Here is a 57671-nt window from a genome sequence, read left to right on the forward strand (position 1 = left end):
ATTTTGGCCGCTAACCTTATTATTCGGGGGAATACACGAAGATAATAAAACCCCAACTATTTATTTATCAAATAGTTGGGGTTTTTCTGAATATCCCGCTTTAGACAAACAATGATGTCGCAGTTTTTTTGCTACATCATTGTTTGTTATCATAGCTATTTTGCGGCTTTGATCTGAATGTCCAATGTAAATTCGTCCTCAATCGCCCGATTCCCGAGGTCAGAGAAAAAGCTGGCCGAACGATATTGGATATCAAAATCCAATCGATTTACCTTTACACCTAATGCTTCGGCCGAAAGTCCGTCAGTGGTGCTGGTTACCTTTGCGGGAAAAGATATCGTTTTCGTTTTGTTTTTAATGGTAAGATTCCCTGTGATTACTGGAGTAGCCTTGCTGTTATCCACTTTGCTGATAATGAATTTTGCTGTTGGATACTTCGGTACATCAAAGAAATCTTCATTTTTAAGATGGCCAGTTAGTTTTGGCGCATCAGTACATGCCATCGAATTCATATCAATGGTAAATCCACCACCGGTAATTTTACCTTTATCTGTTTGGATCGTTCCGTCTTTCAAGGCAATGGTACCAACATGACCACCGACGACTTTCTTCGCATCCCATTTGATTATTGATGATTGTGTACTGACTTTATAGGTTGTTTTTTGCGCAAAAGCAAAGGAAGTACTGCAAATAATAGCAATGAATAATAAGGTTCTTTTCATAGAGATGATTTGTTTAAAATCAAATATACAAGAAAGTAGGCATATTCAAATGAGTAAGGTAATGATTATATAAATGATAGTTTTAAATCAATGATTGTAACCATTCCTGAAAAAAGAGGGTAGATTTTTATGACATGATTTATTCTGTAAAATTAGGAAATATTAGCTCCTAACCCGTATAAAGTTGGCTAAGAGGGGAGCTTATCCATTGTAGGAATATTATCTTTTAAGCGATCCAATATATTTATTGCTATTGATGAATATGCCAGTCGGGGTTGCCTTTGAGTCGAGGAAGGCAAGTTCCTGGGCGTACACCTTATCTGAGAGTAGGCGCTTGCCATGTCCCAGCAAAACGGGGTAGGCAATGAGTACCACTTCGTCGACGAGACCCTGCTCAAGTAATAGCGAGGTCAGTGTAGAGCTACCTACAACAATCAGATCGGGACCATCCATTGACTTGAGGGCATGAATCGCGGCGAGAATGTCTTCTTCCAAATTTTTTACTGGCCCCCAGGTTAGACTGTCGGGACGGTGTGTTGCGACATATTTTGTTGCAGCATTTATGGCATTGGCCATAGGGAAATCTCCCGCATTGGGCCAGAAGCCACTAAAGATATCATAAGTCTGACGACCTAAAAGAAGGTCGAAGTCTGAGCCATATGCCTGAAAGAGCATTTCCGCTCCTGCGGGACTTCTATAGGCAGTTGTCCATGCGCCATAGGCGTAATCTCCATCGTGTTCGATGATGCCATCAAGGGAGATGTGTTCGAAAATTCGGATCTTTCTCATTGTTTCAAGTGTTTGATTATCAATTCAAATTTAGCGAAGTTTAGAAGCACGGATGAGGTGCAATTGCGACAATATAAGGGGGTAAAACCTTTAGGTCAATCTGTTGTTTTTAGGAATAATTACGAATTGTACGAAGGTCGATGCAATACGATTTACGAACAACATACGGAAATGTATAAAAATATGTAGAACTTTAATCCTGCAGATACCGGTGCATGTGGATTTTAAATCTCCCTGTGCCAACGGTACATTCGGCAATGTAAAAAAAGATACGCATATGGAATTTTCACCTTTCAACAACGTTGTTAAACTTTGTATTCAGGGTATGAGCATGGAAGAGGCCAAGCATACTGAAGAAGCCCTTAACTTATTTATGCAAGCTTGGAACGAAGCCACAGACGATCACGAACACTTTCTTGCGGCTTATTATATCGCCAGGAATCAAGAGGCTATTTCCGACAGATTGACATGGTTGGAGGCCGCCTTGAGCCATGCATTAAAACTAAATGATGATACGGTTAAGAGTGCTTTGCCAAATCTTTATTTGAACCTGGCCAAATGCTATGAAGCGCTAGGGGATAGCGATAAGTCTCATCGATATGCTGATCTGGCTGCGGTCTTGGGTGAAAAACCATCAGATACCGGTCCTTTTTATCATGGTACAAAAGCTGAGTTACCAGTGGGTGCGTTATTAACAGCGGGAGGTAATTCCAACTATCAATCTGAACTTACCATGAATCATATTTATTTCACTGCATTAGTTAACGGAGCTGGACTCGCGGCGGCTTTGGCAAGGGGTGATGGTCGCGAACGTGTTTATATTATTGAACCAATGGGAAGCTATGAAAATGATCCAAATCTAACCGATAAAAAATTCCAGGTAACCCGACGCGTTCCTATCGCTCCACAATGGCATTGAAAATCATCGGTGAAGTAAGCGACTGGGTCAGACCGATCCCCGAAGAACTTCAGCGGTTCCGTGAACGTCTGGCGAAGGGTAATGGAGAAATAATCAATTAAATGCAAGAGGTATATTACCTGTCCAGTATTTAGAGAATGCTAGATTGGTGCTTCTAAAGAAAGCTCATGAAGATGATCAGGGGTTATGAGATTGATTTTGAAAGGGATTAAAATTTGAAAGGGATCAAATTGACTTTTCAGAGCGGTTGACCAAGAACATTTTGCGATTTTCATTGTTTGTTCAATGTCAATAATGTCTGAAAGATTCTTTTTTTCGGGCAAATCCCCATTAACTTCGCACAACGTGGTAAATGGATCTTATTTATTGATAATTTGGATCCAATTGGTATTTTATAAAAAACAAAAGAATGATTAAATCGAAAGGTTACGCGGCGAAGGATGGCAATTCCCCGCTTGAATATTGGGAATTTGAAAGAAGAGAACTTGGTTCAAATGATGTGCTAATCGATATCTTGTATAGTGGTATTTGCCATTCAGATATTCATCAGGTGCATGATGAGTGGGGTGGGACACAATATCCAATTGTTCCGGGGCATGAGATCGTTGGCCGCATCAGTGCGGTAGGCAGTGCGGTGACCAAGTTTAAAAAAGGTGATCTAGCCGGTGTTGGTTGTATGGTGGCATCCTGTGGTGAGTGCGATAATTGTAAATCGGATCAGCAACAGTTTTGTTCGGAGAAGAAAACGGTGTGGACTTATAATAGCAGGGATGTGATGCACGACCACTCTTGCACCTATGGTGGGTATAGCGATAATATTGTGGCTGATGCGGACTTCGTCTTGCATGTGCCGCAATCGCTTGATATCAAAAAGGTGGCTCCTTTACTTTGTGCGGGGATCACCACTTACTCGCCCTTGAAACGATGGAATATTAGCAAGGGGCATAAAGTTGGCGTGCTAGGGTTAGGTGGTTTAGGCCACATGGCAGTAAAGATCGCTGTCGCCATGGGAGCTGAAGTTACGATGATAAGCCATTCGCCCCGTAAAAAAGCAGATGCGGCGCTTTTGGGTGCCCAGAAGTTTTTAAATACACATGAGTCTTCGGAGTTGAAGGAGTTTTCAGCCTATTTTGATTTTATCATAGACACCGTATCGGCGCCTCATGATTATAATCTCTATTTGGCATTGCTAAAAACCAAAGGTGTATACATCTGTGTTGGTATCCCAGCAGCGCCAATGGAAATTAACGGACGCTCGATTATGGGAGGAAATAAAATTTTGACGGCTTCAAGCATTGGTGGTATACAGGAAACACAGGATATGCTTGATTTTTGTGCTGAACATAATATCCTTCCAGAAACCGAATTGATTGACATCGATTATGTGAATGAGGCTTACCAACGTGTATTGGACAGTGATGTAAAATACCGGTTTGTCATTGATATGGCTTCATTAAATAAATAGTGTCAACAACATAAAAAAATAGGAATCGTCCACTATTGAAGTGAAGCTCAAAAGTTAGACGGATTAACAAAATTAAGTTTTTTGTACTAGAGCTAGGTATTCCACCTGGCTCTTTCCATTTAACCTATCGATCGTTTTAGCAAAAAATGGTGCCCGATAAAAATGATAATTTGTTGGGCATTTTGTCAAGATTGATGATATATCTCCAAAAAAGGAAAAACAGCAGGTTTCGGATTTTTTACCTTGATTGATAGGCCTAATTTTGAGCTGTTGAAAATTATCGTCATGGAAAATATAGTATCGAAATTGCTGGTCAGGGATTGGACAGTCATCACCAGGGAATTGCATGATAAGGGCTTTGTGATTGTACCTGATCTATTAAATCAAGTCGAATGCGATGAGCTGGTTGCAGCTTACGGTGTTGACAATAGGTATCGAAAAACTATTGTAATGGAGCGTTATCGCTTTGGTTTGGGGGAATATAAATACTTTCAATATCCCTTGCCCGAGCTGATTACGACAATAAGGGAAAAAGTATACGCATTGATTGCACCAGTCGCCAATCAATGGATGGAGGAGCTTAATATGGACCGAAGATTTCCGGCTTCGCATGCTGCCATGCGAGAACTTTGTCAGCAGCATGGACAGGTGGAACCTACCGTCCTTATTTTAAAGTATAATACAGGCGGATTTAATACGTTACACCAGGATCTATACGGTGAAATTTACTTTCCCATGCAAATCGTATTGCTGTTGGATCAGGTGGATCAGGATTATACCGGTGGTGAGTTTGTTATCACGGAACAGATACCAAGGGCGCAGTCTAAGGTTAATGTCTTAAAACCCAAGCGCGGCGATATGATCATCTTTACGACTAATTTTCGCGCAGCGAAAGGCTCCAAAGGCTATTATCGGGTCCATATGAAGCATGGTGTTAGTCCATTGCACAAGGGTCACCGGCATAGCCTTGGGATTATATTCCATGATGGTCTTAGCTAGGATAGGAGATTCTTGCAGGTAAAAAATAGCCCATTTAAATTATAGGTATGTATACAATAGAACAAAAATTAAAAACGAAATATGATCAGACATATGGATTTGGGAGGGACAGCGGCTGAAAGAACGAAGTCCTTAAGTTCCTGCATTCGAAAGGGGGAAATTACCTTGGGCGGATATAAAAAGGCTAAGATTTACGGTCGTCTAAACTGTGCCACGGGTAAACGGATGAAAGTCGAACATCGTGTTTTCTTTCGGGATGAGGCTGATGCTGTCAGCCATGGATATAGACCATGTGGTCATTGTATGCGGGAAAAGTACAAGGAGTGGAAAACTAAAGCAGCAGGGGCTAGTGCATGCTTAAAATAAACGCAGATCTCCGTCTGAAAATTTGCAATCACATTTTAGTTTGCCAGATGAAGATCGTTAAAGGAAAAGTGGAAGTCGTGTCGCGTTGACAATTTCTTTCATGACAAAATAGCTTTCCATATGTCTGATTCCTTTAATCGTTGCAAGCTTATTGAAGTTAAATTCATGATAATGGTCGACATCTCTGACCATAACCTTGAGCTGATAATCAAAAGCTCCTGTCACATGGAAGCATTCGACCACTTCCGGAAATTTCTGTATTTCTTCCATAAATAGCAAAGCACTTTCGTTTGAATGCTTTTCCATACTGATCGATACAAGAACCATCAGGTTCAGGTCCAGTTTTCTTCGATCCAGCAAATATACCTTTTGTTTGAGCACAGCTGTAGCCGTCAACTTCTTAATCCGTTCGTATACAGGAGTCATGGATAAGTTGACTCGATCGGAAATTTCCTTGTTACTCATGTTGGCATCCTGTTGCAAAAGGTCCAAGATCATAAGATCTTTTTCATCTAATTTCATTGTGTAGTAATTTAAATCTAAAAACAAAGAGGTATAAGCCTGTCGTTGGAATAGTAAATCTAAAAATAATAATATTTCAATATAATTTTACTAAAATAAGTTTAATTGCAGGTATTTAACACTATAATTTAATTTAAAGTAGTAAATTCATATTACTTAATATCAATTACCAACCTAGAAAAAGAAATATGAGTGATCCCCAATTAAAGAAAGTCCTTGGCCCCGTCATGTTGTGGGGATTGGGGGTAGGGTATGTAATTTCAGGAATGTATTTTGGATGGAACCTTGGTCTGGCAGAAGGAGGGACCTTAGGGTTAGCCATTGCTACTATATTCGTCATAATTATGTACCTCACCTTTACCTTCAGTTATACAGAAATGGCTTGTGCCATACCGAAAGCTGGAGGGGCTTTTGAATATGCCAATAGGGGACTGGGAAAACAATTAGGGTTTGTTGCAGGGATTGCTCAAAATATAGAATTCGTTTTTGCACCGCCGGCCATTGCAGCGGCGATAGGTGCTTACCTTCATTTGCTTCATCCTGGGGTAGGCTATCTTACTTTTGCGATCGGAGCCTATCTGATTTTTACAGCAATGAATATTTTAGGTGTGAAACTCGCTGCTTCGTTTGAATTGGTTGTGACAGTCCTTGCGGTTATTGAATTATTGATATTCGCCGGTGTGACGCTGCCAGCATTTGAATTTTCTAATCTTCAACAAAATGCACTTCCCAATGGGTATTCAGGCATTTTTGCATCCATTCCATTTGCCATCTGGTTTTTTCTAGCCATTGAAGGGGTCGCCAATGTGGCTGAGGAAACCATCAATCCACAGAAAAATGTATTGATCGGTTTTGGATCAGCTATCGTTACTTTGGTCGTGTTGTGTATCATTACATTTTTATCAGCGGTTGGTGTCGCTGGTTGGGAAGCCGTTGTCTATCCACCAGGAAGTACCGAGGCCTCGGATTCTCCTTTACCTCTTGCTATTGCCAACGTCATTGATAGCTCCCATATTCTATACAAATTACTTATCGGGGTAGGGTTGTTGGGTCTTATTGCGTCGTTCCATGGTATTATTTTGGCCGGAGGGCGCGCCACTTTTGAATTCGGGCGGGTAGGATATGCACCGTCTATCTTAGGAAAAGTTCATTCACGCTTTAAAACACCAGCTAATGCGCTATTGGTCAATATGGCTGTTGGTATAGTCGCGCTACTGACGGGGAAGACGGCTGGGATCATTACCATTGCCTGTTTTGGTGCAATCAGTCTCTATATTATTTCCATGTGGTCTTTTTTCGCCTTACGCAAGAAAGAACCTGCATTGGAGCGCCCATTTAAAGTTCCTTTGTATCCTTTATTTCCTATGCTTGCGCTGATCATCGCCCTGATCTGCCTGGTTGCTATGATTTACTACAACCCATTGACAGCCTTACTATTCTTTGGGCTTGTCATCTTATCATATCTCTATTTCTTAATCTTCCTTGACAAGGATAAAACCATCAAATCATGATCGACAAAAAAGAAATTATTTCCAAATTAAAGGCAAGTACGAGTACGCACGTCAAAGTCGCCGTAGCAGATATTGATGGCGTATTGCGAGGCAAATTTATGCACCGTGATAAGTTTATCTCTTCATTGGACAATGAATTCGGTTTTTGTTCCGTCGTGTTTGGATGGGATGTCAATGACCAAGTTTATGACAATGTGGAAATTACAGGCTGGCATACCGGTTATGGAGATTTTCCTGCCCGTATAGATGGAAATACCTTCCGAAAGATACCCTGGCAGGAGGATGTCCCATTTTTTCTGGCTGACTTTGAATCGTCACATGCTACAGATCAAAATGTGTGCCCGAGGGCGCTGTTAAAAAATATCATAGCACAGTCTGAACAGGCTGGCTACAAACCCATTTTTGCACAGGAATTTGAATGGTTCAATTTTATTAAAGGTGATATCAATGCATCGCAGAACAGCTTTAAAGAAATGACACCGATTACCTCAGGAATGTTCGGTTATTCCATCTTGCGGATGTCTGATAATTACGGGTTCTTTCGTGATCTTCTTGCGATGCTCGAACAGTTTGGTATTCCCTTGGAAGGTTTGCATACTGAGACTGGACCTGGCGTAATGGAGGCGGCGATTCAATGCAGTAATGCGCTTGAAGCTGCAGATAGGGCTACACTCTTTAAGTCAGCAGTAAAGGAGATCGGTAAAAAACATAGTATTGTCGCTAGCTTTATGGCCAAGCAGACGAAAGAACTACCGGGCTGTAGCGGTCACGTACATCAGAGCCTCTGGGACCTAAAAAAAGAAAAAAATCTATTTTATGATGCCGACGATCAGTTAGGCATGAGTGAACTGATGAAGCAATTTCTTGCTGGACAACTGTATTGTCTGCGGGATATTCTACCCTTATTTGCACCAACTGTTAACAGCTATAAAAGACTCACGGAGGGCGCTTGGGCCCCTACGACTTTAACCTGGGGGATAGACAATAGGACTACGGCCCTGCGGGTCATCGATGGTGGACCAAAGGCTACACGTATTGAACATCGGGTGGTTGGTTCGGATGTTAATCCATACCTCGCCATTGCGGCCTGCCTAGCGAGTGGACTTTACGGTATCAAGCATAAACTATCCTTAGACAATCCGTATACTGTCGGTAATGGTTATAAAGATTTGCAACATGGCGTTTTGCCAAGAAATCTCTATGAAGCTACGAACCGGATGGCGCAGTCTGAAATAGCATCAGAATTGTTCGGTGAAAAGTTTGTTGACCACTTCTGTAAATCCAGGTTATGGGAATGGCGGCAGTTTTCAGAACAAGTAACAGATTGGGAAACAAAAAGATATTTTGAAATTATTTAACTGCAAGATGGATACAGACAAAATTTATGGTTTTAATTTTCCGACACCGATTCGTTTTGGTGCAGGAGCGATCAATGAATTACCGGATTACCTATTGCGCAATGGTCTTAACCGCCCTTTATTGGTAACGGATCCAACTATTGCCGAACTTCCTTTTTTTAAGGAAATCCAGCGTAAATTGACGGGCAGAGGAATAGACGTGATTGTGTTTCATGATTTGCACAAAAATCCGGTTAAATCCGATGTGCTGCAAGGTGGAGATGTCTATCGGGGGAACAATAGGGATTCCATCATCGGTGTTGGAGGTGGAGCCGCACTTGATGTTGCGCGGGCAATAGCACTGCGTGCACATCATCATCGTGATCTCTTTGACTATGACGATCTTATCGGTGGAGATATTTATGTAACCAATGAGATTCCACATCTGATCACTGTACCCACTACAGCAGGCACTGGAAGTGAAGTCGGTCGTAGCGCTATTATTTCCGAAGACGAAACCAAAAAGAAACGTATTTTGTTCAGCCCTAGGTTGATGGCGAAAATAGTCTTTGCGGATCCGCTCCTCACGATGGATCTTCCGGCATTCGTCACAGCAGCTACAGGAATGGATGCGCTCACACACAATATGGAAGCTTATTTAGCAAAAGGATATCATCCGATGTGTGATGGTATAGCGTTAGAGGGAATGGCGATGGTGGCAACAGCTATTGAAAAGGCAACCAAGGAATCTGATTTACAGTCTCGTTCGAAGATGCTTTTGGCCTCACTCATGGGGGCAGTGGCTTTTCAAAAGGGGCTGGGTATTGTCCATAGTCTGGCACATCCTCTTTCCTCGTTGTTAGACACTCATCATGGACTTGCGAATGCCATTAATCTACCCTACGGTATGCAATTTAACTATGCGGGATTCGAAGATCGTTTTGATAAAATGGCAGTAGCGCTCGGTATTGGCAATAACGCTGGCGATAAAGTCGTAGACTATTTATTTGCACTGAATACGCGCCTGGATTTACCTACCCATTTATCATCCATCGGTGTGCAAAAGCAACATCTTGCACCATTGTCGGAACTTGCATACGCGGATTTCTGTCATCCTTCAAATCCGAAGCCGGTGACGACGGAAGATTTCCTTGCTATTTATGAAACAGCATTCTAATAAAAAAATAGTATGATTAAAATAGGTATAAGCGCCTGCTTTTTTTATCCTGACAAGGAGCGTACAGTCTTTGGTCCTAAATCACTGAGCTATATGGAAAATGATATGGCCCGTTGGATAGGGAAAAAAGGCGTACTTCCGGTGCTGCTTCCCGATTTAGAGGGGGAGCTGTTGACGGATATTATTGATCAGATGGATGGTATCATCCTCCAAGGGGGGAGCGATATTGCTCCGGAGCAATATGGTGAGGATCCTATAGGGAAATGGAGAGGAGACGCTTACCGAGATCAGTATGAACTAAAGATATTGGATTATGCGATCAGGAAGGAGAAGCCCATATTGGGTATCTGCCGGGGATTCCAATTGATGAATGTTTATTTTGGAGGTTTACTTTATCAGGATATCCCTTCACAGATACCTGGTGCAGGAGTCCATCGGTCGGCAGAATTATACGATACGATTAATCATCCCATAAACTTTGTGTCTGGAACCTTGCTTGGGGATTTGTATGGGCATATCGCTAATCCTAAGGTAAACACCGTACATCATCAGGCGGTCAAACAGCTTGGACAAGATTTGGAAGTATACGCTCATTCGGATGATGGTTTTATCGAGGCATTTGGATACACCAAAGCGGCTCCAGGTAAAGTGATGGGTGTACAGTGGCATCCGGAGTTTTCTGCTACGCAAGCCGGAGAACTGTTGGATGAAGAATTGATTTTTAATGTTTTTCTAGAACATGCAAAACAATATAGAAATTAGAAACCCCGCTACGGGGGAGGTAGATGCTGTGATCCCTGTTATCACAGCATCCGAATTAGATACAGCGGTCGCTCTTTTAAAAAAAGGACAACTTTCTTGGGCAAAAGTGCCATTACAACAACGTTTAGATCGCATAATTGCGTTTGGACAGTTAATTCTGGCCAATAAACAAGAACTTGCCGAAATCCTTACTAAGGAAACGGGAAAACCTATTACCCAGTCGCTAAACGAAATTGTAGGGGCGCAGAACCGTATCGAACATCTTCGGACAAATGCGAGCAAATGGCTTTCTGAGGAACTTATTACAACAACTGGGGCAACCCACGAAAAGATTGTGTATGAACCACTGGGGCTGATTGCCAATATTTCCGCATGGAATTTCCCTTATAATGTTGGGTTTAATGTATTTCTGTATGCACTTGTAGCTGGCAATGCCGTGCTTTATAAGCCATCGGAGTTTGCTACTGGTACAGGTATACAGTTTGAGAAATATCTGTATCAAGCGGGTATTCCCCAAGATGTATTCAAATGTGTTGTCGGAGATGCCGAGATTGGCCAGCAATTATTGGAGCTACCTCTGGATGGCTATTTTTTTACAGGGTCATATAAGACTGGTCTCCATATTGCGACCACAGTAGCGCATAAATTAGTTCCCGTCCAATTGGAACTAGGCGGGAAGGATCCGCTTTATGTTGCTGATGATATCGTAGATATTAAGAAAGCCGCCATTTCAGCAGCAGAAGGTGCATTTTACAACAATGGACAAAGTTGTTGTGCTGTGGAGCGTATTTATGTATCGGACAAAATATACGATCAGTTTGTTGAAGCTTTTGTCGAGGAAGTAGCCTCTTATAAGATTGGTGATCCGATGATGCCGGATGTATTTATCGGACCGCTAACCAGAGCCGCTCAACTCACTGTGCTTGATGCTCAAGTAAAAGATGCGCTTGTAAAGGGAGCAACCTTGCGCCTGGGGGGGCATACACTGGAAGATACAGGTTATTATTATGCGCCTACAGTATTTGAGCATTGCAATCACGACATGGAATTGATGAAGGAGGAGAGTTTCGGCCCGTTGATCGGCATCCAAAAGGTGACTTCAGATGATGAGGCGATCCATCTAATGCAGGATACCACATATGGCCTGACTGCAGCCGTATTTTCAGCTGATCAGGATAGGGCAATGGCAATACTGGAAAAAATGAACACCGGAACAGTGTATTGGAATTGCTGTGATCGGGTAAGTCCCAACGTCCCTTGGTCTGGACGGAAAAACTCAGGGCTGGGATCAACCCTGTCTGCGCAAGGAATCCGCGCTTTTGTTCAGCCCAAAGCATACCATCTGCGACCATAGATTTTTTGTCTAAAGATCGTTTGTAGGGAATTGATTCCCTAATTTCAAGGTTTTAAGCCGTTTTTTGAAAAAACGTCTGTTTATTTCCGTAAGGTTTAATATAGTAGTCCATGACATCGTATTAAACCTTACTTTTTAAATGGAATATCGTGATCTCAGGTAATATTCCCACTCGACTGGGGTAATCCAGGTAGCCGAAACCTACATTCACATAAAGTGATTGATGTTTTTCCTGATACAGACCGGCCCATTCACGATAGGCATATTTAATTGGGCTCCATTGATAATCTGGATTGCTAAAGCCGAATTGACCACCATGTGTGTGTCCACTAAAGGTGACATCGATCATCGGATATTTTGGTAATACCTCAGCCCTCCAATGTGACGGGTCATGTGAAAGGAGGAAGGTGATAGGTGAAGAAGGATCAACCTTGGACATGGCCAGATCGAGATCGCCATAATTGTGCGGGTTGTTCACCCCCCAGTTCTCTACACCTACAAGCGTGATTTTTTCATTATTTACGACAATCTCCTTCGACTCGTTTAATAGCAGCTGCCAGCCAAGTTTGCGATGGATATCTTTTACATTGCTCAGGTTCTGCTGTTTGGTCAACTTACGCTCATGGTTGAAATGGAACCTATTAAAATGATATTCCCCATAGTCGTGATTTCCCAAAATAGAAAATACACCCAAGGGAGCCGTTAGTTTACCAAATATGGAGAGGTAGTCATCCATCTCATCGGCAAAGTCATTCACCAGATCTCCTGTGAAGAAAATGATATCTGGCTTTTGTGAAAGCAATAGGCTTATACCCTTTTTTACGGCATTTAAATTATAAAGACTGCCCGCGTGTATGTCAGAAATCTGAGCGATGATCTTGCCCTCGAAAGACTTTGGAAGATCGGGTAAAATCAAATTGACCTGTTTGATTTGGTAATCATAGAGATTGGATATAAAACCACGGGTTAAAGCGACTAAAGGGATACTACTCAACAAAAGACCACTTTTGATAATGAAATCAGATCTTCCTATGGTCTTATTATTTGCATCTGGTATTGTATTATTGTTTGTAAGTCGTCTGCCTATATTTCTAAAAAATGCCGAAAGTATATCCACGCTGATGGAGAAAAGAAGGACTGCCTTTGCAAGCAATAATGAAATGGGGAAGAACATGAAACAAGCTGCGATAAAATTGTTCCACTCGAAAAATAAGTTCAGGAACATGCAGGCATAAGAGAAAATACTCAATAACCACCAGATTACATTTGCGGTTAATGGTTGTGATTTCCATACTGCCAGTCTGCATAACCTTAAATATATCAAAATATCAAAAAGAAGAAATATAAAGATGATTTTTAAGAAACTGTATAACTGTGGGATCATATAAAAGCTTGTTTGTCTGAACCAAATCTTGCCATAGGGCAAGCGTCTTGACTAAATAATTTATTTATCTTGTATTCTTGTTAAAAATAGTAAATATGAACACAAAATTTGAAGCTGGGATTAATATTGCCATAAAAATTCCCAAAAATAAATATGAAAAGACGGTAGCTTTTTACAGGGATATTCTGAAATTGGATGTCGAGGAGAAGCCGATCGATAATCCAACAGTCTCCAGGACACATGAGGTGAAGTTTGGGCACAATATTATTTGGCTGGATTGTGTGGATAACTACACCCATTCCGAAACTTGGTTGCAGCTAACTGTTCCGAATGTTGCTGAAGCGACCGATTATCTATTGTCAAGTGGGGTGGAAACCTGTGACGAAATTGAGGAACTTCCGGAAAATATGCATTGGATTACCGACCCTGCTGGTACCGTGTTCAATGTGCAGCAAAAGCGATAAAATGCTGATTTCAGGCTATGTTGTTAGCATCAGTTTATTCTTGCTGTTCAGCAATAGCACTGTTTCCCATCAGATGAAAGTGTGATAATATAACAATAGGGACTATGATTGTTGGAAGCAAGACATAAGGAAACTGTAGTACAGCAATATTAGGTTGATCAAATGCCATTGACTGTAAAGGTAATGGCGATGATAATATACCAATGACCACGACAATCAGCAGTGAACAGATGCCCAAAATATTCCAGGCTTTGAAAAATACAGATGTTAGTATTTTTGGATTGAAGCTACTAAAGATTAAAAATAGAACGGCAGTAATGCCGAAAAATAGATCATAGTTCCAACCCAAAAATGTCATTTCTATAGGCAGCATTTTATGCTTAAAAAGTTGAAAAATAATGAATTCAATCGGGAGTCTGATGATATGGATACCAAGCAGATAATAAGCGTTCAAGCTTAAATTTTTTGATAATCTATAGTAACTTATACTCAGTAAGAGCGCGCTCACCAAGACAAGTACAAAAGTAGGTGGGAAAATCAGAAAAATATTAAGGGATGATACCGCTGAGAGTGCAAATGCCCATATCACAATAGGAATCACCACCATTTTATTGGGGGAAGCGAGTCCAAATAAAATGAGGCATGCTAAAGTGGATACGGAAAAAACAACAGGCATAGAAATGCAGATTTATGATATAAAACTACAAGAAATTCACTTTGAAATACTTGCCCTAGGGCAAGTAATTTGACTCTCAGAAAAATTATCCTATAGTTTTGCTAACCTATGCTGTTGGTCGAATTTTAAATTTAATCAGTTGAGCTCAACCTTTTTTCTTTCAGCCATTTTGATAGGTGGTTGGCGACTTCAATATTATTCAGGTCAGAAAAGGGGAAGTGTGTATTTCCATGAATACCGGCCTCGGGAAGATGGACGACAGTGGCGTCACCCCCATGTTTATTGATTGTTGCCGCCCATATTCTGGCCATTTCTAATCCCGAACGCCAGTGATCCATATTCCTTACTTTGGTGGGCTGTTTGGCAATATTATCTCCGTAATAAATCACGATAGGAATTTTGGTGAGTTTTTCGAAATCTGCGAATGGAATTTCAACAGCTTTGAGCTCACCAAAAAGTCCTGTGGATTGGATTGGTTGTGGCAGTTCGCCTTTCGGAAACATGAAGCTGCTATACGGTTCAAAGGCGGCAACCGCTTTAACTCCGCTGTTTTTAATTGCCGTAGACCATCCCAGGCCGCCCCCCTGTGAGTGCGCTACCAATATACTAACACGATCGACACAATTAACCCGTTTCTTCTGAGTGAATGCTTCCCCTTCAGGATATTACCTAAAGTTTAACACATTCTTTTCTTCAGGATCTTATTGAAATTATATATTTTTCTAAATTGCGAAATACGCTAGTATATAAAGTTATATGAATTACTGAAATAAATACCATTATTACTGTTTATAGGAAGGTAACAAAATGATCAAAGACAAGTTCCGCAAGCGATAAACCACACAAAAATCGGATACCTTGCTATTTTCTGGATAGGAGATGAGCTGATAAAGCTATGCTATTGTTAATAAACCTTTGGGATTGATGGGATATCAGTTATTATTTGTATCTTTAGGAATAAGGTTTGTTATTCATATAACCCATTCGACAAACCAAACATGATAAAAGCTTCTCGTTTTATCTTTAAATTTCTCCAATTATATCATCGTGAAATTTTCTGTTTAGAACCAACCACACTCAAGTTTAATCCCCACAATTCATGTACCCATGGTTATGGGAAACACCCTCACAATGTAAATATTATAAGTCATGAGTAAAGATCAAAAAAAGGAAAAAAGTACGAAAGAGAAAACACAGTCGTCATATCAAAAAGAAAAAGACTCGATTTCAAAAGATCTAACAGATAATGTCTTTCGTAAAAAAAAGAAATAAGCAATTGTAGAAGTTAGCTTAATTTAATAATGGTAGATTATTAATTTGGAGCGAGTATAAAGACTGGAGTATTAGACCACGCTTTTGCTCGCTCTTTTAGTATAAAATTTAAAACAACTCTTATTTGTTAAAAAACTCCTTTCATAAGATTGAGCTTGTTTTGTTTCCGCTCATTGAAAGTAAATTGACTAGACATGTTGACGAATTGCTAAAGTCTATAGGTGAATGCATTGATATTCATTCCTGCACCTACAGAGGCAAATAAGATGATATCATTTTTATTGAATGAATGTCCTTCAATTTTTCCCTGCCTAATTAAATCATAGAGTGTTGGAATAGTTGCAACACTGCTGTTCCCAAATTTATGAATAGACATCGGCATGATATCCTCTGGCGGCTGCATATGATATAATCCATAGAATCGCGAAATAATAGCCTCATCCATTTTCTCATTGGCCTGATGAATTAATATCTTTTTTATGGCATTAATATCGAGATTAGCTTTCTCTATGCAGACTTGCATGGCTAAAGGAACCTTACTCAGGGCGAATTCATATATCTTTCGTCCCTTCATCTTAATGTAACGGGTGCCTTCTTCATGTTGGCTGTTAAAGGAGCCTCCAAAATAAAGATAGTCGGCCTCATCAAATGCATAAGTTGCACTTTCAAAAGATAGTAATCCTGCCTCCTCTGTTGTCGCTTCTAAGATAACTGCGCCAGCACCATCAGCATAGATCATTGAATCACGATCGTATGGATCTACGACACGGGAAAGAGTCTCGGTACCGATAACCATACAGCGTTTAGCCATGCCTGATTTGATAAACGCATTAGCTTGTATCACGCCTTCATTCCAGCCCGGACAGCCGAATAAAAGATCATAGGCGATACAATGTGGATTTCGTATACGTAATTTTTTCTTGACTCGTGTTGCCAGACTGGGAACAGTATCCGATTGAACTTTTCCATAGGGTACGTCGCCATAGTTATGTGCGACGATAATATAATCAAGTGTCTCTTGATCAATGTCAGCGTTAACGATTGCCCGCTCTGCGGCAATAGACGCTAGATCAGAAGCCACCTGATCATTATTTGCATAACGACGTTCCTCAATGCCAGTAATATCTTTAAACTTACCGATAATGGATTCAGGGTATTTGATAGGCTCACCAGCCTCGTCCAAAAAAATACGATCTTCAAAATTCGCGTTATTGATTTTATTGTCTGGAAGATAGCTGCCTGACCCAATAATTTTTATATTCATTAATTTCCCTCCGTTTCTCAATTATTGAGTTGGTTTCTGTATTGTTCTTTGTGGAAAGCAGCAATTGGTTACGATGCCCAGTGATTTATAAATTTCAATGTAGACATTTTCTTGACTGAGCCTTCTTTTGCTTAATTTACCAAAATTATTTAAGATATCGTTATACAAGTTAAATAAAAGGGGACTTGCCCATTGTTTTCGGAATATATGCTGGAAATGCATACCAAATTCATAATGAGGAACCACGCATTTCGAGATCTTTGGGCCTCAGATAAACACGGTAAGCTGCCTGTCATCGTGATTTCGGGAAGTAGCATCTTACATAAATTTACTCAATCGGGGCGGATATCAATCGTGTTATGGCAGCTATCGATCTGTACAAAATAGTTTTTATTTTATTTGCAGATTTACGCTAGGTGAACCTCTGATTTTTGTAGGTACTACCATGTAATTTAGCTGAAAATGAGTTATATAAAAAGCGTTGTTCGTGATCAAAAAAATGGGTGATCAAAAAAAATCAAGTCAAACAATAAGATCTGTATTGTACTAAGAGATATCACGCGATGGAAAAAAAGTTATTATATATTGTATGCTCACTACTGTTTTTTAATTCTTTTAAGAAAGATGTTCGCGTAAATTATGTCTATGCGAAGCAGGATCTGAATGGGACAACAGACGCTAATAAGCTCATCTCTGATACGGTATTGGTGAAAATTGCTGATAATATCGCGCTCAAGTGGAATAAAAAAAGCAATTCTCTTATTAAAGATTCCAATTATTATAACTATCTGAAAAATAAAAATACCTTACGACTTATTACTGAAAGTATTGCTTCTACAGCTGATCTTGGGGTCTTGGTTTGTTCGAAGAAAAAGGGACACTTAAAAGTTGGGGATGTAGCATTTCTCTATCTATTGGAGAATAGAAAATTTTATTTGTTCCAATGTTTAAAAATACAATTTGATGTGCTGGATAAAGATTGTAAGATCCCTCGATTCCTTTTAGATTATATAGATAAAAATCGTCATACCGTTGGAAAGAAAGTCAGCGAATGTATGATCTAATATTTCTTTTCAACATTACTACGTATTCTACCTGCGTACTTTAGGAATAGCTTAGGTAACGTGTTTTTTTTATGTAAAAGTATCTAGCTGTAAATAAGTTAGATGTAAAAATTTTTATCTATTTTTTTGAATACGCAAAAAGGCTACAGTATCCCAGTTTGATATTTGTGACAAGAAAAAAGGAAAAACAAATAAAAGTATCAAACATGGAAACAAAGATAAAAAATAGGCTTCATGAGATAGCGGAAATAGAAGGCATAAGCATACTGTTTGCCTGTGAATCGGGTAGTCGTGGTTGGGGATTCCCTTCAACAGATAGTGATTATGATGTTCGGTTTTTCTACATAAGGAAACCTTCAGATTATTCCAGCGTTTTTCCGTTAGAAACAGAATTGCGCTATCCGATAACTGGAGAACTGGATATATCCGGTTGGGATCTAATTAAAGTACTGACGTTGTTGTACAAAAGCAATGTTAGCCCATTCGAATGGATACAGTCGCCAATTGTATATCATGAAACTTCCGGATTCAAAGAAGGTTTTCTGCCATTGATCGAAGACTATTTTAGTGCGCGCAGACAAGCGCATCATTATCTGGGAATAGTTCGCAGTAAGATCAGCGATCTCTGCGGTGAGACTATACGACTCAAGACCCTGTTTTATATCTTGAGATCTTTGCTGGCAGTAGAGTGGTGCATCACCCACCGTTCTTATGCACCAATGGCTTTAGCCGATTTATCTGGATTAATGCCAGAGGGTATACGAACCGAAGTCGCGAAATTAGTACAACTGAAGAGTGAGGTAGACGAAGGTTTCAACTTTAGTTGTCCCGCAATAATAAAAGATTATCTGGAAGAAAGATTTAATCATTTGGAATATGAGGTGCATGATCTTCCAATGGTTAAGCTCCATAAGGAGGGGCTTGAAGATTACTTTAAAACTATACTGAAATGAATATACATGAACTTCGGGATAATGGACTAATCCTGTTTGAGGCAGTGGTCGGAAGTCGGGCTTATGGACTGGCGACCGCTACTTCGGATACAGATATCAAGGGTGTCTTTTATTTACCGCGCAATTATTTTTTTGGAAATAAATATATTGCTCAACTTGCCAATTCGAGTAATGATGAGGTTTATTATGAATTGGGGCGTTTTGTGGAACTCCTTTCCAAAAGCAATCCCAATATATTGGAACTTCTGGCTAGTGCCGATGACTGTGTCTTATACAAAGATCCGATCTTTGAACGGTTTAAGATTCAGGAATTTATGACTCGAGAGGCGGTGACTACTTTTGCCCAATACGCAATGGTTCAGGTACATAAGGCGAAAGGATTGAACAAGAAAATTAACAACCCCATGGACAAGGAACGTAAAAGCTTGCTTGATTTCTGTTTTGTAATTGAAGGGAATGGTAGTCAACAGTTGAAACAATGGTTGGTCAATCGCCAATGGAAACAGGAAAATTGTGGTTTGGCAAAGATAGATCATACCAAAGGTATGTATGCATTATTTTATGATTTGACAGGAAAGTTCAGATACAAAGGTATTATCTCATCCGCAGAAAGTGATGAGGTCTCCTGTAGCTCGATTGCAAAGGACCAAACGTCCAGTGCATATCTCTTTGTTAACCATGAAGCCTATTCTTCCTATTGTAAGACTTACAATGAGTACTTTACTTGGGTGGCCAAACGCAATGAGGTTCGTTTTCAGGGCACAGTGGACCATGGTCAGGGGTATGATGCCAAAAACATGATGCACACGATCCGCTTGTTGGAACAGGCAAAAGAGATCTTGTACAATGGTGAATTGCATGTACATCGACCAAATAGGGAAGAGCTCCTGCTCATTAAAAGTGGAACATACAGTTATGAGGAACTTTTTCTGCGCTCCCAACAGCTTTTTAAAGAGATACAGGATCTTTCTTTATCGAGCACGCTTCCAGCGGCACCGGATCAGGCTATGCTGACAAAACTTTTGGTGGAATTACGAGAAGAACTCTACCGCTGATGTTTGTCCTACTTCTAGGCGCAACCTCATCGATTGATTGAAGTTCGCCTCAAGTTGCGATAGATTTCTACAATCTATATGTGTGGTCTATTCAAGAAGCTTAATTTGAAATTAATGATGCTGCAAATAATCGATTCTTTTGGACAGATATTAAGTCCTACCCCCCGAATCATAAATCTATCTGGTATTCAAGATCATCACTTACTATATTTATATAAAGCAAATTAAAAGTGCATATTTCGGTTGCTGGAAAGACTATGAGTAACATTGAATAATGGTATTTTGGGGTTTAAGGTGTTACAAGGGATCTTATAGAGTACCACAAGACTCGGTCAGCATTTGTCAAAATATGCCAATTGAAAAAGAATAATAAAAACATTTCAAAACAGATGAGTTACGATATTTCACTATACAGGACTAAAACAAAGGTAAGGGAGGAAAATGCTCATGATGCGGATTTTTTCGAAAAAGAGGAAAACCTTGTTCCTTTTACTGGACAACAGTTTCAAGAGCTTAAAGAGCGACTTTTAAGCTACAACTACAAGATTACAGGAGAGGATGATCATGGTCTACATTTTAGCCATTCCGATGGTGATTTTGGCACTGTCTTATTAACAGGAAATGCCCTCTACTTTACAGCAAGCTGGAATGAAAACTCAATTTTCGAAGTAGGAATGGTCGCTTCAGAATTTACTGACGGTGGGGAATACGCAAAGTATGATTTCCAGCGTGGGGAATGGGAGGTTTGGGAATGATGGACCGTACATGCCGCCTTTATATATTTGATTTGTTCTATCCACATTTTCAGTAAAATAGCTTGCTCGGGCTGGGGTCGGCACAACGGCGACTGGTGCAGAAATAAGAAAAGTTCATTTGGTAAATCATAGGCGACCTCCGATGCCATTTCTTTGTCTACAAAACAGTAAAAGGCGCTAAAATCACTCGATAAGCGTTGCACAACAGTGATACTGTCTTCCGCTAATACCATGATATCGTTGGGTTTGAGTAGATAGTTTTTAAAATCTACATTCACCACGGCACTGCCTTTAAGGCAAACGATAAGATTGGTGTAACTAAGGGGTAAAGGGTAACCGAGACTTTCTCTCAAGGTACTTTCTCCAAGGCTGACAATTTCCTTTCCTTTAATCATATTGGCAAATAAATTATGCTGGATTGCGATAAGCACTGTGAATATTTTTTTAGCAGTTTATACTTCTTTATAGTTTTCAAAAGTACCCATTTTACACAGTTTTTGTTTATATAAGCCTGTAAAGTCCCTATATCTTTGCAACGTACTAATAAAAAAATAGATTATTATGATTTTAGAAACAGAAAGATTGATTTTGCGACCATTTAAGGAGACCGATGCTGCAGATTTATATCATTATGCTAAAGACGCTAATGTAGGACCAATAGCGGGGTGGCCACCACATACGAGTGTGGAGCAGAGCAGGGAGATAATCAATACAATATTTGCACAGGCTGGGGTATTTGCGATTGCACTGAAAGAAGTTAATATTGCCATTGGAATGATTGGTTTAATTTTGGGGAAGAACAGCAATTTCCCAATTACAGAAGCTGAAGGGGAGATTTCCTACTGGATAGGGGTGCCATTCTGGGGACGAGGTTTAATGCCGGAAGCGATCCGTGCAGTAGTGCGTCATGGCTTTGAAGATTTAAGATTGGTGAATATCTGGAGTGGATATTATGAAGGCAATGCCAAATCTCAGATTGCACAAGAGAAGTGTGGATTTAGATATCATCACACAGAAGAGGGGAGCCATAACGCCTTTTTGAATGAGGTTCGTAAGGAACATATAAGCCGTTTGACGCGTGATGATTGGACTATGGCTAATTATGGCAAGGTGTCATTCTAATAGGTTTGCGTATCACCTCAATAATACATGTTGGGACTGTAGTGTTAAATTCTATCTATAGATATATCAGCTTCACTCACAATGAGGCTGATATATTCTGGTAAATACTCATTTTTTTCTTTTGTTATCTGACGATGTTTATTTATATGAAAGGCTAGAAACAGTTTGTTTAGATCAGAAATCACTTTCTATGGTCAATGACATTAAAATTGTGGTAAAAGCTCTTAATATTAAGCCGATGATTTTTGAAAACCACACTATTTTAGCAGGAATAATCCCAACGATGGTAATGTTATAAAAATCTAGAGACCGGCCGTTCGATATGCTGTAGGTGTTTTCCCTGTCCATTTTTTAAATGCCCGAACGAAGGCACTTGGCTCAGCATAGCCCAAAATGGTTGAAATTTCTTTTACCGAAGAACTACTGTTTTGCATGTAATGGACAGCCAGTGACTTACGCACCTCCTCAACAATTTGTACATAAGATGCTCCCTCATCCTTGAGTTTACGTTGTAAAGTCCTTACACTGATATTGAAATTTCCGGCTACCGCTTCGATCGAGAGTGAGTAAAGGTAAGAGTTCGCTAGAAGGTAGTTGAATATCCTCTTGGAAAGAGCACCTGTTAATTCGTTTGGATTTTGTAATTTGTTCATTTGGTTAATGAGCAAAGTTTGCACCTCATAGTTGGCTGTAATGATCGGAAAGTCCAGGTATTCTTTGGGAAATTCTACCGTATAATGTTCTGCTTTTCCTATTGGACATTTCAAAATTATCTCATAGTCCATGTAGCGATCTTTCTGAAAGCTTGGTAGACCAACCTTCGTGGGGTTCAGATTTTTAAGTAACAGCCCTTTCAATTCATAAATTGTAAACGCTATCAGGAAGTACCCGAATTGTCTTTGGGTCATCTGGAAATGGTCAAAACCTATATTTTTAAGGTATTGGATGACACATATTTTAGGTCCCAGTTCTATTTCCATTGTATAAAGATCCGTGACTAGGTACATCATTGATCGTACTTGTAGCAGGGCATCTTTCACAGTGCTACTCGTCTGGATAATCTGTCCGACAATATTCAGCGCCGCTAACTGCATTGTGGCTCCAAAATGCAAGCCTATCAGCTCATCTTTGGAAAACTGAACAATGTTCTTCCACAGATTTTCCACCTGTTGATCGGAGATATCAAATCTGGAGCCATTCATTAACTGGGCGATCGAAAACCCTGATAATGCAGTAATTTTAGCATTATCTAGCCCACGCTCGCCACAAAAGGCAATTAAGGCTTGCAACATGGTCTGTCTATAATTCATACTGTAAATCTAATGATATGTTTTACAGTTTGTATCTGATTGTCGCATAATGTCAATACCCTGTCGCTTATAGATAATCCAAAGCCGTCCGTATTACAGTACTTTTGAGTAACAAAAAGATAGAAATTATGACACTAAAAAATGTATTGCTGACCAATGCGATCAGCTCAGGAATGACCGGGATCTTATTAGCGACCATGCCTTCTTTATTTACACAACTATTTAAAATACCACACAGTAATCCATTTACCTTGGTGGGAGGTTTTCTGATCGTGTTTTCTGTATTTGTACTGGCGACGGCTATGAAGAAAATTATCCAGAAAAGTTGGACCAAATTTATCATTACACTTGATGTTATTTGGGTTATTGCCAGCGTTATTGCTGTCATCTCCTTATTTTATACGATCAGTATTATAGGTTCTGTTATGATCCTAGCTGTTGCCGGATGGGTCGGGATGATGGCTTATTTCCAGCATAAAAATCTAAACAGAATTTGAGATGGGAAATATCAATGCATTTGTGGATACCTTCCTAGGTTGCTTGCAGCGGCGAGAACTGAAAAATCTGGTTGATCTTTTTGCTGAAGAGTTTTACCTGGAAATTCCTGGCAATACAGCAAAGATAAAATGGCTGGGATCGAGAAGTTCAAAACCGGAGGTGGAACAACTTTTTAAGCTATTGTGGTCAGCTGTTGAACCTGTAAGCGCAGCTATACAGACAGTATTGACCAACGAAGATCAGGCTATTATAAAAGGGAATTTTACCTCTAAGATGTTGGAAACAGGAAGGTTGGTCAGTTCTGTATTCTTTATTCACCTGAGGATACACAACCATAAAATTATCGAATATACGCTCTTGGAAGACAGTTATGCGGTTTCGGAGGCCCTACAATAGAAATTTAGCCCACTTGGTTGTCCCGCTACTTTTATTACCATATCATGGTAACACAAAAATAACAGGGCTCCAAAGCTAAGGTTGTAAATGGTGAATATTTCTAATGGAGCATTCAGCTGGAAAATACTAAAGAAAGAAATGTTCATCGTTTTGAAAAGAATTAGGAAACAAGAGGCTCAGCTTGATAGGGGATTTTATGTGTTCTAATTCTTTTTATTTAATTAACTTTGGATATACATGAACCGACTAAAATCTATTAATAATAAGAAGGTAGCTGTAGCTGTTTTCTTATTGGCTATCTCAGGAGCCGCATTTGCTCAAAATAGGGAGACAAGACCAAATATTGTTTTTATTATGGCAGATGATCTTGGTTATGGAGACCTTGGTGTATATGGTCAGAAAAAGATTGAAACCAAGCATATAGATTCACTAGCCAATAAGGGCCTGAAGTTTGAGAACTTTTATGCTGGTACCTCTGTCTGTGCTCCTTCGCGTTCATCCCTAATGACAGGACAACATACTGGGCATACCTATGTAAGAGGAAATAAAGAAATCGAACCAGAGGGACAACAACCATTGGCAGACTCGGTACAGACAATCGCTATGTTGTTGCAGGAGGCGGGTTATGCGACAGGTGCTTTCGGAAAATGGGGGCTAGGGATGGTCAATACTACCGGAGCACCAGATCAGAAAGGATTTGACGAGTTTTATGGTTACAATTGCCAACGTCAATCCCACCGTTATTACCCTACTCACCTTTGGCATAATAAAGAGCGGATTGAGCTTGATGGTAATGGATTATTGGCCAAAGGTCAATATGCACCAGCATTGATCCAAGAGAAAACTCTTGCCTTTATTGATGCGAATAAAGACAAACCTTTCTTTCTCTTTGTACCTACTGTGCTTCCCCATGCCGAACTTTCTGGTCCAGAAGATGAATATTACCAGCAATATGCCAGTTCATTTGATGAAAAACCACATAAAGGAAATGATTACGGGCCAAAGGCAACAGTTCCGGGGTATGCTGGCGTAGAGAAACCGCATGCAATGTATGCCAGCATGGTAAGTCGCATGGATGCTTATGTTGGTCAGATCGTAGAAAAACTGCGTCAAAACAAATTGCTTGACAATACCATAATCATATTTACAAGTGACAATGGTTCACATAAAGAAGGGGGAGCAGATCCCAATTTTTTCAATAGTTCTGGAGGTTTGCGTGGAAATAAGCGCGATTTGTATGAAGGAGGTATCAGGACTCCGTTCATTGCCTGTTGGCCGGGGAAAATAGCTGAAGGAAAGACATCAAACTATCTGGGTGCTTTTTGGGATATTATGCCGACGATGGTCGAACTTGCTAAGGCGGATAAACCCAGATATACAGATGGGGTTTCTTTTGTTCCCACTTTATTGGGACGCAACAAACAACAAAAACAACATGATTATCTTTATTGGGAATTCCATGAAGATGGTGGACGTCAGGCCTTACGAAAAGGTGACTGGAAACTCATTTTGCAGAAAGTAACTACTGGTACTCCGATTAAAGAGCTGTACAATCTCAAACAAGACCCAAAAGAACAGAACAATGTCGCGAATAGTAATCCGAAAAAAGTACAGGAATTGCAACGCTTGATTGAGAAAGCGCATGTGGAGAGTGCTATCTTCCCGTTGACCAATAAAATACCAAATAAAATGTAAATCATTTACAAAAGATTTGGCAAACCGAATAAATATGGCCGCTTGGGACACCCAAGCGGCCATATTTATAGCGATCACATTATTTTTTCGATACGTTGCTTATTATTGTCTGTATCCTGACTGCGTTAATTTTTCTGTATATCAATTAAGATTTTGACTTCAGTGGGATCATTAACCAGAGCTTCAAATCCTTCTGAAACGATATTGTCTAAGCTTATTTTGCGTGTTACAAGTTTTTCTACGGGCATACGTCCACTATCGATAAGCGCGATAACCTGTGGAAAGATATTACGATAAGCGATAATACCTTTAATGGTGATTTCCCGCAGGACCTGATCCAGCGCATCGGTAGTTACAGGATTGCCAAAAAGTGCAACTAAAACAGCGGTTCCACCATTTTTTAAACTATCAATTCCAGTTGTATAGGAGGCTTGTACACCAGCGCAATCTAGAAATACATCCACTCCGAGCTCCGTGATGGACTTAATTTTTTGTGGTATACCTTCTTCTTTTGCATTGATGATATGGGTAGCACCGATGGCTTTAGCCTTCTCCAAACGTTTGTCTGCGATATCAGTCACAATAACTGTTGTTGCACCTGCGGCAAGTGCTGCCTGAACGCATAGTAAACCTATTGGACCAGCTCCAGAAACTAATACAGTTTCTCCGATTTTAAGTCCGCTTTGGAGTACTGCATAAACTGCTACAGCGGCAGGTTCCACTAATGCCCCCTTTTCGAACGACATGCTATCGGGTATTTTGTGTACCATATAGTCTTCGACGACAACATACGGCGCAAATCCACCATTGCTGGATAGGCCTACAAATCCCAAAGGTTCAGATAAATTATATGCACCATTTGCGATAAAAGGACTGTCGAAGTTCTTAAAAATTGGTTCTACGACCACACGGTCACCTACTTTTAAATGATGGATGCCTTCACCAATCGCATCTATTACTCCTGAAAATTCATGGCCTAATGTGGTGGTTCCTTGATGCCCATTTAGTGGATAAGGTTGATCTACTGGAATTAATTGCGGACCATGTACATATTCATGTAGATCAGATCCACAGATTCCTGCGAAATGAACAGCTATTTTAACTTGACCAGTCTTCGGTTCAGGAATTTCGGTTGATTCTACTCTGATATCTTTTGCAGCATACCAACGTGCGGCTTTCATTGTATTCGTCATATTATCTCCTTTTTTGAATATAAACTAAGGTAAGCAGAATGATTAGGGATCATCGTGATCCATATCTCAAACGTAAATGAGATGGATCATTTTAGCCGAAAATTAATGGAGGAGATCTTATAATTCGAAATGGCGGTCATGATTCGTATTCCGAGGATTTATTAACGAACTGTTGCAATAGGTTGCTGCTTCAAATTCGCTGATGCTGACCGAAAGGAAAGAGGTCGAAGGAAGCAATTTCTTCAGTCGGGCAGTGATTGTTTTTGATAGATTTGCCTTTTGTTCCGTTGTTCGTCCCTCCATAATATATCCGAATACATGTAGAAAATTAGTCTTATTGCTTCCAAGTTTAAAATGGGAGAAAGACTGAATTCTAACCTTTATATCATTGGGGGCAAAAATTCCTGTAGCATCTGCGGTATCGTATACAGCGTCCATGAGTTCATCAGGGGCTATCATTTGAAGAATATCTTGTGAACATTCTATAATAAAATGAGGCATAAACAATATTATCTGTTCTATACCTAACAGTAGGAATATGAAATTGTTTATCAGGATTTTATCATCTCTAAAAGTTGATCTTCAATTTCGTTTACGCCTATGTTGCAGGGCTGATACTTTATTATCCATCTGTTTTCATAGGTCCCATTTTACAAGGGGTATGAAAACAGATGAAGTGTATTCAGCATGAGTCCTGTATTGAACGATTTAGTTCATCTTAATCATTGTCATGATTTTCAGTAGCATATGAAAACTTAATTGATTTTTGTGGATAAGTTTCCATACTCATACGGCTGGTATTTTTGATGATACTTTTTAAGCTGACCCGATCACCCAATTTAAAATAAGCTTCTACGGTTTGATAATCCAATAGATAAGGGCCACAAAAGTAATTTCCATTGGTATCTTTTTCTATGGTTCCCTGATAAAGTCCCGCTTTTGTTTCTTTTGGCATATATGTTTTATTTGGAAACAAAGGTAGGAAGAGTAATTGGCAATTCGGTGTCAATTGTAATATTCCTTTTGCGACTGCCAATATTTATAGCCATTAATGGTATTATCGTCATTTATTTAGTTGGTTTGATCTTAATGTCTTGCCAATCCATTTCAGATAAACTTTGTTTTTCGAGAAGTCATTATGCCCTTCATTGTTTAATGTGATAAAACGATCTGAGCTTTTTAACAGTTTGGAAAGTTTTGTAGAAGAGCCATAGTAGACGGCGTTATCACCGCTGCCGTGGAAAATAACAATCGGGCATTTCACCTTCTTCAAATGAGATGCATTATCAAAACTAAATGGGATATTTGTGGTGTCTAATTCAGGAGCAACATTGTTTACCCAGTCTACTAAATTGTAATATGGGGCCTGTAAGATCAGCAGACCCGGCTGGTTGTTGGCTGCAATATTGGACGCAAGGGCACTGCCCATAGATTGGCCCAATACGATAATGTTATGTTCAGAATAGATTGTCTTTAGTTTGTTGTAGACTATTTGAATATCATTATACAGCATACTTTCATCGGTGACTTTACCTTGGCTTTTGCCATACCCACGATAGTCAAGCATAAAGATATCATAACCATTTGCCGTGTATATTGGAGCGATTTTACCCCAGGTGTCTAAGGCATCATTACTTCCATGCAAATAGAAGATAAGACCTTTGGGTATTTTGGCTTTAAATAATAGTCCATTCAGAACAATACTATCCTTCATCGTAATGTATTTCTCCTCAAAGGGAATATCAAAATTGAAAGCTAAATTTTCGATCTTCTTACCTGGAAATAATTGTTCGGTCAGCAAAGTATTCCATTCTTCTTTCGTCCACGATTTTTTATCCTGACCATTACAGATGGAGGGAAAAATCACCAAAGTAGGAAACAGGCATATCACCCAAACAGATAACTGCTTGGTCCATATTTCCACTGATGATATATTGATATCCGATTTCATTGTTAGTCTGGTTATTCGGTGCTGTTCCTAAGTTAGCAATAATATGTCAAATTGAGATTTTTCCGCTGTTCGATCTCAATTTTTGGCCACCGGGATATATCACCGGGCAATTTTACAAGAAATCCGGTGATTTTATTTATTGAGTTTTGCTACCTGAATGGCAATGAACTTTGGTAAATAGTTTGGAGTACAGTTTTTAGCTACCATTTCGTCTTTATAAAGTCCTGTTTGCTCTCCGATATTGATACATCTTGTTCGGAAAATTTCTTGAAAGATACCGATTTGAGCGGCAGTAAAATTCATCGCCCACTGGACTTCAGATACTTCATTTTCAATTCGGGATTCAATTTTAGAAAGCAATTCCTCGCTATTAGGCGGCGGTGTTTGTCCTACCCATCGCAATCGGGCTTGATGGTACCAAAAAGTGCGTCTTTGAAGGGGAGATATACTGTTTTCCCAACTTTCCATTAATGCGATTGTCCGTTTGTCCTTGGCAAGTTGATTCGCCATAAGCCAATCAATCAGCTGCAGTTTTTCGTCTTCCCGATGTTGTTCAATATCGCTTACCAATCCATCAATAATTTCTTCAGAAAGTAATTTCTTGTCCATAAGCAAGATCGCCAATTGTCGGGCAAGATAACCTTTTGTAGACCACAGTTCCAGAGCTAGTTCGTGGTCTTTTTTTATGACATTGGCAATTTTACGCAAGTCACCAAGTTTGGTCTTCTTGTCGCTAATTTGCGTCATAATATTTTCTGCTGTCGATGATAGTTTCATAATTGTTTTCCAATAGTTAACAGGAGTGCGACACTTGCTTACTCATTGTCAGGACACCAGTGTAAGTTGCATCTTATGATATTTATGCGCTGATCAAGCGTTATCATATCATGAATTTACTAATTTTTTAATCATTTATTATTGGTTCAGTTCACTGTTAACAACATAGTAAAATACAGTCAGTATAAATTATTATTCTATTTTTGTTTACTGACCTCGTCTTTTTAAGCAAAACGTTAGAACCTAGATTGTTTGGTCATAAGCCAAAGAGGTCGTACAAATAAGATGAAGATTCTTTTGACGTTATATTTGGATAATGGAATTAAGAAAAGAAATTGAACCCGATTTTAAATCAGTGGAAAAACGCTATCCGGAAGTTCTAAAACTCATTCTAGCATATTCAGACTATTGTGATGAGAACGGGGATGAAGATAATACCGAATATCAAAAGCTTAAAAATACGCTTCATGAAATGACTGGTAAAGATATGTCTCAATTTAATCTTTGGGAATGGTGGGAGGAAGAAGGTGCTGAGGTTTTGGCATTCAGAATATCACTTCCTGCTCCGAAAATTATTGAACATATCACAAAGGATGAACTGACTGAAATTGTGCGACGTCAAAAGACTTTTGTCATGCAGGATGAGGACGATAAAAGTTTGAGAGCGCAGTTTCATTATCATCTTGATGATTATTTCATTGATTTTCTAACCTTAAATTTTACAACCTTTGACCGCAGTCTTTTTCAGAGGCAGAAAGATAAAAAGGGCAATTATTTTGAATATAATCAAAACGAGATTGTTGAAAAATTATGGAACATGGGAAAGTATAAGTAACCGTGTCCCACTTTGATAAAGGTTACAGCGATCGTTTCATACCAAGTACTGATTGATCTAATACAAGACTATCTGTTTTATAGTCTATTTAATTGGGAACAAAACAGATATTCAGGATGATAATCTTACGCTGTGAAATAGAATAAGATGATTTTTTGTAATTTAGTCAAAGGGGTAGTGGACACCTAGCATAATAAGTAGGAAAATGCCTGCAATAAGATGATAGAAAACGATGCCCGAAATTTTAAACTAAAAAAGCTGTTAACCCTTACAATATGAATAGAGAAAATCCGATCCATCTTTCGTTGACAAGCACGAATAGCCATACCGTAAAAATTGAAGCTGGGCAAGGCAGTTTTTCTATTGGTGAAGCTGGTATGGACAAGAAAAAATTTGATGTTCTCGTCGAAAAAGAATTAGCCATCAACTGGAATGCCTTTGATGCATATACGACACCCGCTGGTAGCCATTGGCCAAGATTTTTTTATTATTACGGTAATGACATCGGATTTTTGGAATGGTCACAAAATAGAGTAATTGAAGATTTCTTTTGGCAACCATCTAATCCAGTATCTATCGACTTAAATGCAACACAGATTGGACACTTGTCGGTTCGTTCGAATACAATTCCTATAACAATAACTTTGCCTGTAAGGGATGATAATAAGCCCTTTGTTTTGAAATCGCTTAACCTGTCAGGAGATCTCGAAAATTTTGAAATTTTATCGAAAAATGCGAATCCGCACATCCGTTTTTCTCCCGATGTGAAGAGGGATAGAACGGTATTGCCTTATCGGCTACCTGTTTTTAAAGCTCTAGAAAAAATTACTTGGCTCGATGTTGTCGTTGAACCACTAGGACAGCCGCTTGATTGCGAATGCTTATTGCAATTTCCTAATTTGCAAGGGTTAAACCTTACAGGGAATCTTAGTAATGTAGTTAGTCTAAAGAGACTTGAAAAGTTGGAAAGTTTAGCTATTCGTTATGCACCCAACTTGGAAAGCTTCCCTTCTTTAAATACCTGGGGCAATCTGAGATCATTTATCGGATGGAATATTGATGAGATTACAGGAAAAAGATTAAAAACCGAATTAAAGGATCTCGTTAAGTCCGGAAAAGATCTAGAATATTGTTCAGTATCCAAACTACGAAGCTCAGTTTGGTTTACGACAGAATATGGAATTCCTTTTACAAACTGGGAAAGCAAAAGCGCTAAAATTGCCACCAAAGCTTATAAAACTGCTTTACAGAAAATCGCTAAGGGCAAAACAGAAAACGAGGTAAAGCAAGCACTTGTAGAATTGATCGAAACAATTAACAAACTACCCAACATTGAAACTGTAGAGAGGGAAGACACGGGTATTGCCATTCAGCAATTAATAGAAGCCTCACCAGTAAAAATACAGCAGGAGACCGCCAATAACTGGTTTGACGAGGTGCGGGATTTTTAGTGAAAACAGGATTCTGGGCTGGGAATAAATTAAGGTAATTTTCATGGTAATAGGTAGTAAAATTCTTGACGAAATATTAGAAGCGATGGGGCAGCATAAGGCCTTGGCGCATGTTCTCATTGGTAAGTTGATTGCGGAAACCGACCAGCCTGCTACAGCTGAAATCGAGGCTGGAAATTACTACGAAATCGTGGATGCAGATATATTAAATGGGAACGAGAACCTAACAGATCATTGGTGGTTTGATGTTCATGGTGAACATTGTATGTTTAAGAATTTAATAACAAATCAAGTGCTTGAGGTTTCACTTGGAGACAAAGAAAGTATCGGTAATCTAGATCCATACTTTTTCTACAACTTTTTACAAACAACCGACAGCGTAAAACATCTAATAAAATATTTTGACAATCCATTTTCAGACATGTTAAATCTTTTTGAAGAACTTGAACGACAAAACAAAATGGTACACATCGGTGGAGTGCAATTTAGGTTGCGCTAGACATTGTACTTCCAATTTAGGGTAGAGGTTTTGGAGAGGGCAGAATTGGTAAACACTGGGATAATTTCCCAATATCCTTTGGAGGCTTTTGAATAATTTTTTTCGACAATTATACGCTGACACGCTTTATCATAGTATAACATGACACCACTATATAAATAGAAAAACGACTTTCCAACTGGAAAGTCGTTTTTTTACTATTGACTAATAACCCGGATTTTGCACCAAGTTGGGCTCCACCTGAAAACTACTTTCATGAAACGGCCATAGGTATTGGTGTTTTAAGAACTTTCGGTCCTCAATTTTGAGTATTTCGGATTGCCCACCTCCATTCAGACGCATATGACCTAGAGCAGGTTGATTAAGGACGGTTTCTGCTGTTTGCCATCGCAAGATATCGCTATAACGTAATCCCTCGCCAGCAAGTTCGGTTCTCCTTTCGTTGCGGATGAGCGCTATCCATTCCTGTTGCGATTTTGCCGTTAAATTGACATCAGCAACGGTCATATCGAGTCCGGCTCTTTTACGAATCTGGTTGATACAACTTTTAGCCAGTTCATCTACATCATTCAGCATGATCTTGGCTTCCGCATAGGTTAAAAGGACTTCGGCATAGCGGGCCAGGGGAAAATGCATATTTCCGCCAGTACGAAACGCATCGGCTTGGTCCACAAATTTCTTGAACCAGTATCCCGACCTACTGCTACGTAGGTTTTGGTAATAAAAAGCACTTTTAGCATCATAGATATCTATTTTTTCATTATTGAAGAGATCGCCATGACCAAATACACTGGCTTCATACCGTGGATCGCGGTTTAATTTTGGATTAAGCTCATAAGCTTGCTTGCTGTGTAATGGACAGTTGTCAATTGGCCGCCCCTGTAAAGTCCAATAACTATCCACGAGTGCTTTTAAGGGGACAACATAGGATTGGCCATTTCCGGTTCGGTATTGTGGAGCCAGATGCTGAAATGATGCCGTTGCTGAATTGTTATGGCTCTCCATATCAAACTTGATAATAAATTCTTTGTTGGTTTTATCTGCTTGATAATTAAATAGACTGGCATATTGGGGGTGTAGTTGATACTTCCCACTATCCATAATCTCCTTAGCAAGTCTCGCCGCCAGTTCGTACCTTCCGTTATAGAGCGCATAACGCATGACCAATGTTTTAAAGGAGTACTTATTGAACATATATGCGTTTGTGGTGCCTTCATTTTCTGGAAGTCTATTGGCAACATCTTCGCTCATTTCAAAGAGCTTGTCAAGGATTTCGGCTTTAGGCGTCACCGGTGGTGTTGCTTCCTCCAGTTTGACAGGAGTTAGCACAAAAGGGACATTACCCCAGAATTCTGTGATCCTGAAGTAATGCCAGATGCGCAAACCTTCGAGAATTGCTTTATACCGTTGTCGCGTAGATTCATTTTCGACATAGGGTACATCAACATTTGCCAGATAGGTGTTAATGCGTCCTATATGCTGATTGTGTAGATTCCAGTAATAAACGGCCAAAGCAGAGTTGCTGGTCATATTGCCGTTGGCAATAATCATATGGTGGTCTGTCTCAATGCGGGCATAAGCATTGTCCGAACGACCTTCGGTCATGTAAAAGAGGAGGCGACGTTCGTCTGGTCCCATAAAAGCATCTAAATAACTACTGTAAACCACGCGGCGTAAATCTTCTTCTGTGTTAAAAAACTCATCAAATGAAGTTGCTGTTGGATCTCGTTTATCAAGAAATTTCTCGCAGCTACTAAGGGTTGCCAAAGCTATTATCAGGGTAATAATTTTCTTTTTCATTGTTATGATATTAAAAAATGCTCGCGCTTAATCCAAAACTGTATGTTGCCATCCGCGGATAATTTCCATTACCGCTTCCGATCCGCTCAGGGTCCAAACCTTCCCACTTTGTTATGGTGAATACATCCTGCGCGTTTACATAAATCCGTAAGTTTTTAACACTTTTGCCAATGGAAGGAAAAGTGTAGCCGAGCTGAAGTGATTTAACACGAAAAAAGGCTGCATTGCTGAGCCATACATTACTCAAAAGGGTGTTCGGCGTGGAGCCTGTCCACAGACGTGGGAAGCGGCTATTTGGATTTTCTGGGCTCCAATGGTCGGCAACATACTCAACACGTGGTGCTCCTAAGTCATTACTGTTTCCGTCGACATACACCGGATAAGCTTCCTGACCGGCTATTCGGCCAGTTCTTTTGCCCACACCTTGGCCTAGTGCTGAAAAATCCCAGCGTTTATAATGAAGATCCATATTGATGGCGTAATTGTAATAGGGAAGTGGATCGGCGAGGTAGACGCGGTCATTGTCGTTGATTAAACCATCTTGATTTTGGTCAACATAGCGGATATCGCCGGGTCTGGAATTGGGCATTTTTGCTGCGGTTTGATCAATTTCTTGTTGACTCTGAAAATAACCATTTGATTGAAAACCGTAATAGTTATTGATCGGGATCCCTTTATACCATATCTGGTCATTGTTGCCTTTGAAAATCAATCGGTCATTTTCATTATAGCCGGCCTTGAGTATGCGGTTACGATTGTTAAATAGCATAGCGCCGACTTTATAGGAGAAATCATCTTTCTTGTCAGACCAGTTTACCGAAACTTCCCAGCCATTATTCTCCACCGCGCCAATATTTACTGCGGATATCAGCTCGTATGAACCCGTTAGAGGCGGGACAGCAAATTCATCGTAGATTAAATCATATGAATTCTTATGGTATACCTCCGCTGTAAGAGAAAGTCTATTTTTGAATGCGTTCATATCGAGACCAATATTCCATTGTTTTTGTTTCTCCCAGGAAAAATTAGAATTAGGAACGCGCATCGTCCATCCCCAGGTATTGACGGATTCCTGCCATAGATAAGGCGCTACATTTTCATTACCAATCAACCCGTATGACGCTCGGATCTTCATATTGTTGATCGCCTCGGATTCGAGAATAGGTTTGAAAAAGCGTTCCTTATGCAGGTTCCATGCAAAGGCCCCTGATGGAAAGAATCCCCAGCGATGACCTGGTGCAAATTTACTGCTCCCATCCGAACGACCTGTTAATTCAAATATATAACGGTTGTCAAACGAATAGTTTAGTTTACCGAAAAAAGAAGCCTTGCTAATTTCCCTAAAATCGGTGAATGTATAGCTCATGATCTCAGAGCCTGCGGTGAGATAGATTTTGTCTTTATCCTGACGTAGTTCTTTGTTATAATTTACCAATGCCCGCGCAGTTAACTGGCTCTCACTTACTCCTTGTGAAGCATTCACATCATTACCCCATATAGTGATCGGTGCCCCTTTTTCATCAAAGAATTTGTAGGTTAATCGCTTTTGCTTGTCGGCAGATTTATTGATCATGTAGGATACATTTCCTTCAATATTTAGGTTACTGTTGATATTATATTTGGGGCGGAGATTTATCGTACTCCGGTCATGCATATAGTTTTTGGTGCCACCATGTTTAATCGAGGCGATCGGATTTATGTTGTTATGCAGTATGAATGGTTCAGGCATATCTATATCATAGTAGATCTGTTGAGTTGGATTCAAGCGCCAGGCTTGTTGATAGAGCCCGTGACCATCGTCGTTTGCCATGAGGCGGTCTACTTGCAAGCGATGGGCATAGAAGTCAGCCATGAGGACGAATTTATCAGCAATATTGATGTTGGTATTGAAGCGCGCCGAAAATTTTTGTGTTCCCTCAATGTTATTAAGTCCATTTTCCTTAATATAGCCCAACATAAGATTGAAAGTCCCCACGCCGCCACCACCGGAAATACTGGCGTTGTTGTTAATTGCTGTGGAGGTCCGTTCCATTACTTCATCCAGCCAATTGACTCCTTTTATTTTTCCGCTGGCATATTGTTCAATTGTTTCATCCGAATAGATCGCAGGTTGTCCTTGTTGGATCAGTGTTTCGTTTCGCAATTTCATAAAATCAACTGCCCCAACAAATTCTGGAAGGTCTATCGGTTTGTTTATGGCATACCAGTTGTTTGTAAAAACCTTGAATTGACCAGTTTGCCCACGTTCTGTTTCGATGATAATAACGCCATTGGCGCCACGGGAGCCATACATAGATGCTGAAGCCGCATCTTTAAGTACGGTAATACTTTTCACCTGATTAGGATCGATATCGTGAATACTCTGTTCCATTCCGTCCACGATGACCAGAGGATCGGCGTTTTGTAACGTGCTGATACCACGTATAGAAATGGTACCGGGGACACTGCCCGGAAGACTATTCTCCCGCATCATCGTAACACCGGGAATTGTTCCCGAAAAAGCATCCTGCATTTTATAAATGGGCCGGTTTTTTACTTTTTCCATATCCATTTGGGATACGGAAGAAGCCAGGTGCTTTTTATCGACCTCTGAAAATCCGACCACCACAACCTCATCAAGCCCGACTTCGTCGTTGTCCATGACGATATTGAGCTCAGTTTTGTTGTTGATGGGGAGTTCAAGCTGTTTAAAGCCCACCGCACTGAAGATCAATGTGCCTTTATTGCCGTTTGGAAGAGAAAGCTGAAATTCACCCCTGGCATTTGTCGAGGTTCCTATATTTGTCCCTTTGAGCAAAATGCTGACTGCACTTAATAGATTCCCTTTTGTGTCATGTATTTTCCCTCTGATGGATCGTTGTTGATACAGCGTTTCGCTGCCTGAGCGGTCATCAGGGGCATCATCCTGTTTTCTTTTTATGACAACGGTGCCACGATGTATCATGTAATAAAAAGCACTATTTTTAAAGAGCTGATCAAGTGTTTTATTCAGGGGTGCATCTGTTATTTCAAGATTTACTTTTTCATTGTTTAGTAAGCCCTCCATAAAGATAAAACGCACCCCTGTTTGTTGGGTGATGTTATTGAGAACGGTTTCGATCTTGGTGTTTTTGGCGTGCAGTGTAATCTGAGCAGAGCTTGAAGCGTAGGCACCCATCATGGATGTTGCCAATAATATTCCTGTCAGTTTCATTTTGATTAGATTGTTCAAAAATTTTCCCTTGTCTATAGGACAAAGAATTCCTTTTGAATAAAATAAATTATTCATAATTTGGTAGAGAATTAATAGTTTACGATCAGTTGTTAATTCAATCAGATGCAGGAGTATTGGAGTACTTCTGCATTCTTTTTCATACAATATTTAGGTATTTATCTTCTTACATAGTTTAAGCCCTCCTTTTCTTTTGGTTAGATAGTTTATTTATTTTTTGCCGGCCAGTTTATTAACGATTAATTTTTCTTTGTCGATTGTGAGCTCATAACCGGTCAGGTCTTTTAGTAGATTACAGACCTCTGCAAGGGTCACATCTCTTTTTATGCCACCTTTGTAACGTCTTTTGTCCAATGAGACGTTGGAGTCAATTTTGATACCATACCATCGACTCAACTCATCCAGAATCTGTTGCATACTCTTATTTTCGAAATAGAAATAACCATCCTTCCATGCCGTTGCTTCTTCCATATCTGGTATCGGAAAAGCCACCAATTGACTGTTAATCATTTTTACTCCATTTCCGGCATCTATAAAAATCTCATTTTCCTGTCCATTGACTTTTAGTCGTCCCTCTTTTAGTAGAACTTTTGCATTAGGTTTATAGGAATTGATGTCAAAGGCTGTACCTATAGCTTGGATACTGAGATCATTGGCTTCTACTACGAATGGGCGTTTTGTATCCTTGGCAACTTCAAAATAGGCTTCACCCTTTAATCTTACTTTCCGTTGATTTTTCTCGAAATTGGGCCTATAGGTCAATTCCGATTCCGAATTTACCCATACCCTTGTACCATCACTTAGTGTTAGCGCTATGGTAGATCTCTTGGGCACAATCAAGGTGTGTATTGGATTAGACTCTTCAGTTTTGAGCTGTGAGTACAGCAATTTACCCTCTTTTAATTCAATACCCCGAGGAAGACCTCCATCAACTTGTTTATTCATTAAGTTAATTTCGTCTTCTCCTTTGATCTTGAGGATAGCACCGTTTGTTCCGGGAAGAACATCATTTTTTTGTCCATAGACCTTGTCCGGGATAAGATAATTGACAGGTCTTAAATAAGATTTCCAGATCCAGACAAAAGTAAAGAGCAATAACAGCGCAGCAACAATTCTAACAGCGGGTTTCCAGTTTCCATTTAACCGATGATAATTTGGTGCAATTTGTCGTTCATTATATTTGGTTTTTAAAATTTTCCACTCCTGATCCAGGTCAGTGGTACGCAAATCAAATGGAACATGGATATCTGTATTGGCAAGCCGGTGGCGCAAACTATCCTTTGCATCGGGATATTTTTCCAGCAAAAGTCTTAGTTCATTCTCTTGTTCATCAGGCAGTTGTCCTTCTTTCAGGAGTAATGAAGCTAATTCAGCCAATACTATTTTATCGGTTTCTATCATAATTCAATAACTAAGTAACTTGAGGAATCAAAAAGGGTGACTCCAGATAAAAAAAAAATTTTTAAAAATAGAAGGGCAAATGGTCCTTAAAATATAAGGAAGTTTAATACTAAATTCAGGAATTTGGTTTTCAAAAGGTTTATCGCGCGCATACGCTGAGTTTTTACGGTGTTGACGGAAACATCTAATTCCTGTGCGACCTCGTCATATTTCATACCATCCAAATAGATTAAACGGCAGATCCGCTGACAACCCTCAGGCAATTGATCGAGTTCACGGTGTAATGCACCAATCAGTTCGGCATTGATAAGATCGTCCAAGATATTCCGATCGTCAGAGTCTGTTATGGTTATAGCATCCCGTATCTTATCAAACACCCTATCTCGCCTTTTGGCATTCATTGCCATATTTTTTACTGAGGTGTAGAGAAAGCTTTTGATAACACGTTCTCCCTTCTCCAACAGTTCTGGCTTATCCATCAAGACAATAAAAGCATCTTGTACAATATCTTTAGCTATTTCCTCCGAGTTGACCCATGGAAAGGCAAATGTACAGAGCTGTAGAAAATATGTTTTGAAATAATATTCGATGGATAACATTACCTAGCTATTTTTTTTAAAATATAGCTATTATACAAAATATTGGAAACAATGCGTGTATTTTATATAAAGTAATCTTAGGGGCATTTTTGTGAATAAGTGACTGAAATAACTATTGTTAAAGTTCGGTTTCTAATTGTTTTTCTGTGCAGCTAAAGATTTTTTTATTGTGTTAACTTTCTAACTGTAACAATTAAAGGGATTAATGCCGGTTTTTATTATCGTGAATTTTTCATTTCCAAAAATCACAAAACCGTTATTTTCAGGGGTATTTTAGTATGGTTCCTTTCAGTATTTTCGATCTATCGCATGATTGAAAATAGTACCATGAAACAGTTCACGATTTTAATTTCATTTGTCGCATTGACCGGCTGCAAAATCAATCCGCGGAAATTGCAGGTTTCTGTCTCGTTCAAGCTGGACTAAAATGAATGACAAAAGAGATCTTGAAATTGTTATCGCATATACTTTTACAAGCCGTAGCGGAGTTACAGAGCGGCTCCCATACCAAATTTTTAAGCTTTCCAAAGCTGCCGAAAAGCTAAAATTTCGGATACGGGGAAATATTTATTCGAGTGGGCATCATCAACCGGATTAGAAAAATTCGATTTGAAAAAGGTAAATAGTTTAGCAATACGACTACGTTGTGTTATTTTGCTGAACAGCACTTTGTTTTTTTGCGAAAATGTAGAATTAAAAAATGTTCCAATAAAATAATAAGACTGAATAAATCGATGTAAGATCTATTCTAAACCATTAGGCTCGCTAAAGGAGTAAAGCCGATCTAATAGAGCAGGCAGATGGAAGGCGATCCTAAATCTCAAAGCCGGATAAAGAAAAATAAAGTTGTCATAGAAACTTGCCCCAGGGCAATTTTTAAGCGGTTGCAATCCACTAACTTTATTTTATACAAAAAATAAAATATGATGAAACCTGAAATGATATGGGCGAATTTGGCGGTGGTCAATCTAGAACGCACGTAAAAATTTTATAAAATGTTGGGATTTAAAGCGAATGACTTGCATACTTCTGATCAGTTGGTGAGCTTTTGCGACCCTGACGGACATAAATTCAATGTTTTCAGAATGTAGCGCGAGCCCGAATTTATTGCAATATTTTGGTATAAGGCTAGGAAGCTTTCCTAAACGCTAAGGGTAGTTGGGGACCCTTTTGTCATATTGCTGGACGGAAGACGCAAATTGTTATAGGCTCTCAGTTTTCTAAAGAACTAAATGACTTTTATTAAAGTGTGATAAAAAGGCGTGTCGAAAACTTTCCGTATAACCATTAGTCAGTAAATTGACCAAATTCAAAGAATATTTTATATTTACTTAATGGAACATTTATTATCAATTGTAATTGCCACTATTTTTATTTTGTTAGCGTTGCTTCATCTCTTTTGGGTATTTGGGGGACAGTGGGGGATAAATGCTACTATACCCACAGCCCTAAATGGGAGAAGGGTATTTAATCCGGGCTGGCCAGGTACTTTACTTGTTGCAATCGGATTATTATCTTTTGCATTGACGAACCTCTGTGCTGTTGGCATTCTGAAAGGGCCTTTTGATAATAAATATACGGATTACGGCATGTACATGATCAGCGGCATTTTTTTTGTTCGATTTGTCGGGGATATGAAATATGTTGGCGTATTTAAGAAGTATAGGAAGACCGTATTTGCCTCACGGGACACGTATATTTATACCCCATTATCACTGTTTTTATCAATTTCTAATGGAATTCTAGCGGTTCTGTTGTAAGCTGGATAGATTGGGAAATATACTATTATATCAAGCGCAAAGTGTACCTACTTCATAATGGCTGCTCTTTGTGCTTTACTTTATTGCAAGCTAATTAGAAAATGCGCTAAAGTCAGCAAGATGTGATTAAAAGAAATCAGCCTAGGAACTCACAGATTCTACTTTAAGATAACGGGTGCTGATTGTTGCATCTCGGTTAACATTGATCCAAGAACCGGAGATTTTGCTCAACTGGGTAGATTGTAAAGTACCCATATTCACAGAAAAGAAGTAAGACTGCGGGGTTTGGGCAGAAGCCACAGCGTATGCCAAATTGTGCCCGGAAATGATTTTGTTTTTATTGACCAAGCTTTTATTTATAAGCGTAATAACAGCTTTGGCTGTAAAGACGTTGTAAATTTGCTGATGAAAGCCAGCTATATTTTTTGTACATAAACTGTCTGAATTGGTAGAAATCTATAAATTCAATTCCTGTATCGGAGTGAATGGGATTCTCGACTATAAAACGGTGTGCAATTTGATGTACTTTTTTGCAGAGGACATTGCATTCTTCCAGTTGCTGTATTTTTAGATCCGGAAATTTAGTAGCCAACCTTTCGTTAATTGGTTTTAACCAATTTTGTCCAAACTCCATAGATAGTTGAAGGCCATAGTTTAATATTTCAATTGATAAATTTATTTGAGTCATAAATCATAATAAGTTTGTTAATCTAGTTCTGTTTTGCTCGCTATAGATGTTTACTTGAGTCTGTATCTCATCCATTTTTATCCCATCCGGTTATTATATGCTATTGCTAAAATAACAATTTATCCTTAAAAATTTGGTTGCCAGGTGTACAACAATTTTTTGATGGGGCAAGCTTGTGTGGCTGATTCATTCTTAACTGAATAACCTAGGAAGCCGATGGTAACTTTGGGTCATTAGTAAATCATTACAAAAGCGAATTTTGATTTTGCTGCGGGGTACCCTCGGGGCACAGACTGAAGCAGCCAGCAGTTCTCTTTGCAGTCTTTGCTATATCGTTCAGGATGCGATGTATGGGCGGTTTATGAAACGGATAAACAGATGCTAAGGACTTCCCGGATAATTACCTTAACGAGTTCAGTTTATAGATATGCACCATATTGGTTCGGACCGTATGTAAAGAGATGACTCTGTTTTACCTGAAAAATGGTTAATTTAGTTTTTGGCCGAACATTATTATATTTATGATCATGATGGCAAGCCTTCAGTTGCCGATATTGTTTTGATCAAATAAAAGCGATTCGAACTTATAATGAAATTTTGAATAACAAAAGTTATCCTCATATTATGAATATTTTGTTTGTTTACTGTCATCCGAGTGAGAGATCTTATACTTTTGAGATCTTCAGCCATTTAAAGGCGCTTCTTTGGGCGCAAAATTGGAATATTGAGGTTTCCGATCTGTATGCTAATAATTTTCAGAGCAATATGACCGCAGAAGAATACTTGCGGGAAGGGCTTTCTCAAACGTTGCTGCCTATCCCAAATGATGTGCGTGAAGAGCATCGAAAGATAGAAAATGCGGATTGTATTATCTTCCTTTATCCCGTTTGGTGGAGCGATTGCCCGGCCATGATGAAAGGTTGGTTTGATCGCGTATTTGCTGTTGGTTATGCTTATGGACAAAAGTCAGATTTGCCAAAAATGAAAACAATCAATTATGGATTAGTTATTTGCACAGCAGGCCACCCTAACAACTTTTTAGAGGAAATCGGGATTGCACAGAGTATGCAGCATATTATGCTTGAAGACCGACTGGGGAAACGCTTTAAGCATAAGGAAATGCTTATCCTTGGAGGAACTTTGGCAATAGACGAGGTGAGAGAACACCATCTACAACAGATTGACGGATTAGTAAAAAGAATAGTCCGCTACTGCAGCTAAGACTTTTATTATTTTGGTGCATTATCATAACAATAACTAATCGGCATGGATTTGATACCTTTATGTCTATCTTGTGCAATATATGAAGATCGTTCCAGCTTCATATCCTATTTTTATTTTAATTGCTGTAACTTTAGGTTAGGCACTGGTTATTGATGACTGGGAAGAACTTTTTTACAAGCGAACAACAAAAGATTAATGTTGATGAAAAAGATAAAAATACAACACACAGGTTTAGAGATTGCACCGATCAACTTTGGTGGTAATGTCTTCGGATGGACACTTGATGAACAAAAATCATTTGAGATTCTGGATAAATTTGTAGGAGCCGGATTTAATTTTATAGATACTGCGGATACCTATTCCTGGTGGGTAAACGGGAAAGGCGGTCAATCTGAAGAAATTATTGGTAAATGGTTAAAAAGCCGCGGTAATCGGAACGACATTGTACTGGCGACTAAGGTTGGGTCTGAGACGAAAGAGCATGGTTTTGATATTTCCAGAAAACATATTTTGAAATCAGCGGACGAGTCCTTGCAGCGTTTGGGGGTAGATCACATAGATTTATATTATACCCATTTTGATGACAACGTTACACCTGTTGAGGAGACTTTATCAGCCTACGATGAACTAGTAAAGGCCGGTAAAGTTCGATTTATCGCCGCCTCAAATATCTCTCCTGAACGGCTTATCGAAAGTTTTGATTGTGCGGAAAAAAATGGTCTACCCCGATATGTCGCATTGCAACCCCATTATAATTTGGTTGAGCGCAGCCGTTTTGAAAATGACTACTCCCAGATAGTCGAAACCTATGGTTTGAGTGTATTCCCATACTGGTCTCTTGCGGCGGGTTTCTTGACGGGAAAATATCGTGCCGAGGCAGATTTTGACAATACCGCCAGAGGTGGTGGCATAAAGAAATATTTTGATGACAAAGGTAAACGTGTGTTGGAAGCTTTGGATGTAGTGGCTGGAAAATACGATACTAAACAGGCTACAGTAGCGCTAGCATGGCTACTAGCAAAGCCATTGGTCACTGCCCCCATTGTGAGTGCAACCAGTGTGTCGCAACTGGAAACCTTATTTGATGCTCCAAAACTGCCATTGGATGCTGAAGATATTGGCCTTTTAGACGAAGCGAGTAAATAAACGATCACTTGTTGTCAGACGGCAGCCATTGTTCACTGTTAATGGGGAATGGCTCCTTATATGGATTATTATGTCGTAAATTTATCTTATGAAGCTGTTCTGGTTTTAACGGACGAATAGCTTCTTCATCCTAATAAATTAACATATGAGCAGCATGAAACGAAATAGGGGATTTTTCTTCAAGCAATATGACGAGCCGTTTCAGACGCCTTTTGAAAAATTATTTGATATTTTCAAAGAATTGATTACCCATACCTCGGGTGATTTTGATGAAGCCATTGATTGGCTGCGTGAATTGGATCTGGAATTCAAACTGACCACTCCAGAATATACCATAGATGATTTCATCGCCGATCTGAAGAATAAGGGATATATCAGGGAAAAAATGGAATTTGATGGCAACGGTGGCGTGGACATTACCTCAAAGATGGAAAAAGCCTTGCGACAAAATGCATTGGACCAGATTTTTGGGAAGATGCGAAAAGGAAAGTCCGGTAATCATAAAGCCAACCAACAAGGCCAGAGTGACGAAAACATGGGCGATTTTAGAAGATATCAGTATGGAGACGGTCTCGAGAAAATTGCTTTGACTGAAAGCCTGAAAAATGCACAGATCAATCATGGTATTGGCGAGTTCGGTTTGTCAGAAAATGATCTGGTTGTAGAGGATACACAGTTTAAATCGCAGATGAGTACGGTGCTGATGATCGATATCAGCCATAGCATGATCCTATATGGCGAAGATCGGATTACTCCTGCAAAGAAAGTAGCCATGGCCCTATCTGAACTTATCCTTACACGGTATCCCAAAGACACGCTCGATATTATTGTCTTCGGTAATGACGCTTGGCCGATAGCGATCAAAGACTTGCCCTATCTGCAAGTGGGGCCGTTTCACACCAATACTGTCGCTGGCTTAAAGTTAGCAATGGATATACTCCGGCGCAAGCGGCATGCAAACAAGCAGATATTTATGATTACAGACGGCAAGCCGAGCTGTTTAAACATGCCGGATGGTACCTACTATAAGAATCCAATGGGCTTAGATCCATTTATCACCGGAAAGTGCTATAATATGGCCGCGCAGGCACGGAAACTAGGAATACCTATTACGACCTTTATGATCACTTCAGATCCCTATTTGCAGCAATTTATCGATGAATTTACGGCTTCAAATCAAGGCAAGGCTTATTACACAGGACTTGGAGATCTGGGCGGAATGATTTTTGAAGACTACGAAGAAAATCGCAAAAAAAGAATACGATAAACAGTGAATTTACGGCAATAAAATATAAATCTTGCGCAAGGTTTGCGTTTGCGCCTCATCATCAGAAGATATGGATTACACAAAGATTACAACATTTGGTGCACTGAAAAAGTCAGGTTACAAGCCTAAGACGATAAAAGAAGAATTGCGTCAGAACTTGATTGCAAAAATTAGGAAAGGCGAAACCGTGTTTACCGGAGTACATGGTTATGAGGATACCGTTATTCCCGAACTTGAGAGAGCTATTCTTTCCAAACACAATATTAATTTCCTTGGTCTTCGTGGCCAAGCAAAGACCCGTCTGGCTAGGCTCATGGTTAATCTGCTGGATGAATATGTGCCTGTGGTAGCTGGATCAGAGATCAATGACGATCCCTATAACCCTATATCCCGCTATAGCCTGGAGCTCTTGAAGGAAAAAGGTGACGACACCGCGATAAACTGGCTTCATCGAAGTGAACGTTTTTCCGAGAAACTTGCTACGCCCGATGTGACCGTAGCCGATCTGATAGGTGACGTTGATCCGATCAAAGCAGCCAATCTGCGATTGAGCTATGCCGATGATCGCGTGATTCATTTTGGTATGATTCCACGGGCAAATCGTTCGATATTTGTCATTAATGAACTGCCTGATCTTCAGGCCCGGATTCAGGTGGCACTTTTCAATATCTTGCAGGAAGGGGATATCCAGATCCGCGGATTCAAATTGCGTCTACCCTTAGATATACAGTTTGTGTTCACCGCAAATCCGGAAGATTATACCAATAGGGGGAGTATTGTGACGCCATTGAAAGACCGGATAGGATCGCAGATATTGACGCATTATCCTGAATCAGTTGAGATCGCGAAGGCAATAACTGCCCAGGAATCCAACTTGGAGGCGGCACAGAAAGAAGAAATATACGTTCCTGAACTGGCCCGTGAATTAATTGAGCAAATCAGTTTTGAAGCCCGAAATAGCGAATATGTTGATGAAAAGAGTGGTGTTAGCGCAAGGATGAGCATTACAGCATTTCAGAACCTATTAAGCACAGCTGAACTGCGCATGCTCAAAAGCGGATCAAAAAAGACGTCAATACGCCTGAGCGATTTTGTGGGTATTGTCCCAGCTATCACCGGAAAAGTTGAGCTCGTTTACGAAGGTGAACAGGAGGGGGCTGCTAGCGTCGCGTTGCTGTTGATCGAAAATGCAGTAAAAAGCCTATTTCCGATTTTATTTCCTAAAATTGAAAAATTGGAAAGGGACAACGAGCGCTATCCTTACGACGATATTATTCGTTGGTTTTCAGAATCGGAAGGCATTGAGCTGTCCGATGAACTTACAGATGCAGATTACAAACGACAATTGGACCAAGTGACAGCTATCCAAACATTGATTGAGCAATACCAACCGCAAACGAAAATTCAAGATCGTTATTTTTTGAGCGAGTTCATCCTTTGGGGGTTGGCACTAAATAACAAGTTAAGCAAATATAGACTGGGCAATGGCCTTCAGTTTCAGGATAACTTTCAGGATTACCTTCGAAAGAACCTATAGCCAGAAGACGAGGTGTTATGGATATAATTGCCTCAAAAAAGCTGTAAAGAGACTCTTTGCAGCTTTTTTGAGGCACCAAATATTTATTTATTTCAAAAGTTGATACTCTTTGATGTGAAATCATCTTTCGTCCACTTTTTCCTGTTGCCTTCGATCGATTGTATTTTTCCGCCAAAACTTATCCTAAGGATATCGAAATTTTAAAGCGGCTTGATTGATAAATAACAGCGTCATTACCCATACAGACGGCTCATTTTCATTGCCTTCTTGTTTCTAGGAACAGCTCTATCTGATTGCCTAGAACCGGAACACCACGTATTCCATATCACGAAGTGCTTTATTGACACGTACATCCTTTTGCATATTGCGTTCGATTTTGGGAATCCAAAAGAGGCGGATGGGCTTAATGCGTTCTTTATTATTTTTCCAGTCGAATCCATGCCAAAATTCACCATCTTTGGCGATGATGTGGAAGCTTTTTTACAGTTTGCACTGACAGTGATTAAGAGACGAAAATCCAGAGCAGGTCATGACTTTGAAAATCATCTTCATGCAATTTTCGATACCTACGGGATTAAATATTCCAAAGGGGCAAAAACAGAAAGAAATAACCGGTACTCTCCGAAGCTGGCCGTATTCCGCACAAGCACTTGATTAAACTCCAACCCGCAATAAATCAGATCGATGAGATGATCGCGCAGAATTTACAACTGATCATTCCTTCTCCATTATACGTGACCTATTCGGAAGCCCAACTGACCAATATTATTGATGTAAAATCTTTTGTCTCAAGGATACTACCACATACTCAAAAATAGGTCGTTATTGAAGGGGCTTTTTATTTATCTGTGGATGCCAATTTAAACTGCTTAAGCTGGCTGATAAGGTAAACTAAAGGATGAAGAACGAGAGATGTACAATGTAAGTTTAAGAAATAAACGGGATGCGGCGAGTATGCGAAGTGAGCAGGAAAAGCCTGAGGTTATAAAAAAATACGGCCGTCCGGATACTTTTCCGGCGGCCATTTTTCATTTATAGCATGTTATATTTTAGTCATATGCCATACTGTTCCTTTGAACTAATGATCAGAATTTTTTATTCAAAAAGAGTTGATCGCAATTTCAGAGATAGCTTTATAGCCAACTTACGCTTCCAGTTTCAACATCGTAATTGGCACCTACAATCTTGATCTTGCCTTCTTCTTCAAGCTTCCGAAGAGTTGAACTTTGTCTGCGAATATCTTTAATGGCGTGTTTAATATTCTGCTGGTTTAATTTCTCCAACAAAACGCTATTTTTTGATGAACGTTCTTCGTCTTCATCTATCACTTCATTGATAATAGCATCAAAATGATTAACTAAATGATTCAGGTTGTCCATGCCCAATCCTTCGATTTGTGCAGCATCCAATCCACCTTTCAGGGCGCCGCATTTGGTATGGCCCAATACGACAACGAGTTTGGAACCGGCTACATTGCAGCCAAACTCCATTGAGCCTAGAATGTCCTGGTTGACAAAATTTCCTGCAATTCTGATGCTGAAAATATCACCAAGACCTTGGTCAAATATAAGCTCGGCAGAAGTACGACTATCTATACAGCTTAGTACCACAGCGAACGGCCATTGCCCTTCGCGCGTAGCATTTACCTGTTCGAGAAGATCCCGGTTTGCTTTTAGATTATTGACAAAGCGCTGATTTCCTTCTTTTAAGAAGTCTAATGCTTTTTCAGGAGTAATTGTGGACTGCGTTTCGTATGTATGTGCCTTCATAAAATTTAAATATTTCGAGTATTAAAGATAGGATAAATTCGCTAAATTTTAATGACGGGCAAAAATTGAATGTATTTTTATGTTCTTAATTTAATGTATGCGCCAATTGTTATCGATGAAGAATATTACTGAAGTATTGAAATTTAGTTTATTCTGGCCTCCGTTTTTTAGCTATTCAATGAGTCAGGTACGATTGGCAGGTTACCAAATTGTATAAATAGGTATCAATAGAAAATGTAGACACTAAAATATGTATGAAGGCTTAAAGCACCTTGGACTTTTTTCTGGAAGCGGCATTCCACAATACGTTTGCCAGCAAACTTTACGATTTCAGTGGACTTTTTATCTTTCCCATTTTCTGCTCCGCTATCTTCCCTAAACAAAAGTTCTGTTAACACCGCTTTCTATCCCGGCATTTCTATGGAAGGAGGAAACTGTATTGAATGCATTTGCGATTTCCTGTTGTAAATGCTGATTTCTCTGCCGGATAAAAATCCTTGCTAAAATTTAAATGACAAGGATTAATTTCCGATCAGATCCTTATATTAATCAATGGCAATATTCTCGATTGCTCTTTCCAGTGATGTCTCCATTATCCCGGGAATTGAAAGACCCTCTGCGCGGAAAACACTGATGTCAGAAATACCATAAAATCCAAAGATATTTTTGATGTAAGGAATATTGGAGTCATATATTTGATATGGGCCTTCCGAATAGATATTTCCAGAGGTAAAAGCGACATAAAGCTTTTTGTCGTTTAACAGGCCCTTTGGTCCGTTTTCATCATATTTGAAGGTATATCCAGCTCTTGAAGTAAAATCGAAATAGGCTCTCAGAGCCGCTGGAACTGAGAAGTTGTACATTGGAGAATCAATGACAATAATGTCGGCTTCCTTTAATTCCGAAATTAGACCTTCCGAATATTTGCTAATTGATTGCTGTTCTTCAGAATGATTTTCAGCGGGTGTAAAAAACGTATTTATATGTACCTCCTCCAAAAGTGGAACTTTACTTTTTGTCAGATCACGTTCCTTTACAATGCTATCGGGATACTTTTCCTGAATTTTTTGAATAACAGCATTTCCTAATTTTCTACTTGCAGATACCTCTGCTCTTGGACTTGAAATAATGTGAAGTATATTTTTCATTTTTCTTTGTTAAAATTTCTTTAGCAAAATTATGTATATTTGCTTATTAAAAGTTAGTAGTAATCAAAAGGTTAGTAGTAACCTTTAGGTTAGTTTAATGTTGAATCCCATGGAAAATACAATTGATTTAGAGGAGCCTATCACTGCTGCTAAATGTTCTGAAAACCTTTCTTCTGTTGAAGATGCAATTTATGTTATCGGCGGAAAATGGAAATTAAAGATTATTATTGTTTTGCAGGAAAGCGGGAGTATTAGATTTAATGAGCTTCAAAGAAATATTAGGGGCATCTCAGCGCGAGTGCTTTCAAATGAATTGAAAGATCTTGAATTAAACGGTTTTGTCAAAAGGGTCGTGCATGCCGAGCAAACGCCAGTTGTCGTAGAGTATATTTCCACAGATTACAGTAGAACCCTGAAAAACGTTATTATAGCACTTTCGGATTGGGGGAAAATGCATAAAAGAAATATTCGGACGGAAGCATTTTTAAGCCAATAGAAATTACACTGTCAGCTCATGATGAATATTCAAGCAAATTGAGAAAGATCTCTTACAGGCATGATTTATTTTTGATTCTTCTTTTTTTACCAGCGTCACCCCGTGCTCCCAATACAAAAATTACTTGAATTAACATTTTGCCAAGTTCAAAGAGACAATTTTCCACTTTAGGTGGTAAGATAGCGATTATGGTGCAAAAGGAATGATGCAAGAAATAGCGTATAGGGATCACACTTGAGGAAGCTATTCAGCAGGTAGTGAAAAGTTTGGGGGATATACCATTTGGCAGACCTGCAGAACCATAGGAGGTAGCCGAATTGGTAGGCTTTTTAATTTCGCGGAAAGTGAAACGGCAAAAGCAGCTACATATTTTTTAAGGTGCTATAATTCCAAAAAAACGCAAATGCCTACGAATGATAAACTATCGCCAGCGAATTATAATTTGTTTAATTTCTTGTAGATTTTACAGTTAAATTTGAGTACAGAATAAAGCTGATATCATCAATTAATACATTCCATTTTAGAATAATCGTACATGAATAGACTATTATTAGCCCTTTTACCCTTAATTTTTTCTTGTAAAAGTCAAAGGGAAATAGATCTGGCGACCTTGAACTTAAACGAGCCGATTGAAAAAGTCAGCAGTTTTGATGACGTATTATTGATCGGTGTAGAAACTGTAGAATATCCTTTTAGCTTGTTGTTGGAGGTTGAAAAATCGAATAAATACAACTTTGATGGAATTGATCTAGAAGGACAGCGGATTATTTTTCAAATTGAATCGGAGAAATTGAAAACAGATAGCATTACACGATTTGGCGGCGGAAATATCGATCTCAAACAGGCTAAAAATATCAATGAATTAAATGAGATCTTAAAAAATTACGATGCCGAAGGTAAGATCTATGGCGTAAGAATTGAGCTGAAAACGCCACAACTGCAGGCCAATATTTTAAAGAAACTAGAGGTTAAATACGGTAAGGGCACTAAAAATCCGAATACTGACAACGGTTTATACTGGAATATAAAGACTCAAAATAAATTTGTCTTTTATGCTCCAGATTACAAAAGATTAATCATTTTGAATAACACGGATCTGTCCAAATCGTGCTATTGGGATATCATGAATGGTTTAATCGATCTTGGCGGATGCGATAATGAAAAGTACATGGCAGACTTGGTGAAAAATGCAACCAGCCCAGAAGATGTTAAAGAGAAACCTACCATAAAAATTGATAAAAACTGGAACATTAATAGTTTGATTGTTGGTAAAACAACAGAAGAAGACTTTCTAAAATCAGCTACAAACAAGCGTTTTGAACGAATCGAAGAAATTGATGGGACCACGGCAAAAACAAATGAAATCTATTATCAGAATAACTATCATGATTTCTACTTTTACTTTGCTGTAAGCAACAGCAATCCCGATAATCAAAAGGAAAATTTCATTAATGGCTTCGCCATCAACGACTTTAGAAAGGTGGAGATCTCATTTGAAAATGGCTTAAAACCGGGTTTAAAATTTGATGAAGTGCTAAAGTTATTGGAAAAGCTTAAAATAGACTTTCACCCAGTTGATTTTGCCAATTATATCGAAATTAAAACTTCACCTTATAAAGTGACCTTGAATTTTAATGATAAAATGTTGCTTTCTGGAATGTTTGTTAAATAGCTTCTGATGGAAAAACATCAGTTTCTTGGAAATGGGCAATCGGATAATACACGGGCGGATGTAACACCTTTTATCCCTACTGTAGAAGAAGAAAACATCAAATACATTATAGGGGTTGAGGGACCGGATTCTGTTGGGGAGCTCAAAAAACGAAAAGTAGTTTTGCCGGAGAGATAAAGAAAACCGATTTTTATAAATTGTTGTAAAATCAAGCATATGAAAAAGATTAAAAAGTTCTTGTTATCGCTTATCATTCTATGTTTAACAGCTCTATTTGTTGTTTTATTAACCAACAGCAACGTAACGGCCGAAACAGAAAAACTGATTTTCACCCAACTTAAAGATGTGCCAAAAACGAAGGTAGCCATCATTTTTGGCGCCGGTATAAACGGCGATCAGCCAAGCAGGTATCTAAAAGATAGGCTGGATGCTGGGATTTCGTTGTACAAAAACAACAAGGTGGATAAAATATTGCTGTCAGGAGATAACGGGAGAGATGAATACGATGAGCTTTCAGTAATGAAGTTATATTGTCAGAAAAATGGCGTCGATACCACAAAAATTTACATCGACTATGCTGGGTTTGATAGCTACTCGACGATGTACCGTGCAAAACATATATTTTATGTTGATACAGCAATTTTGGTATCTCAGAAATACCACCTGAACAGATGTATTTATCTGGGCGATAAATTGGGTATAAAATCATTTGGTTATAGTGCAGATAGGGGCGTTTATTCGGGGTATAAATACTATGCATCCCGGGAAAAACTATCGGTTAGCAAAGCCGTTTTGGATGTGATAAGAAACAGGAGACCAAAGTATTTAGGTGAGCCGGTTGATATAAACAAAGAATCAAATTATACGAAAGAATAACTGATGAGATACCTTCCTTTTTTTATTATACTTGTGTTTTTAGGCTGTAATCCTATCCCTAAAAAAGATAAACACCCCGATGTACCTCAACTGATCGAGTTGCTAAAAGACGAAAGCAAGTTCAGAAAAGTTACCGATATGACTGGCCTAAGTAGTCTTGTTTTTTTTAATGACGACAGAATACTTTTAAAGCCCAATAACAGTAATTCGCCCGTAAAGATTATTGATGTGAATAAAAATATTGTGTTTGAAAAGATTTACGACTGGGAACAGCCATTTTATATTGATAAACAGGGCAATTTATATCTCAACGGCAAGAAATTTTTCTACCCGGATTATAAAAAACAAGAAAATTTCAAAACGGTTGTTATCACTGATAGTCTGCGGAGAAAGTCGGAGGAATTGAGAGAGCTGAACGATAGTCTGCAGATGAAAGTTTTAAATAGATACGAACTGGAGATGCTGCAGCCATATGGGCTAAAACCTTGTCCTTATACAATCGTGAATACAGAGCGCTGCGATGTATTTAAAGTGATCAATCAGACTTTGGTCGTTAGACAAACAGACCTTTTTAAAAGCGAACTCGATATACCAAAAACTGAAATTCCTAAATTCGATGACGATGTTTTGATTGGTTGGCGCAATGGTAAACTGCCTAGTCCGGATTATTTGGCTTATTACGAACTAAAAAAACAACGCTTTAAGTGCGATGACATGATAATGCCGAAAATCCTAACATTAAAAGACAAACCGTATTTATTTGCTTCTGGTTTGGGTTTGTACCAGATCTTATTTTAGAAGGAGCTTCCTAAAGCTTATAGGTCAGGCTATGCCGAGTGTGACTGCTGCCATTTCAAATTCATACAATATGGCTGTCTTATTAAGTGCATCAAACACAATAAATCTCTATTGTTATGAGCTACATGACAACGTAGAGCATCCTACGGTATCGTTATAGCTGGACGGACGCTTTTTGGAAAATTCCGGAAATAGTTCTTGGTATGGATGTTCTAAAGCCTGAGTTAGTTTAATTAACATTTCTGTTTTTCCGCTACTAATTTCTTCAATGCACTCGTAGAGTAAATAGTTTCTCAGTATAAATTTAGGATTTGTCGTTTTCATTAATTCCAGGGACTCTTGTTTTGAAATCGAATTTGAATGCAGACGGGATCGGTACTGTTCAATGAAGTCATCAAGTTTATTGATTTTTTCTTCATTTAAAACAGTATAAGCGACCGGGCTGAAATGTTCATTTAAATCCGTATCAGGTGTTATTTTTTCCAATTGATTGAAGAATAACGTGTGATCCAATTCCAGCTCCTGCATTAAGCCCTGCCAGTTGGTGAAAAACTCTTCGTCCTCTTTTTTGAGCCAGTCAAATCCGAATTTTTTGCAGAGCATTTTATCATGGGCTTCCCAAAAATAAATTCCAAAATTATTTAACGTGTTTTCCAAAAATTTTTCATCGTCGATTATCGGCTGAAGGGCATTTGCAAGTTTCCATAGATTCCAGTGCGCAATCTGTCCCTGTTTTCCAAATGCATATCTTCTTCCAGGGAGATCCGTTGTATTCGGTGTGAAATTTAAATTATATTCATCCATCATGGAGTAAGGACCATAATCAATCGTTAAACCTAAGATAGACATATTGTCCGTGTTCATTACACCATGAACAAAACCTACTCTGAACCATTCTACCATTAGGTCTGCCGTGCGGGTGCATACGTTTTCAAAAAAATCTTTATATTTCTGATGATCGGATGAAACAATTTCAGGGAAGTAATTTTCAATCGTAAAATCAAGCAGATCCTGCAAGAGCTTGTGTTCACCCTGAGCAAAGATCAGCTCAAAATGCCCGAAACGAAGGAAGCTTTCGGCAGTTCTTATGATTACGGCCCCTTTTTCGTACTTAGGATTGCCGTTATACATGATATCCCGTATGACGTCTTCTCCTGTAAAGGCCAGACTTAACGCTCTGGTAGTGGGTACTCCTAAGTGATACATGGCTTCACTTATCAGGTATTCGCGTACCGAAGACCTCAATACGGCCCTTCCGTCGGCACGTCTTGAATAAGGGGTTGCACCGGCTCCTTTCCATTGGACCTCTGTTTTCTTGCCGTTTTCATTGGTAATTTCTCCTGCGAGAATAGCCCTTCCGTCTCCCAGCTGTCCGGCCCAGTTGCCAAATTGATGTCCGGCGTACGCTGTAGCGTAGGTCTGAATATTGTCGGGAAGATGAGAACCCACCAGAAAATTAAGATCTTTTTCTTCAAATTTTCCCAGTCCAATTTCCTCAGAAAGCACTTCGTTAAAAGCAATTAAATGAGGCTTGTAAAACTCGGCAGGTTTAACCGTGGCAAACAAAACTTTTGGCGTGTTTCTCTGTAGAAGATTGTTGGAAAAATCTCCAGGAAATTTTTTGAGGAAAGGCTGTCTGATGTGTTCGATATTCATACCTCAAAGATATTAATTATAAAAGAATAAGACCGTTCAAATTATTGAAAGTCTTGCATGCTCTTGACCTATGCAAGCGAGTATTAAATGGGATTCGTACGATATTAATCCTTCTTGGGATTTTTATGGTGGTGGTGAAATTGCTGCAACAGCCAAAGAATCAGCTCTATTTTTCCAATATCTATTTGATGGAAAAATCATTCAGGACAAACAGATTCTGGAAGCAATGCATACCTACGTTTTACCTTCAGATCAATCCAAATACTGTTTGGGACTTTATCACTTTGATATGGGGTTCAATGCTTATTACCATTTAAGTTGGTGGGGAACTGATGTTATTTATTCTCCGAATCTGATGCTACAATTACGGTTTTTACATTACAAAAAAACTTTCAACATATTATTAATCCCTTTATAGGAAGGGAATTTCAAAAGTTATTGATTACTAAAACAGTGCTAAAATAGAGAGTTATACTTATTTAAGAATTATGCAAATTAAAAGGAATAAATATTAAAAGCTTATTTTCTAATATGAACAATTGCTCTCTTCTTTCGCTATGATCAATTTTCTTTGGTATAAAATCAGTATTTTGGTTGAGCATTATTGATGCAATCAAATCATCGATAAGCCAGCGTATCAAAAAATAGTTGGGAAAATATCTCGCAGGAGGGTTACTGATAAAATGATCATAATGAATTTTAAAAATGATTCTTTTTATTGGAAGAGCAAAAAGAAAGATCATTATTGAAAAAGGTTATAGGTGTGTAAGATAACAACAGATAAACAAGACGAATTAAAAGAAAGAGAAAATTGCCCGATGATTGATGTATTTAAAAATTACCTGTTCTTAACAGGAGCACTCTCAGCCGAGGAGATCAACTTTTCTGTGAATTTCTTCAAACCGATCAGCTTGAAGAAGGGAGATTTTTTTATTCGTGAGGGTGATACCTGCCGTTATATTGGATTCATTGCTTGTGGTGCCATAAAGGCGTATGCTATTGACAGAGAAGGAAAAGAAAATATAACCTGCTTCAAGTTTGAAAATGAATTTGCTACCTCGTTTCCTGAATTTGCGGCGCAGGAAAAATCCAGAAGGAGTATCAGGGTTATCGAAGATAGTATAATCTATGGAATAAGCTATCCGGACTATCTGCATCTGCTTGATCAGGTTACCGCTTGGAACGGTATCATAAAATCGGTTATGGAGCGGGAGTATGGCCAAAAGGAGCTTTACCTGCTGAATTACAATAATAAGTCGGCTGCGGATAAATACTGCCATGTCTTGATGCACGAACCGATGCTCGTCCGGCGTATAGCGACACAAGATCTGGCCTCATACCTGGGTATCACGCAACGGTCGCTTACCCGGGCCAAAGGACAATTGCATAGACCGAAATAATTATAGGACAAATGTCCTTATACAGTCCGGGGCAGCGATGTAGATTTGCAAAAAAAATATATGTTACGTCAAATTGCTCCCGAGGTGGTTCAGATTTCACTCATGCCACGAAACAGTATTAACTGCTATATTATCGAAGGTGTATTGATAGATTCCGGAATACGAAGTTCATATAAGACTGTCAAGAAAGCCCTCGAGAAAATACCCGTTTACCAACATATTCTTACGCATGCGCATGCGGATCACCAGGGCTGTAGCGATCAGCTATGCGAAGAGTTTTCTATCCCCTTGCTCTGCCATCCTGACGAAATTTTTAGGACCGAAACGGGTATGGTAACCAAGGATTATCCTAGGCCGCAACATTGGATGGCAAAGTTTCAACAAAAGTATTGGGCGGGTCAGGGACATCAAGTCCAACGGACAATTGTTGAAAATGATAAGATCGGAAACTTTCAGGTCATTGAGACTCCTGGACATTCGGCAGGTCATATCTCATTATTCCGTGAGCGAGATGGTGTACTTATCATTGGCGATGCAGCGATAAATATGAATTTGCTTACAACAAAGACCGGTCTACGGCTTCCACCAGGTTTATTCACCACGGATCAACAGCGCAATATCAAATCGCTCCAGAAACTGTCAAAACTGAATCCCGCTATTATCTGTTTCGGTCACGGACCAATCAT

Annotated in this window: 54 protein-coding genes and 2 pseudogenes (1 of these 56 running past the window's edge); 35 read left to right on the forward strand and 21 right to left on the reverse strand. The window is 39.2% G+C overall.

Annotation, left to right across the window (positions count from 1 at the left end; genetic code table 11):
• Positions 1–155: 155 nt before the first annotated feature.
• Together D7322_RS25225 and D7322_RS25230 are read right to left on the reverse strand one after the other, a co-directional pair.
• Entirely contained in the window at positions 156–722 is a 567-nt protein-coding gene (locus D7322_RS25225; protein WP_121126960.1) for a YceI family protein, read from the reverse strand.
• Between the two features lie 219 nt (positions 723–941).
• Entirely contained in the window at positions 942–1511 is a 570-nt protein-coding gene (locus D7322_RS25230) for a dihydrofolate reductase family protein (protein ID WP_121126961.1), read from the reverse strand.
• A gap of 607 nt (positions 1512–2118) precedes the next feature.
• On the opposite strand from D7322_RS25230, the pseudogene arr reads away from it, so the two are divergent.
• The 4 genes and pseudogenes from arr (at position 2119) to D7322_RS25250 (ending at position 5260) form a co-directional block, all read left to right on the forward strand.
• Positions 2119–2531: pseudogene (arr, locus tag D7322_RS29325) on the forward strand (NAD(+)--rifampin ADP-ribosyltransferase).
• Between the two features lie 308 nt (positions 2532–2839).
• Entirely contained in the window at positions 2840–3895 is a 1056-nt protein-coding gene (locus tag D7322_RS25240; RefSeq protein WP_121126962.1) for an NAD(P)-dependent alcohol dehydrogenase, read from the forward strand.
• Between the two features lie 285 nt (positions 3896–4180).
• Positions 4181–4894 (forward strand): 2OG-Fe(II) oxygenase, encoded by a 714-nt coding sequence (locus D7322_RS25245; protein ID WP_121126963.1) that lies wholly within the window; start codon positions 4181–4183, stop codon positions 4892–4894.
• Positions 4895–4975: 81 nt separating this feature from the next.
• Positions 4976–5260 (forward strand): Ada metal-binding domain-containing protein, encoded by a 285-nt coding sequence (locus D7322_RS25250; RefSeq protein ID WP_121126964.1) that lies wholly within the window; start codon positions 4976–4978, stop codon positions 5258–5260.
• A gap of 57 nt (positions 5261–5317) precedes the next feature.
• Here the strand turns inward: D7322_RS25250 and D7322_RS25255 are convergent, their stop codons facing one another.
• On the reverse strand, positions 5318–5782 hold the full coding sequence (locus D7322_RS25255; RefSeq protein WP_120257026.1) for an Lrp/AsnC family transcriptional regulator: 465 nt from the start codon (positions 5780–5782) through the stop codon (positions 5318–5320).
• A 188-nt stretch (positions 5783–5970) separates the two neighbouring features.
• On the opposite strand from D7322_RS25255, the gene eat reads away from it, so the two are divergent.
• The 5 genes from eat to D7322_RS25280 are packed head-to-tail and all read left to right on the forward strand — an operon-like array spanning position 5971 to position 11923.
• A complete protein-coding gene (gene eat / locus D7322_RS25260; protein WP_121126965.1) occupies positions 5971–7293 on the forward strand; it encodes an ethanolamine permease in 1323 nt (440 codons plus the stop codon).
• Positions 7290–8651: a glutamine synthetase family protein gene (locus D7322_RS25265; protein WP_220700173.1), complete on the forward strand. Its 1362-nt coding sequence runs from the start codon at positions 7290–7292 to the stop codon at positions 8649–8651. Before eat ends, D7322_RS25265 begins: the two co-directional genes overlap by 4 nt.
• Before the next feature lie 7 nt (positions 8652–8658).
• Positions 8659–9807, forward strand: a complete 1149-nt coding sequence (locus D7322_RS25270) for an iron-containing alcohol dehydrogenase (protein ID WP_121126966.1) — start codon at positions 8659–8661, stop codon at positions 9805–9807.
• Between the two features lie 12 nt (positions 9808–9819).
• Positions 9820–10569 carry a gamma-glutamyl-gamma-aminobutyrate hydrolase family protein gene (locus D7322_RS25275; RefSeq protein WP_121126967.1) on the forward strand — a complete coding sequence of 250 codons (750 nt, stop codon included), beginning with the start codon at positions 9820–9822 and terminating at the stop codon, positions 10567–10569.
• Complete coding sequence (locus D7322_RS25280) at positions 10547–11923, forward strand: aldehyde dehydrogenase family protein (RefSeq protein ID WP_121126968.1); 1377 nt, start codon at positions 10547–10549, stop codon at positions 11921–11923. Before D7322_RS25275 ends, D7322_RS25280 begins: the two co-directional genes overlap by 23 nt.
• A 121-nt stretch (positions 11924–12044) precedes the next feature.
• On the opposite strand, the gene D7322_RS25285 is transcribed toward D7322_RS25280, so the two are convergent.
• Positions 12045–13307, reverse strand: a complete 1263-nt coding sequence (locus D7322_RS25285; protein WP_121126969.1) for a metallophosphoesterase — start codon at positions 13305–13307, stop codon at positions 12045–12047.
• 95 nt (positions 13308–13402) lie between these two features.
• Here D7322_RS25285 and D7322_RS25290 point away from each other — a divergent pair, with 95 nt between their 5' ends.
• Positions 13403–13771, forward strand: a complete 369-nt coding sequence (locus D7322_RS25290; protein WP_121126970.1) for a VOC family protein — start codon at positions 13403–13405, stop codon at positions 13769–13771.
• Positions 13772–13805: 34 nt separating this feature from the next.
• On the opposite strand, the gene D7322_RS25295 is transcribed toward D7322_RS25290, so the two are convergent.
• From D7322_RS25295 to D7322_RS25305, 3 genes are all read right to left on the reverse strand, one after another.
• Positions 13806–14447 (reverse strand): hypothetical protein, encoded by a 642-nt coding sequence (locus D7322_RS25295; protein WP_147430544.1) that lies wholly within the window; start codon positions 14445–14447, stop codon positions 13806–13808.
• A 131-nt stretch (positions 14448–14578) separates the two neighbouring features.
• Positions 14579–15049 (reverse strand): alpha/beta hydrolase family protein, encoded by a 471-nt coding sequence (locus tag D7322_RS25300; protein WP_245971465.1) that lies wholly within the window; start codon positions 15047–15049, stop codon positions 14579–14581.
• 878 nt (positions 15050–15927) lie between these two features.
• Positions 15928–16983 (reverse strand): 3-oxoacyl-ACP synthase III family protein, encoded by a 1056-nt coding sequence (locus D7322_RS25305; RefSeq protein ID WP_121126972.1) that lies wholly within the window; start codon positions 16981–16983, stop codon positions 15928–15930.
• A gap of 563 nt (positions 16984–17546) precedes the next feature.
• On the opposite strand from D7322_RS25305, the gene D7322_RS25310 reads away from it, so the two are divergent.
• From D7322_RS25310 to D7322_RS25330, 5 genes are all read left to right on the forward strand, one after another.
• Entirely contained in the window at positions 17547–18047 is a 501-nt protein-coding gene (locus tag D7322_RS25310; protein WP_121126973.1) for a hypothetical protein, read from the forward strand.
• Positions 18048–18253: 206 nt separating this feature from the next.
• A complete protein-coding gene (locus D7322_RS25315) occupies positions 18254–19000 on the forward strand; it encodes a nucleotidyltransferase domain-containing protein (protein WP_147430545.1) in 747 nt (248 codons plus the stop codon).
• Complete coding sequence (locus D7322_RS25320) at positions 18997–20055, forward strand: DNA polymerase beta superfamily protein (RefSeq protein WP_121126975.1); 1059 nt, start codon at positions 18997–18999, stop codon at positions 20053–20055. Before D7322_RS25315 ends, D7322_RS25320 begins: the two co-directional genes overlap by 4 nt.
• Before the next feature lie 389 nt (positions 20056–20444).
• Positions 20445–20810 carry a hypothetical protein gene (locus tag D7322_RS25325; RefSeq protein ID WP_121127065.1) on the forward strand — a complete coding sequence of 122 codons (366 nt, stop codon included), beginning with the start codon at positions 20445–20447 and terminating at the stop codon, positions 20808–20810.
• A gap of 561 nt (positions 20811–21371) precedes the next feature.
• Positions 21372–21932 carry a GNAT family N-acetyltransferase gene (locus tag D7322_RS25330; RefSeq protein ID WP_121126976.1) on the forward strand — a complete coding sequence of 187 codons (561 nt, stop codon included), beginning with the start codon at positions 21372–21374 and terminating at the stop codon, positions 21930–21932.
• A gap of 302 nt (positions 21933–22234) precedes the next feature.
• Here D7322_RS25330 and D7322_RS25335 read toward each other — a convergent pair whose 3' ends face one another.
• The gene (locus D7322_RS25335) at positions 22235–23242 is read right to left on the reverse strand and encodes an AraC family transcriptional regulator (RefSeq protein WP_121126977.1); all 1008 of its coding nucleotides are present in this window, start codon (positions 23240–23242) and stop codon (positions 22235–22237) included.
• Between the two features lie 128 nt (positions 23243–23370).
• Between D7322_RS25335 and D7322_RS25340 the strand changes: the two genes are divergently transcribed.
• The 3 genes from D7322_RS25340 to D7322_RS25350 all read left to right on the forward strand — a co-directional run bounded on the left by D7322_RS25340 (position 23371) and on the right by D7322_RS25350 (position 25831).
• Positions 23371–23739, forward strand: coding sequence for a hypothetical protein (locus D7322_RS25340; protein WP_121126978.1), 369 nt, complete (start codon positions 23371–23373; stop codon positions 23737–23739).
• 1 nt (position 23740) lies between these two features.
• A complete protein-coding gene (locus D7322_RS25345; protein WP_121126979.1) occupies positions 23741–24136 on the forward strand; it encodes a nuclear transport factor 2 family protein in 396 nt (131 codons plus the stop codon).
• A 237-nt stretch (positions 24137–24373) separates the two neighbouring features.
• A complete protein-coding gene (locus D7322_RS25350) occupies positions 24374–25831 on the forward strand; it encodes an arylsulfatase (protein WP_121126980.1) in 1458 nt (485 codons plus the stop codon).
• Between the two features lie 125 nt (positions 25832–25956).
• Here the strand turns inward: D7322_RS25350 and D7322_RS25355 are convergent, their stop codons facing one another.
• The 5 genes from D7322_RS25355 to D7322_RS25375 all read right to left on the reverse strand — a co-directional run bounded on the left by D7322_RS25355 (position 25957) and on the right by D7322_RS25375 (position 29752).
• Positions 25957–27024: a 2,3-butanediol dehydrogenase gene (locus D7322_RS25355; RefSeq protein ID WP_121126981.1), complete on the reverse strand. Its 1068-nt coding sequence runs from the start codon at positions 27022–27024 to the stop codon at positions 25957–25959.
• Positions 27025–27141: 117 nt separating this feature from the next.
• Positions 27142–27525 (reverse strand): 5-carboxymethyl-2-hydroxymuconate Delta-isomerase, encoded by a 384-nt coding sequence (locus D7322_RS25360; protein ID WP_121126982.1) that lies wholly within the window; start codon positions 27523–27525, stop codon positions 27142–27144.
• A gap of 217 nt (positions 27526–27742) precedes the next feature.
• The gene (locus D7322_RS25365) at positions 27743–27979 is read right to left on the reverse strand and encodes a hypothetical protein (protein WP_121126983.1); all 237 of its coding nucleotides are present in this window, start codon (positions 27977–27979) and stop codon (positions 27743–27745) included.
• Between the two features lie 108 nt (positions 27980–28087).
• On the reverse strand, positions 28088–28975 hold the full coding sequence (locus tag D7322_RS25370) for an alpha/beta hydrolase (RefSeq protein WP_121126984.1): 888 nt from the start codon (positions 28973–28975) through the stop codon (positions 28088–28090).
• 132 nt (positions 28976–29107) lie between these two features.
• Positions 29108–29752 (reverse strand): DNA alkylation repair protein, encoded by a 645-nt coding sequence (locus D7322_RS25375; protein ID WP_121126985.1) that lies wholly within the window; start codon positions 29750–29752, stop codon positions 29108–29110.
• Between the two features lie 316 nt (positions 29753–30068).
• On the opposite strand from D7322_RS25375, the gene D7322_RS25380 reads away from it, so the two are divergent.
• From D7322_RS25380 to D7322_RS25390, 3 genes are all read left to right on the forward strand, one after another.
• On the forward strand, positions 30069–30587 hold the full coding sequence (locus D7322_RS25380) for a hypothetical protein (RefSeq protein ID WP_121126986.1): 519 nt from the start codon (positions 30069–30071) through the stop codon (positions 30585–30587).
• A 275-nt stretch (positions 30588–30862) separates the two neighbouring features.
• The gene (locus tag D7322_RS25385; protein WP_121126987.1) at positions 30863–32038 is read left to right on the forward strand and encodes a hypothetical protein; all 1176 of its coding nucleotides are present in this window, start codon (positions 30863–30865) and stop codon (positions 32036–32038) included.
• Between the two features lie 43 nt (positions 32039–32081).
• A complete protein-coding gene (locus D7322_RS25390) occupies positions 32082–32537 on the forward strand; it encodes a DUF6896 domain-containing protein (protein WP_121126988.1) in 456 nt (151 codons plus the stop codon).
• A 204-nt stretch (positions 32538–32741) separates the two neighbouring features.
• Here the strand turns inward: D7322_RS25390 and D7322_RS25395 are convergent, their stop codons facing one another.
• From D7322_RS25395 to D7322_RS25410, 4 genes are all read right to left on the reverse strand, one after another.
• Complete coding sequence (locus D7322_RS25395; protein WP_121126989.1) at positions 32742–34337, reverse strand: RagB/SusD family nutrient uptake outer membrane protein; 1596 nt, start codon at positions 34335–34337, stop codon at positions 32742–32744.
• Positions 34338–34347: 10 nt separating this feature from the next.
• Positions 34348–37605: a SusC/RagA family TonB-linked outer membrane protein gene (locus tag D7322_RS25400; RefSeq protein ID WP_220700175.1), complete on the reverse strand. Its 3258-nt coding sequence runs from the start codon at positions 37603–37605 to the stop codon at positions 34348–34350.
• Positions 37606–37758: 153 nt separating this feature from the next.
• Positions 37759–38949: a FecR family protein gene (locus tag D7322_RS25405; RefSeq protein ID WP_121126990.1), complete on the reverse strand. Its 1191-nt coding sequence runs from the start codon at positions 38947–38949 to the stop codon at positions 37759–37761.
• An 86-nt stretch (positions 38950–39035) separates the two neighbouring features.
• Positions 39036–39548, reverse strand: coding sequence for a sigma-70 family RNA polymerase sigma factor (locus D7322_RS25410; protein WP_121126991.1), 513 nt, complete (start codon positions 39546–39548; stop codon positions 39036–39038).
• Between the two features lie 1334 nt (positions 39549–40882).
• On the opposite strand from D7322_RS25410, the gene D7322_RS25415 reads away from it, so the two are divergent.
• Entirely contained in the window at positions 40883–41308 is a 426-nt protein-coding gene (locus D7322_RS25415) for a DUF3995 domain-containing protein (protein ID WP_121126992.1), read from the forward strand.
• A gap of 352 nt (positions 41309–41660) precedes the next feature.
• Here D7322_RS25415 and D7322_RS28645 read toward each other — a convergent pair whose 3' ends face one another.
• Positions 41661–41996, reverse strand: a complete 336-nt coding sequence (locus D7322_RS28645) for a hypothetical protein (RefSeq protein ID WP_183078844.1) — start codon at positions 41994–41996, stop codon at positions 41661–41663.
• 624 nt (positions 41997–42620) lie between these two features.
• On the opposite strand from D7322_RS28645, the gene D7322_RS25430 reads away from it, so the two are divergent.
• From D7322_RS25430 to D7322_RS29330, 5 genes and pseudogenes are all read left to right on the forward strand, one after another.
• Complete coding sequence (locus D7322_RS25430) at positions 42621–43217, forward strand: NAD(P)H-dependent oxidoreductase (protein WP_121126995.1); 597 nt, start codon at positions 42621–42623, stop codon at positions 43215–43217.
• A gap of 204 nt (positions 43218–43421) precedes the next feature.
• The gene (locus D7322_RS25435) at positions 43422–44366 is read left to right on the forward strand and encodes an aldo/keto reductase (protein ID WP_121127067.1); all 945 of its coding nucleotides are present in this window, start codon (positions 43422–43424) and stop codon (positions 44364–44366) included.
• A gap of 154 nt (positions 44367–44520) precedes the next feature.
• A complete protein-coding gene (locus tag D7322_RS25440; protein WP_220700176.1) occupies positions 44521–45633 on the forward strand; it encodes a vWA domain-containing protein in 1113 nt (370 codons plus the stop codon).
• Positions 45634–45703: 70 nt separating this feature from the next.
• Positions 45704–47170: a sigma 54-interacting transcriptional regulator gene (locus D7322_RS25445; RefSeq protein ID WP_121126997.1), complete on the forward strand. Its 1467-nt coding sequence runs from the start codon at positions 45704–45706 to the stop codon at positions 47168–47170.
• 438 nt (positions 47171–47608) lie between these two features.
• Positions 47609–47988, forward strand: a pseudogene (locus tag D7322_RS29330) (type II restriction endonuclease).
• A 315-nt stretch (positions 47989–48303) separates the two neighbouring features.
• Here D7322_RS29330 and D7322_RS25460 read toward each other — a convergent pair.
• Both D7322_RS25460 and D7322_RS25465 read right to left on the reverse strand, forming a co-directional pair.
• Positions 48304–48939: a carbonic anhydrase gene (locus D7322_RS25460; RefSeq protein WP_121127000.1), complete on the reverse strand. Its 636-nt coding sequence runs from the start codon at positions 48937–48939 to the stop codon at positions 48304–48306.
• A gap of 545 nt (positions 48940–49484) precedes the next feature.
• Positions 49485–50087, reverse strand: a complete 603-nt coding sequence (locus D7322_RS25465) for an FMN-dependent NADH-azoreductase (protein ID WP_121127001.1) — start codon at positions 50085–50087, stop codon at positions 49485–49487.
• A gap of 109 nt (positions 50088–50196) precedes the next feature.
• On the opposite strand from D7322_RS25465, the gene D7322_RS25470 reads away from it, so the two are divergent.
• The 5 genes from D7322_RS25470 to D7322_RS25485 all read left to right on the forward strand — a co-directional run bounded on the left by D7322_RS25470 (position 50197) and on the right by D7322_RS25485 (position 53929).
• On the forward strand, positions 50197–50583 hold the full coding sequence (locus tag D7322_RS25470) for a winged helix-turn-helix transcriptional regulator (protein WP_121127068.1): 387 nt from the start codon (positions 50197–50199) through the stop codon (positions 50581–50583).
• Between the two features lie 535 nt (positions 50584–51118).
• The gene (locus D7322_RS25475) at positions 51119–52255 is read left to right on the forward strand and encodes a hypothetical protein (RefSeq protein WP_121127002.1); all 1137 of its coding nucleotides are present in this window, start codon (positions 51119–51121) and stop codon (positions 52253–52255) included.
• A gap of 6 nt (positions 52256–52261) precedes the next feature.
• Entirely contained in the window at positions 52262–52432 is a 171-nt protein-coding gene (locus tag D7322_RS28650; RefSeq protein WP_183078846.1) for a hypothetical protein, read from the forward strand.
• A 39-nt stretch (positions 52433–52471) separates the two neighbouring features.
• Positions 52472–53131, forward strand: a complete 660-nt coding sequence (locus tag D7322_RS25480) for a SanA/YdcF family protein (protein WP_121127003.1) — start codon at positions 52472–52474, stop codon at positions 53129–53131.
• A gap of 3 nt (positions 53132–53134) precedes the next feature.
• On the forward strand, positions 53135–53929 hold the full coding sequence (locus D7322_RS25485) for a hypothetical protein (RefSeq protein ID WP_121127004.1): 795 nt from the start codon (positions 53135–53137) through the stop codon (positions 53927–53929).
• Between the two features lie 114 nt (positions 53930–54043).
• Here the strand turns inward: D7322_RS25485 and D7322_RS25490 are convergent, their stop codons facing one another.
• Complete coding sequence (locus D7322_RS25490; RefSeq protein WP_121127005.1) at positions 54044–55585, reverse strand: protein adenylyltransferase SelO; 1542 nt, start codon at positions 55583–55585, stop codon at positions 54044–54046.
• Positions 55586–55655: 70 nt separating this feature from the next.
• Here D7322_RS25490 and D7322_RS25495 point away from each other — a divergent pair, with 70 nt between their 5' ends.
• The 3 genes from D7322_RS25495 to D7322_RS25510 form a co-directional block, all read left to right on the forward strand.
• Positions 55656–56003 (forward strand): hypothetical protein, encoded by a 348-nt coding sequence (locus D7322_RS25495; RefSeq protein WP_121127006.1) that lies wholly within the window; start codon positions 55656–55658, stop codon positions 56001–56003.
• A 343-nt stretch (positions 56004–56346) separates the two neighbouring features.
• The gene (locus D7322_RS25505; RefSeq protein ID WP_220700177.1) at positions 56347–56985 is read left to right on the forward strand and encodes a Crp/Fnr family transcriptional regulator; all 639 of its coding nucleotides are present in this window, start codon (positions 56347–56349) and stop codon (positions 56983–56985) included.
• Positions 56986–57045: 60 nt separating this feature from the next.
• A protein-coding gene (locus D7322_RS25510; protein ID WP_121127009.1) for an MBL fold metallo-hydrolase crosses the window boundary here: on the forward strand, positions 57046–57671 show its 5' portion. The gene runs 55 nt beyond the window's last position; only the first 626 of its 681 coding nucleotides appear in the window; its start codon is at positions 57046–57048; its stop codon lies off the right edge, out of view.

This window comes from Sphingobacterium puteale, assembly GCF_003627955.1.
Taxonomy (GTDB): domain Bacteria; phylum Bacteroidota; class Bacteroidia; order Sphingobacteriales; family Sphingobacteriaceae; genus Sphingobacterium; species Sphingobacterium puteale.

Bases quoted from the DNA above. Each gene is read 5' to 3' on its own strand.
- D7322_RS25410 (WP_121126991.1), bottom strand. From the start codon at position 39,548: ATGTTATCCATCGAATATTATTTCAAAACATATTTTCTACAGCTCTGT.
- D7322_RS25375 (WP_121126985.1), bottom strand. From the start codon at position 29,752: ATGAAACTATCATCGACAGCAGAAAATATTATGACGCAAATTAGCGAC.
- D7322_RS25345 (WP_121126979.1), top strand. From the start codon at position 23,741: ATGGGAAATATCAATGCATTTGTGGATACCTTCCTAGGTTGCTTGCAG.
- D7322_RS25485 (WP_121127004.1), top strand. From the start codon at position 53,135: ATGAGATACCTTCCTTTTTTTATTATACTTGTGTTTTTAGGCTGTAAT.
- D7322_RS25460 (WP_121127000.1), bottom strand. From the start codon at position 48,939: ATGAAGGCACATACATACGAAACGCAGTCCACAATTACTCCTGAAAAA.
- D7322_RS25480 (WP_121127003.1), top strand. From the start codon at position 52,472: ATGAAAAAGATTAAAAAGTTCTTGTTATCGCTTATCATTCTATGTTTA.
- D7322_RS25275 (WP_121126967.1), top strand. From the start codon at position 9,820: ATGATTAAAATAGGTATAAGCGCCTGCTTTTTTTATCCTGACAAGGAG.
- D7322_RS28650 (WP_183078846.1), top strand. From the start codon at position 52,262: ATGGAAAAACATCAGTTTCTTGGAAATGGGCAATCGGATAATACACGG.
- D7322_RS25370 (WP_121126984.1), bottom strand. From the start codon at position 28,975: ATGAAATCGGATATCAATATATCATCAGTGGAAATATGGACCAAGCAG.
- D7322_RS25390 (WP_121126988.1), top strand. From the start codon at position 32,082: ATGGTAATAGGTAGTAAAATTCTTGACGAAATATTAGAAGCGATGGGG.
- D7322_RS25365 (WP_121126983.1), bottom strand. From the start codon at position 27,979: ATGCCAAAAGAAACAAAAGCGGGACTTTATCAGGGAACCATAGAAAAA.
- D7322_RS25230 (WP_121126961.1), bottom strand. From the start codon at position 1,511: ATGAGAAAGATCCGAATTTTCGAACACATCTCCCTTGATGGCATCATC.
- D7322_RS25415 (WP_121126992.1), top strand. From the start codon at position 40,883: ATGGAACATTTATTATCAATTGTAATTGCCACTATTTTTATTTTGTTA.
- eat (WP_121126965.1), top strand. From the start codon at position 5,971: ATGAGTGATCCCCAATTAAAGAAAGTCCTTGGCCCCGTCATGTTGTGG.
- D7322_RS25380 (WP_121126986.1), top strand. From the start codon at position 30,069: ATGGAATTAAGAAAAGAAATTGAACCCGATTTTAAATCAGTGGAAAAA.
- D7322_RS25325 (WP_121127065.1), top strand. From the start codon at position 20,445: ATGAGTTACGATATTTCACTATACAGGACTAAAACAAAGGTAAGGGAG.
- D7322_RS25475 (WP_121127002.1), top strand. From the start codon at position 51,119: ATGAATAGACTATTATTAGCCCTTTTACCCTTAATTTTTTCTTGTAAA.
- D7322_RS25440 (WP_220700176.1), top strand. From the start codon at position 44,521: ATGAAACGAAATAGGGGATTTTTCTTCAAGCAATATGACGAGCCGTTT.
- D7322_RS25445 (WP_121126997.1), top strand. From the start codon at position 45,704: ATGGATTACACAAAGATTACAACATTTGGTGCACTGAAAAAGTCAGGT.
- D7322_RS25355 (WP_121126981.1), bottom strand. From the start codon at position 27,024: ATGACGAATACAATGAAAGCCGCACGTTGGTATGCTGCAAAAGATATC.
- D7322_RS25285 (WP_121126969.1), bottom strand. From the start codon at position 13,307: ATGATCCCACAGTTATACAGTTTCTTAAAAATCATCTTTATATTTCTT.
- D7322_RS25430 (WP_121126995.1), top strand. From the start codon at position 42,621: ATGAATATTTTGTTTGTTTACTGTCATCCGAGTGAGAGATCTTATACT.
- D7322_RS25290 (WP_121126970.1), top strand. From the start codon at position 13,403: ATGAACACAAAATTTGAAGCTGGGATTAATATTGCCATAAAAATTCCC.
- D7322_RS25265 (WP_220700173.1), top strand. From the start codon at position 7,290: ATGATCGACAAAAAAGAAATTATTTCCAAATTAAAGGCAAGTACGAGT.
- D7322_RS25250 (WP_121126964.1), top strand. From the start codon at position 4,976: ATGATCAGACATATGGATTTGGGAGGGACAGCGGCTGAAAGAACGAAG.
- D7322_RS25395 (WP_121126989.1), bottom strand. From the start codon at position 34,337: ATGAAAAAGAAAATTATTACCCTGATAATAGCTTTGGCAACCCTTAGT.
- D7322_RS25315 (WP_147430545.1), top strand. From the start codon at position 18,254: ATGGAAACAAAGATAAAAAATAGGCTTCATGAGATAGCGGAAATAGAA.
- D7322_RS25400 (WP_220700175.1), bottom strand. From the start codon at position 37,605: ATGAATAATTTATTTTATTCAAAAGGAATTCTTTGTCCTATAGACAAG.
- D7322_RS28645 (WP_183078844.1), bottom strand. From the start codon at position 41,996: ATGACTCAAATAAATTTATCAATTGAAATATTAAACTATGGCCTTCAA.
- D7322_RS25330 (WP_121126976.1), top strand. From the start codon at position 21,372: ATGATTTTAGAAACAGAAAGATTGATTTTGCGACCATTTAAGGAGACC.
- D7322_RS25305 (WP_121126972.1), bottom strand. From the start codon at position 16,983: ATGAATATAAAAATTATTGGGTCAGGCAGCTATCTTCCAGACAATAAA.
- D7322_RS25280 (WP_121126968.1), top strand. From the start codon at position 10,547: ATGCAAAACAATATAGAAATTAGAAACCCCGCTACGGGGGAGGTAGAT.
- D7322_RS25470 (WP_121127068.1), top strand. From the start codon at position 50,197: ATGGAAAATACAATTGATTTAGAGGAGCCTATCACTGCTGCTAAATGT.
- D7322_RS25335 (WP_121126977.1), bottom strand. From the start codon at position 23,242: ATGAATTATAGACAGACCATGTTGCAAGCCTTAATTGCCTTTTGTGGC.
- D7322_RS25435 (WP_121127067.1), top strand. From the start codon at position 43,422: ATGAAAAAGATAAAAATACAACACACAGGTTTAGAGATTGCACCGATC.
- D7322_RS25245 (WP_121126963.1), top strand. From the start codon at position 4,181: ATGGAAAATATAGTATCGAAATTGCTGGTCAGGGATTGGACAGTCATC.
- D7322_RS25255 (WP_120257026.1), bottom strand. From the start codon at position 5,782: ATGAAATTAGATGAAAAAGATCTTATGATCTTGGACCTTTTGCAACAG.
- D7322_RS25385 (WP_121126987.1), top strand. From the start codon at position 30,863: ATGAATAGAGAAAATCCGATCCATCTTTCGTTGACAAGCACGAATAGC.
- D7322_RS25360 (WP_121126982.1), bottom strand. From the start codon at position 27,525: ATGCCTCATTTTATTATAGAATGTTCACAAGATATTCTTCAAATGATA.
- D7322_RS25320 (WP_121126975.1), top strand. From the start codon at position 18,997: ATGAATATACATGAACTTCGGGATAATGGACTAATCCTGTTTGAGGCA.
- D7322_RS25490 (WP_121127005.1), bottom strand. From the start codon at position 55,585: ATGAATATCGAACACATCAGACAGCCTTTCCTCAAAAAATTTCCTGGA.
- D7322_RS25310 (WP_121126973.1), top strand. From the start codon at position 17,547: ATGGAAAAAAAGTTATTATATATTGTATGCTCACTACTGTTTTTTAAT.
- D7322_RS25405 (WP_121126990.1), bottom strand. From the start codon at position 38,949: ATGATAGAAACCGATAAAATAGTATTGGCTGAATTAGCTTCATTACTC.
- D7322_RS25240 (WP_121126962.1), top strand. From the start codon at position 2,840: ATGATTAAATCGAAAGGTTACGCGGCGAAGGATGGCAATTCCCCGCTT.
- D7322_RS25340 (WP_121126978.1), top strand. From the start codon at position 23,371: ATGACACTAAAAAATGTATTGCTGACCAATGCGATCAGCTCAGGAATG.
- D7322_RS25465 (WP_121127001.1), bottom strand. From the start codon at position 50,087: ATGAAAAATATACTTCACATTATTTCAAGTCCAAGAGCAGAGGTATCT.
- D7322_RS25350 (WP_121126980.1), top strand. From the start codon at position 24,374: ATGAACCGACTAAAATCTATTAATAATAAGAAGGTAGCTGTAGCTGTT.
- D7322_RS25295 (WP_147430544.1), bottom strand. From the start codon at position 14,447: ATGCCTGTTGTTTTTTCCGTATCCACTTTAGCATGCCTCATTTTATTT.
- D7322_RS25495 (WP_121127006.1), top strand. From the start codon at position 55,656: ATGCAAGCGAGTATTAAATGGGATTCGTACGATATTAATCCTTCTTGG.
- D7322_RS25270 (WP_121126966.1), top strand. From the start codon at position 8,659: ATGGATACAGACAAAATTTATGGTTTTAATTTTCCGACACCGATTCGT.
- D7322_RS25225 (WP_121126960.1), bottom strand. From the start codon at position 722: ATGAAAAGAACCTTATTATTCATTGCTATTATTTGCAGTACTTCCTTT.